General features: G+C 39.9%; 55 protein-coding genes and 1 pseudogene (2 of these 56 cut by a window edge). 47 read left to right on the top strand and 9 right to left on the bottom strand.

Annotated features, from left to right (window positions below):
- The 6 genes from LI951_RS05250 to LI951_RS05225 all read left to right on the top strand — a co-directional run.
- Positions 1-648, top strand: the end of a protein-coding gene (locus LI951_RS05250; RefSeq protein WP_229441490.1) for a BglG family transcription antiterminator. It extends 1,446 nt beyond the left edge of the window; the window shows 648 of its 2,094 coding nt (coding positions 1,447-2,094); its start codon lies beyond the left edge, outside the window; the stop codon is at positions 646-648.
- A 169-nt stretch (positions 649-817) separates the two neighbouring features.
- Positions 818-1,120, top strand: a complete 303-nt coding sequence (locus tag LI951_RS05245) for a PTS sugar transporter subunit IIB (RefSeq protein ID WP_202065131.1) — start codon at positions 818-820, stop codon at positions 1,118-1,120.
- 24 nt (positions 1,121-1,144) lie between these two features.
- The gene (locus LI951_RS05240) at positions 1,145-2,434 is read left to right on the top strand and encodes a PTS sugar transporter subunit IIC (RefSeq protein ID WP_202065129.1); all 1,290 of its coding nucleotides are present in this window, start codon (positions 1,145-1,147) and stop codon (positions 2,432-2,434) included.
- A gap of 20 nt (positions 2,435-2,454) precedes the next feature.
- Positions 2,455-2,853: a tetratricopeptide repeat protein gene (locus tag LI951_RS05235; protein WP_202065126.1), complete on the top strand. Its 399-nt coding sequence runs from the start codon at positions 2,455-2,457 to the stop codon at positions 2,851-2,853.
- Positions 2,854-2,883: 30 nt separating this feature from the next.
- Positions 2,884-3,750 (top strand): class II fructose-bisphosphate aldolase, encoded by an 867-nt coding sequence (locus LI951_RS05230; RefSeq protein ID WP_202065123.1) that lies wholly within the window; start codon positions 2,884-2,886, stop codon positions 3,748-3,750.
- Positions 3,751-3,755: 5 nt separating this feature from the next.
- Positions 3,756-4,376 (top strand): AAA family ATPase, encoded by a 621-nt coding sequence (locus tag LI951_RS05225; RefSeq protein WP_229441489.1) that lies wholly within the window; start codon positions 3,756-3,758, stop codon positions 4,374-4,376.
- A 75-nt stretch (positions 4,377-4,451) separates the two neighbouring features.
- Here the strand turns inward: LI951_RS05225 and LI951_RS05220 are convergent, their stop codons facing one another.
- Positions 4,452-5,129, bottom strand: a complete 678-nt coding sequence (locus LI951_RS05220) for a cyclic nucleotide-binding domain-containing protein (RefSeq protein ID WP_202065119.1) — start codon at positions 5,127-5,129, stop codon at positions 4,452-4,454.
- Positions 5,130-5,320: 191 nt separating this feature from the next.
- Between LI951_RS05220 and LI951_RS05215 the strand changes: the two genes are divergently transcribed.
- The 7 genes and pseudogenes from LI951_RS05215 (at position 5,321) to LI951_RS05185 (ending at position 13,642) form a co-directional block, all read left to right on the top strand.
- Positions 5,321-6,247 (top strand): phosphate/phosphite/phosphonate ABC transporter substrate-binding protein, encoded by a 927-nt coding sequence (locus LI951_RS05215; protein ID WP_202065118.1) that lies wholly within the window; start codon positions 5,321-5,323, stop codon positions 6,245-6,247.
- 126 nt (positions 6,248-6,373) lie between these two features.
- Positions 6,374-7,163: pseudogene (gene phnC, locus LI951_RS05210) on the top strand (phosphonate ABC transporter ATP-binding protein).
- The gene (gene phnE, locus LI951_RS05205; protein WP_229441488.1) at positions 7,135-7,914 is read left to right on the top strand and encodes a phosphonate ABC transporter, permease protein PhnE; all 780 of its coding nucleotides are present in this window, start codon (positions 7,135-7,137) and stop codon (positions 7,912-7,914) included. Before phnC ends, phnE (LI951_RS05205) begins: the two are co-directional and overlap by 29 nt.
- Complete coding sequence (gene phnE / locus LI951_RS05200; RefSeq protein WP_229441487.1) at positions 7,911-8,693, top strand: phosphonate ABC transporter, permease protein PhnE; 783 nt, start codon at positions 7,911-7,913, stop codon at positions 8,691-8,693. The genes phnE (LI951_RS05205) and phnE (LI951_RS05200) overlap by 4 nt, the downstream gene beginning before the upstream one ends.
- A 2-nt stretch (positions 8,694-8,695) precedes the next feature.
- Entirely contained in the window at positions 8,696-9,499 is an 804-nt protein-coding gene (locus tag LI951_RS05195; protein WP_229441486.1) for a metallophosphoesterase family protein, read from the top strand.
- Positions 9,500-9,884: 385 nt separating this feature from the next.
- Positions 9,885-11,438, top strand: a complete 1,554-nt coding sequence (locus LI951_RS05190) for a bifunctional metallophosphatase/5'-nucleotidase (protein ID WP_229441485.1) — start codon at positions 9,885-9,887, stop codon at positions 11,436-11,438.
- A 521-nt stretch (positions 11,439-11,959) separates the two neighbouring features.
- Positions 11,960-13,642 (top strand): metallophosphoesterase family protein, encoded by a 1,683-nt coding sequence (locus tag LI951_RS05185; protein ID WP_229441518.1) that lies wholly within the window; start codon positions 11,960-11,962, stop codon positions 13,640-13,642.
- Between the two features lie 311 nt (positions 13,643-13,953).
- Here the strand turns inward: LI951_RS05185 and LI951_RS05180 are convergent, their stop codons facing one another.
- From LI951_RS05180 to folB, 7 genes are all read right to left on the bottom strand, one after another.
- A complete protein-coding gene (locus LI951_RS05180) occupies positions 13,954-14,364 on the bottom strand; it encodes a hypothetical protein (RefSeq protein ID WP_229441484.1) in 411 nt (136 codons plus the stop codon).
- A complete protein-coding gene (locus LI951_RS05175; protein WP_229441483.1) occupies positions 14,349-14,801 on the bottom strand; it encodes a LytTR family DNA-binding domain-containing protein in 453 nt (150 codons plus the stop codon). The genes LI951_RS05180 and LI951_RS05175 overlap by 16 nt, the downstream gene beginning before the upstream one ends.
- Positions 14,802-15,243: 442 nt before the next feature.
- Positions 15,244-16,032, bottom strand: a complete 789-nt coding sequence (gene folP, locus LI951_RS05170) for a dihydropteroate synthase (RefSeq protein WP_202065102.1) — start codon at positions 16,030-16,032, stop codon at positions 15,244-15,246.
- Complete coding sequence (locus LI951_RS05165) at positions 16,029-16,622, bottom strand: non-canonical purine NTP pyrophosphatase (protein ID WP_229441482.1); 594 nt, start codon at positions 16,620-16,622, stop codon at positions 16,029-16,031. The genes folP and LI951_RS05165 overlap by 4 nt, the downstream gene beginning before the upstream one ends.
- A complete protein-coding gene (gene folE, locus LI951_RS05160) occupies positions 16,619-17,188 on the bottom strand; it encodes a GTP cyclohydrolase I FolE (protein ID WP_202065099.1) in 570 nt (189 codons plus the stop codon). Before folE ends, LI951_RS05165 begins: the two co-directional genes overlap by 4 nt.
- Entirely contained in the window at positions 17,182-17,667 is a 486-nt protein-coding gene (folK, locus tag LI951_RS05155) for a 2-amino-4-hydroxy-6-hydroxymethyldihydropteridine diphosphokinase (RefSeq protein ID WP_229441481.1), read from the bottom strand. The genes folE and folK overlap by 7 nt, the downstream gene beginning before the upstream one ends.
- Entirely contained in the window at positions 17,664-18,032 is a 369-nt protein-coding gene (folB, locus tag LI951_RS05150; protein WP_202065097.1) for a dihydroneopterin aldolase, read from the bottom strand. Before folB ends, folK begins: the two co-directional genes overlap by 4 nt.
- A gap of 227 nt (positions 18,033-18,259) precedes the next feature.
- On the opposite strand from folB, the gene LI951_RS15080 reads away from it, so the two are divergent.
- From LI951_RS15080 to LI951_RS05120, 8 genes are all read left to right on the top strand, one after another.
- Complete coding sequence (locus LI951_RS15080; protein ID WP_267491458.1) at positions 18,260-18,388, top strand: hypothetical protein; 129 nt, start codon at positions 18,260-18,262, stop codon at positions 18,386-18,388.
- 334 nt (positions 18,389-18,722) lie between these two features.
- A complete protein-coding gene (locus LI951_RS05145; RefSeq protein WP_229441480.1) occupies positions 18,723-18,929 on the top strand; it encodes a hypothetical protein in 207 nt (68 codons plus the stop codon).
- Positions 18,923-19,078: a hypothetical protein gene (locus LI951_RS15370; RefSeq protein ID WP_420705917.1), complete on the top strand. Its 156-nt coding sequence runs from the start codon at positions 18,923-18,925 to the stop codon at positions 19,076-19,078. The genes LI951_RS05145 and LI951_RS15370 overlap by 7 nt, the downstream gene beginning before the upstream one ends.
- Positions 19,079-19,104: 26 nt before the next feature.
- Positions 19,105-19,947, top strand: a complete 843-nt coding sequence (locus LI951_RS05140; RefSeq protein WP_229441479.1) for a Cof-type HAD-IIB family hydrolase — start codon at positions 19,105-19,107, stop codon at positions 19,945-19,947.
- Positions 19,948-20,333: 386 nt separating this feature from the next.
- Positions 20,334-20,486, top strand: a complete 153-nt coding sequence (locus LI951_RS05135; protein WP_229441478.1) for a putative holin-like toxin — start codon at positions 20,334-20,336, stop codon at positions 20,484-20,486.
- Positions 20,487-21,437: 951 nt separating this feature from the next.
- A complete protein-coding gene (locus LI951_RS05130) occupies positions 21,438-21,788 on the top strand; it encodes a hypothetical protein (protein WP_229441477.1) in 351 nt (116 codons plus the stop codon).
- A 384-nt stretch (positions 21,789-22,172) separates the two neighbouring features.
- Positions 22,173-22,586, top strand: a complete 414-nt coding sequence (locus tag LI951_RS05125) for a hypothetical protein (RefSeq protein WP_229441476.1) — start codon at positions 22,173-22,175, stop codon at positions 22,584-22,586.
- A 918-nt stretch (positions 22,587-23,504) separates the two neighbouring features.
- Positions 23,505-25,031, top strand: coding sequence for a zinc ABC transporter substrate-binding protein AdcA (locus LI951_RS05120; protein ID WP_229441475.1), 1,527 nt, complete (start codon positions 23,505-23,507; stop codon positions 25,029-25,031).
- Between the two features lie 412 nt (positions 25,032-25,443).
- Here the strand turns inward: LI951_RS05120 and LI951_RS05115 are convergent, their stop codons facing one another.
- The gene (locus LI951_RS05115; protein ID WP_229441474.1) at positions 25,444-26,472 is read right to left on the bottom strand and encodes a zinc-binding dehydrogenase; all 1,029 of its coding nucleotides are present in this window, start codon (positions 26,470-26,472) and stop codon (positions 25,444-25,446) included.
- A gap of 206 nt (positions 26,473-26,678) precedes the next feature.
- Here LI951_RS05115 and LI951_RS05110 point away from each other — a divergent pair, with 206 nt between their 5' ends.
- The 26 genes from LI951_RS05110 to LI951_RS04985 form a co-directional block, all read left to right on the top strand.
- On the top strand, positions 26,679-28,835 hold the full coding sequence (locus LI951_RS05110; RefSeq protein ID WP_229441473.1) for a BglG family transcription antiterminator: 2,157 nt from the start codon (positions 26,679-26,681) through the stop codon (positions 28,833-28,835).
- Positions 28,816-29,280 carry a PTS sugar transporter subunit IIA gene (locus LI951_RS05105; RefSeq protein WP_229441472.1) on the top strand — a complete coding sequence of 155 codons (465 nt, stop codon included), beginning with the start codon at positions 28,816-28,818 and terminating at the stop codon, positions 29,278-29,280. Before LI951_RS05110 ends, LI951_RS05105 begins: the two co-directional genes overlap by 20 nt.
- Positions 29,281-29,297: 17 nt before the next feature.
- Positions 29,298-30,707: a PTS galactitol transporter subunit IIC gene (locus LI951_RS05100; RefSeq protein WP_202067841.1), complete on the top strand. Its 1,410-nt coding sequence runs from the start codon at positions 29,298-29,300 to the stop codon at positions 30,705-30,707.
- On the top strand, positions 30,700-30,978 hold the full coding sequence (locus LI951_RS05095) for a PTS sugar transporter subunit IIB (protein ID WP_202067840.1): 279 nt from the start codon (positions 30,700-30,702) through the stop codon (positions 30,976-30,978). The genes LI951_RS05100 and LI951_RS05095 overlap by 8 nt, the downstream gene beginning before the upstream one ends.
- 22 nt (positions 30,979-31,000) lie before the next feature.
- Complete coding sequence (locus LI951_RS05090) at positions 31,001-31,738, top strand: SDR family NAD(P)-dependent oxidoreductase (protein ID WP_229441517.1); 738 nt, start codon at positions 31,001-31,003, stop codon at positions 31,736-31,738.
- Between the two features lie 12 nt (positions 31,739-31,750).
- Complete coding sequence (locus LI951_RS05085; protein WP_202067839.1) at positions 31,751-32,023, top strand: hypothetical protein; 273 nt, start codon at positions 31,751-31,753, stop codon at positions 32,021-32,023.
- A 30-nt stretch (positions 32,024-32,053) separates the two neighbouring features.
- The gene (locus tag LI951_RS05080) at positions 32,054-33,043 is read left to right on the top strand and encodes a thiamine pyrophosphate-dependent dehydrogenase E1 component subunit alpha (RefSeq protein WP_229441471.1); all 990 of its coding nucleotides are present in this window, start codon (positions 32,054-32,056) and stop codon (positions 33,041-33,043) included.
- A 12-nt stretch (positions 33,044-33,055) separates the two neighbouring features.
- Positions 33,056-34,039, top strand: coding sequence for an alpha-ketoacid dehydrogenase subunit beta (locus LI951_RS05075; protein WP_202067837.1), 984 nt, complete (start codon positions 33,056-33,058; stop codon positions 34,037-34,039).
- Positions 34,039-35,283, top strand: coding sequence for a dihydrolipoamide acetyltransferase family protein (locus LI951_RS05070; protein WP_229441470.1), 1,245 nt, complete (start codon positions 34,039-34,041; stop codon positions 35,281-35,283). Before LI951_RS05075 ends, LI951_RS05070 begins: the two co-directional genes overlap by 1 nt.
- A gap of 12 nt (positions 35,284-35,295) precedes the next feature.
- Positions 35,296-36,687, top strand: a complete 1,392-nt coding sequence (gene lpdA, locus LI951_RS05065) for a dihydrolipoyl dehydrogenase (RefSeq protein ID WP_229441469.1) — start codon at positions 35,296-35,298, stop codon at positions 36,685-36,687.
- A 331-nt stretch (positions 36,688-37,018) separates the two neighbouring features.
- A complete protein-coding gene (locus LI951_RS05060) occupies positions 37,019-37,669 on the top strand; it encodes a hypothetical protein (RefSeq protein WP_229441468.1) in 651 nt (216 codons plus the stop codon).
- A gap of 688 nt (positions 37,670-38,357) precedes the next feature.
- Positions 38,358-39,209 carry a MurR/RpiR family transcriptional regulator gene (locus LI951_RS05055; protein WP_202067832.1) on the top strand — a complete coding sequence of 284 codons (852 nt, stop codon included), beginning with the start codon at positions 38,358-38,360 and terminating at the stop codon, positions 39,207-39,209.
- A gap of 114 nt (positions 39,210-39,323) precedes the next feature.
- Positions 39,324-40,157 carry a Cof-type HAD-IIB family hydrolase gene (locus LI951_RS05050; protein WP_229441467.1) on the top strand — a complete coding sequence of 278 codons (834 nt, stop codon included), beginning with the start codon at positions 39,324-39,326 and terminating at the stop codon, positions 40,155-40,157.
- Between the two features lie 1,559 nt (positions 40,158-41,716).
- Positions 41,717-42,832, top strand: coding sequence for a tyrosine-type recombinase/integrase (locus tag LI951_RS05045; protein ID WP_229441466.1), 1,116 nt, complete (start codon positions 41,717-41,719; stop codon positions 42,830-42,832).
- A 210-nt stretch (positions 42,833-43,042) separates the two neighbouring features.
- On the top strand, positions 43,043-43,747 hold the full coding sequence (locus tag LI951_RS05040; protein WP_202067829.1) for a winged helix-turn-helix domain-containing protein: 705 nt from the start codon (positions 43,043-43,045) through the stop codon (positions 43,745-43,747).
- A 248-nt stretch (positions 43,748-43,995) separates the two neighbouring features.
- The gene (locus LI951_RS05035; protein WP_229441465.1) at positions 43,996-45,309 is read left to right on the top strand and encodes a carbohydrate-binding domain-containing protein; all 1,314 of its coding nucleotides are present in this window, start codon (positions 43,996-43,998) and stop codon (positions 45,307-45,309) included.
- 168 nt (positions 45,310-45,477) lie between these two features.
- Positions 45,478-49,326 (top strand): pectate lyase-like adhesive domain-containing protein, encoded by a 3,849-nt coding sequence (locus tag LI951_RS05030; RefSeq protein ID WP_229441464.1) that lies wholly within the window; start codon positions 45,478-45,480, stop codon positions 49,324-49,326.
- 15 nt (positions 49,327-49,341) lie between these two features.
- A complete protein-coding gene (locus LI951_RS05025; RefSeq protein WP_202067826.1) occupies positions 49,342-49,710 on the top strand; it encodes an LPXTG cell wall anchor domain-containing protein in 369 nt (122 codons plus the stop codon).
- The gene (locus LI951_RS05020; protein WP_202067825.1) at positions 49,707-50,510 is read left to right on the top strand and encodes a WxL domain-containing protein; all 804 of its coding nucleotides are present in this window, start codon (positions 49,707-49,709) and stop codon (positions 50,508-50,510) included. Before LI951_RS05025 ends, LI951_RS05020 begins: the two co-directional genes overlap by 4 nt.
- Positions 50,511-50,544: 34 nt before the next feature.
- Positions 50,545-51,306 carry a WxL domain-containing protein gene (locus LI951_RS05015; RefSeq protein WP_202067824.1) on the top strand — a complete coding sequence of 254 codons (762 nt, stop codon included), beginning with the start codon at positions 50,545-50,547 and terminating at the stop codon, positions 51,304-51,306.
- Between the two features lie 96 nt (positions 51,307-51,402).
- Positions 51,403-52,497, top strand: coding sequence for a DUF916 and DUF3324 domain-containing protein (locus LI951_RS05010; protein ID WP_202067823.1), 1,095 nt, complete (start codon positions 51,403-51,405; stop codon positions 52,495-52,497).
- 24 nt (positions 52,498-52,521) lie between these two features.
- Entirely contained in the window at positions 52,522-53,190 is a 669-nt protein-coding gene (locus tag LI951_RS05005; protein WP_229441463.1) for a hypothetical protein, read from the top strand.
- Between the two features lie 20 nt (positions 53,191-53,210).
- On the top strand, positions 53,211-53,945 hold the full coding sequence (gene lepB, locus LI951_RS05000) for a signal peptidase I (protein WP_229441462.1): 735 nt from the start codon (positions 53,211-53,213) through the stop codon (positions 53,943-53,945).
- 22 nt (positions 53,946-53,967) lie between these two features.
- A complete protein-coding gene (gene lepB, locus LI951_RS04995) occupies positions 53,968-54,690 on the top strand; it encodes a signal peptidase I (RefSeq protein ID WP_229441461.1) in 723 nt (240 codons plus the stop codon).
- A 29-nt stretch (positions 54,691-54,719) separates the two neighbouring features.
- A complete protein-coding gene (locus tag LI951_RS04990) occupies positions 54,720-57,356 on the top strand; it encodes a YfhO family protein (RefSeq protein WP_229441460.1) in 2,637 nt (878 codons plus the stop codon).
- On the top strand, positions 57,353-57,671 hold the 5' portion of the coding sequence (locus LI951_RS04985) for a hypothetical protein (RefSeq protein WP_229441459.1). The gene runs 590 nt beyond the window's last position; the window shows 319 of its 909 coding nt (coding positions 1-319); it begins with the start codon at positions 57,353-57,355; the stop codon falls past the right edge of the window. Before LI951_RS04990 ends, LI951_RS04985 begins: the two co-directional genes overlap by 4 nt.

Genomic DNA, 57,671 nt, shown 5'->3' with positions numbered 1-57,671 from the left:
GTTGGAGAGTTTTTAAAGAAAAATAATGAGTTTCAGCGATTGGAGCCGCATGGAAATGAATCAACAGAGCTGTTTGCGAATATTCTAACGATCATTGAAGAAAGCGGCGGCCGGGTTAATCGGAACATCTACAGCAAGCTGGAGGCGATATTTGAGAGGAACAGCTTAGAAATAAATAAAAGGGAGATCCAACCAATGTTAAAAGACATCCTGACAGACAATCATATTATGATCAAGAAAAATGCATCGACGTGGCAAGATGCTATTGAGCTGGTTGCAAAACCACTGGTGAAAGACGACATTATTGAAAAACAGTACGTTGATGCCATGGTTCGTGCCGTGGAAGAATTCGGACCGTATATTGTGATTGGCAAGCATTTGGCTTTGGCACATGCAAGACCGGAAGACGGTGCCAAGAAGCTGGGTCTCAGTGTTGCTACGATTGAGCACCCGATTAATTTTGGAAATCCAGACATGGACCCGGTGAAGATCATCTTCTGTCTGGCAGCAGTTGATTCTTATTCACATCTAAATCTTATGAAAGAATTGATTGCCTTGATTAATGATGAATCGAAGCTGAATCAGTTGATCAACTGTACAAACATGACCCAGTTCAAGCAGCTGCTGTTTTCGGAAGAGGAAGAATAACAGGAAGGAGGAGGATCGTTTAAGCTTAAGTATTGGGCAGATAAAATCGATTCAAAGCCAATAACGATGGAAATGAAGTCAATAATCGGAAAAATATCAAGTCACCGGAATAAAGAAACTGTGAAGTTATCTGAGTAGTTTTTACAAATAAGAAAAGGGGCAGGAAAACATGAACAAATTAAATATTTTATTCGTATGCGGAGCAGGATTGGGCAGCAGCTTTGCGGCACAAATGTCAGCAGAGGATGTATTAAATAAACTGGGTGTAGAGGCAAAGCTGGATCACTGCGATATTTCATCGGCTGCTTCCATGAAGCCGGATGTGATTATTACAGCTGAGAATTTCCGTTCCCAATTTGAAAAATTTCAGGTAGATCCTAAAACGGCAATGATTTATCTGAAAAATATTGTTTCTAAAGATGAGATTGAGGAAAAAATTACTCCAGTCTTAAAAGACAAAGGGGTTATTTAAAAAAAGAAATGAGGGGAAAGAGAAATGGGGATTATCAATTTTATTATCGAAAACATTTTGACACAGGCATCGATCACCATTGCGTTAATAGCAATGCTGGGTTTGCTTCTGCAAAAGAAGTCGGCAGGTCAGGTGATTTCAGGTACATTGAAAACTCTTTTAGGCTTTCAGGTACTGAGTGCCGGCTCAAGTATCATTGTGGGCAGTCTGACATATTTTGGTGAGATATTTACTGAAGGCTTCCAGATGCAGGGGATTATTCCTTCAATTGAAGCGATCAATGGACAGGCAATGAATGATCTAGGGTTGGGCAGAGACATTGCGTTAACATTTCTGGCAATTTTTGTGTTTAATATTTTACTGGCCCGCTTCACGAAATGGAAATATATTTTCTTAACTGGACAGGCAATTTTATGGATGGCTACGATGACAACAGTGTTTGGGTATTTTGCCGGTTTACGGGGATTTGTTCTGATTCTGGTTGGCGGCTTTGTCGGCGGAGTGTTTGCCATTGCGATGCCGGCTGTTGCTCAACCGATTATCCGAAAAGTTACCGGGTCCAACGATATTGCTTTAGGACATTTTTGTACGATTGGTTATTTATTTGAAGCCGGGGTTGCCAAGATTTTTGGTGAAAAAGGAGAAAATAAAAAATCCATTGAAGATATCAAGCTGCCGTCACACTTTGAGTTCTTACAAGATACGTATTTGTCCGTGATGGTTGTTATGGTTCCGCTGTACATTATTACAGCAGTTTTTGCAGGAGAGTCATTTGCTTCTGAATTATCCGGCAGTCAAAACTATATTATGTTTGCATTTCTTCAGGCAATTCAGTTTGTTGTTGGGGTTTATGTGCTGCTGGCGGGTGTTCGTCTGCTGCTGGGAGAAATTGTACCGGCATTCCGGGGGATTGCAATGAAGCTGGTTCCCGATGCTATTCCGGCATTGGATTGTCCGGTATTCTTCCCGTACAGCCCAAATGCAGTCATACTGGGATTTATCACTACAACGATTGGAACGATTATCGCAATGTTTACACTGCCGATGTTCGGACTTGCCATGATCCTTCCGGGAATGTTAACAAACTTCTTTGCAGGCGGAACTGCAGGGATTTTCGGAAATGCTGTAGGCGGACGAAGAGGAGCGATTATCGGCGGGATTGCGCACGGCTTCTTTATCACATTGCTGCCGGCACTGCTGGTTACCATTTTCAATTCAATGGGCTTTGTTAATGCAACAGCAACTGATGTGGATACTGTCGCAGCAGCTCTATTGTATGCATGGCTTTTGAGCCCGATTTTGAAAGCATTTTAAACTGAAAGCAGGGATATCCAATGTTCGGACTTTTTAAAAAGAAAGAAAAAAAAGAACCGGAGAAAGAAGTAGAAGTTCTGTCTCCGGAGGCAGCGGAAAAAATTCGATCAGAGATTAACCGATTGAATCAGGAAATTTCAACTACCCAAGATAATAATAAACTGGCAGAGCTTTTTGAGCAAGTGGGACTTAAACTGTCCGATTTGAATGAAAAAGATCAGGCAATCGAACAGCTTGAAAAAAGCTTGGAAAATAAAAAGAGCATCGGCGACGGATATAAGAAGCTGATGAGCCTGTATAACGAAAAGCGGGCGGAAGCAGCACGGGCCGGTGATGATCAGGGGATCGACTACTATATGGGAAAAATGGATGAGATGCGGCAAATTGCCAAACAAGTAACGATTAGCGGAAATCAATAATTATAAATAAGAGATAAGGCGGATTTGATTATGTATACAACTTTAAAGGAAGTCACTAAAACAGCAGAAGAACTGAATTTTACAGTCGGAGCGTTTAATACACATAATTTGGAGATGCTGCCGGATATGCTGAGAGCAGCAAAAGAAATGGGTGCACCTATTATTATTCAGACTAGTGTGGATACAGCAAAATACATTGGAATGAACGTATTGGTTAATGTCGTGAAAGCTATCGCTGATGAGGAGATGGTGGATGCGGTTCTTCATTTGGACCATGCCCGCAATTTTGATGATATTAAAGAGGCAATTGACAGCGGATATACATCTGTAATGTATGACGGGTCTCATTTACCCTTTAAAGAAAATATTCTAAAAACGAAAGCCGTTGTTGAATATGCTCATGCAAAGGGTGTGTCTGTTGAGGGTGAACTGGGAACGATTGGCGGTACGGAGGAGGGAATCCACGTAGCGGAGGATGATAAAGTCTATACGAAGCCTGAGGATGCTGTAGAATTTGTAAAAGCAACAGGTGTGGATGCGCTGGCCATTGCCATAGGAACGAATCACGGTCAGTTTAAATCTAAAACAGAAGTGAACATTCCTTTGTTAAAAGAAATCAATGCAGTGGTAGATGTTCCTCTGGTGATTCATGGCGGAACAGGGGTTAAAGAGGAAGACTATCCTGAGCTGATCAATAACGGGATTCGTAAGTTTAATGTGGGCACGGAGCTGTTGGTAAATTGGACAAAAGCAGCGAAAGAGTCATTTAGCCAAACCGAGGTCAATAAATCCCTTCGTCATAATGTGATTCCGGCAAATGGAACAGTGAAGGAAATTGTTTCTCATAAGATTGGTTTATTTATGAATCTGGAAAGTCCAACTAATTTGGGGAAGTAAGAAAAATGAAAAAGTATTTCATTCTTCTAGCCGGCAGTCCCGGCACAGGGAAAACATATCTTATGAACAAGCTTCGTGAACGATTTCCGGATATGTATGAAATCACATTAGACAAAATCAAGGAATATTATGCCGATTCAATTGGTTTTGATAATTTGGAAGAACGGGCTGAACAGGAACGAAGTAAGGTGTATCCATTCTATTATAAGGCTTTAGCTCTCTATATGGAGGCGGGAAAGAAAGTCGTTGTTTCCGAGTATCCGTTTAGCGACAAACAAAAGGGGCAGCTTCAAAAGATGGCAGAAACATATGGCTATGAAGTCATTACAATCAGACTGACAGCAGATTTCGACGTGCTGTGGAAACGCCGTTATACGCGTGACCGTGAACATGAACGTCATCTGAGCTATATCATGGATCATTATCATTATGGAGATTCTCTGGACGATCGGAGACTGGCGACTAACCACATTACAAAAGAAGCCTTTAAAAAGATTATTTCAGACAGAAATTATGATGCATTTGAATTGGGGACATTGTACGAGTTTGACGTAACGGACTATGAAAAGGTAGACTATACGTCGTTGCTGGATAAATTAGAGCAGCAGATAGCGAATGACGAATAGGTGAAACTGAAAGCAGAGGATGACAACAGCAGGGCTGTGTCATCCTCTGTTAATTTTATATTCAATCACATACTGCTATTTCACTGAAGCTCCAAGATTTTCCGCCAGCTCATTCAGAGCGGCAGCGTCACGAATCAGGTAATAGTTTTTATGCTTCTCCAATATATTTGCTTCACGAAAGCTGGTAATGGTTCTCAGAAGATGCCGATAGCTTACGTTTAAGATAGCTGCGCAGGTTGTGAGCTGAAAAGAGAAGGTCTCATTCTTCTGGTGTGCTAAAATAAATTTGGCCAGGCGGATTTCGACAGATTCAGTCAGAGAATTTGCCAGATTGATGCCTGAGTTTAATCGGCAGCTGAGGAGCTGACAGATATTTTGCAGGAAACGAACATCTTGCTGCAGTGCTGCTCGATAACGATTTAACGAGATACAGACGCAAATGCTTGGAGTAACAGCCTTTACACTGCTTTTTGGCAGAAGTTCCCACAAAGAGGAGGCCTCTCCCAGTGGAGTTGCCGGTGTGGCATAATCGATACAAATATTTTGTGCATCAGTAGAATAAGAATACACCATGACTGTTCCTTTAACTAAAAAATAAAGAAAATCAGAAACGGTTCCGGTATGTATAAGATGTTCGTCTTTTTCAAAAGAGTATAAAGAAGCCATCGCAAAAAGATCTGAATCCATGTAGGACTGAAGATCATGACTTTCGATATATGAAGACAATCGTTCCGCATCCTTAATTTTTTTCATGGAAAGTCTCTCCTGTGCTTTTTCTTTATTATAACGTAGAAAGGATTTAGTCTCAATGCGAACGATAATGATCTTTTTTTGTAAATTGTATGTAAAAATCGTGTAAATGTGACGTGTGTCACTTCAAAAAGTTTCATTTCTTGATATGATTTAGAGGTACTAGAAATCATTTTCCAACAGGAGGAGAAAAAATGCATTTTAAGAAATTGGCTAAGGTGTTTATGGGGATTATACTAGTAGCGGCTTTATCTGGGTGTAATTCAGGAAACAGCAACAGTTCAGATGAGTCAAAGAAGGACAAATTAACTGTTCAATTCGTGCCGACAAATAATGACGGCAGTATGGAAGCAAAAGCAAAACCATTTGCCGAATATTTATCAAAGAAACTGGATCGTGAAGTAGAGGTAACCTTGGCTACTGATTATTCAACAATTGTCGAAGCGATGGCTTCAGGACAGGTTGACATAGGAATTATGCCGCCTGCAGCTTATGTTCAGGCCAAAGATATGGATGCAGCAGAGGCTATTTTAACTTCACAGCTAGGGGATTATGATCAGGAAACCGGCTTGCCGTTAGAGGGGGAGCTGACAAATACCTTTAAAGGAGAAATTCTGGTTCGGGCAGACAGTGATATAAAGAAATTAACGGATTTAAAAGGGAAGAAAATTGCAGCATTGAGTCCTAACTCAGCCAGCGGATATATCTATCCAGTGGCGGAGCTGAAGGATGCAGGCGTTGATCCGACAACCGATGCAACGATCACAACAGTCAATGATATTCCAAGTGAGATTACGGCTGTATTAAATGGGCAAATGGATGCGGCATTTGTATTTGAAGGCGCCAGAAATGTATTTGCATCAAGCTTTTCTGATGATGATTTGTTTAAGGATTTAAGCGTACTGTATCTGACAGAAGGGGATATCCCGAATGATGCTATTGCTGTTCAACCGGAAATGGATGAGACACTGAAGGCAGAAATTAAAGAAGTCTTTCTGGGGATGAAAGCTGATGAAGAAGGTGCTGAAGCGATGTCATTGTGGGGACATCAGGGCTATGAAGAAGCGGCAGATTCTGCTTATGATACGATTCGAGCATATACTGAAAAAGCAGCAGAATAAATGAGTAATTGGTCTGGGAAAGGCTGCGGATTCCCGGACACATGCGATAAGGAAAAATTAAATAACCGGCGGGGCAAATATTCATAAGGGTGTTTGTCCCGACCTCATTATAAAAGAGGAAAGTTCATGATTATTTTTGACAATGTTTCAAAGGTTTACCCAAATGGTGTGAAGGGTCTGCAAAAGATCAACCTGACAATAGAAGAAGGGGAATTTGTTTCAATTATCGGGTTAAGCGGTGCCGGCAAGAGTACGCTGCTGCGCTCCATCAACCGTCTGGTACCCATTACAGAAGGAGATATCCGTGTTAATGGAACCTCAATTACCAAAGCAGGCAAGAAAGAGCTGCGGCTGATTCGCCGACAAATCGGGCTGATTTCACAGAGCTTTAATCTGGTGAAACGAAGTACTGTTCAAAAGAATGTCCTGTCCGGAAGGCTGGGCTATTATTCTACGTTAAAAAGTATTTTTGGATTGTTTACAAAAGAAGACTATCAGCGGACAAAAGATGCGCTGGAAACAGTTGGTTTGTCAGATAAATTACATACACGCAGTGATGAGCTGAGCGGAGGTCAGCAGCAGCGGGTTTCCATTGCCCGTGCATTGGTACAGCAGGCACCTGTTATTTTGGCGGATGAACCAGTTTCGTCATTAGATCCGATTACGACACAAAAGGTAATGCAGGATCTGAAAAGTATTAATCAGACAATGAATAAAACCGTGATTGTCAATCTGCACTCAGTACCGCTGGCAAGAGAATTTTCCACACGCATTATTGCATTGAATGCAGGGCAGGTGGTTTTTGATGGGAATCCTGAGGAACTGACAGAAGCTCGTTTGGAAAAGATTTACGGCAAAGCTATTTTTGAAGAGGACAGGGAAAGCATATGAAATTGAAAGAGACTGTACATTTTAACTGGTATAAGCATTTACTGCTGCTTCTTTTTTTACTACTCTGTTTTCAGGGAAGTGTCTGGATTACGGGAGCTGATTTTTCAAAAGTCATTTCGAATTCAAGCCAAATGACGGCTTTTTTGTCGCGATTTATTCACCCTGATTTTGGTTATTTGCCCAGACTGATCAGTCCGATGCTCAAAACCCTGGCAATGTCGCTGCTAGGGACTGTTCTTGGTGTAGGTCTGGCTATACCAGTCAGTTTCGCAGCTACAACGGTAGTCACAGACAATCGCCTGATTTCAACGATTATTCGTTTTTTTCTTGGCTTGGTCCGTACGATTCCTACGCTGCTCTTAGCCGCTCTTTTTGTTGCGATCTTTGGGATAGGTGAAGCGACTGGTGTCTTGACGATTGCTGTTTTTACATTTGGAATGGTTTCCCAGTTGATGTTTCAGGTGATTGAAACGATTGACTTTGGACCGCTGGAGGCAGCAGCAGCAGTTGGGGCCAATAAAATACAGACAGCTGTCTGGTCAGTAGTCCCGCAGGTAATCAATCAGTTTATCGGGTATGCTTTTTATGCATTTGAAGTGAATGTCCGTGCATCGACTATTCTAGGCTATGTTGGTGCGGGGGGAATCGGTGTGATTTTGAATTCTTCTCTGGCGTTGTTAAAATATGAGCGTGTTTCAATCATTATTCTTACGATTTTAGTAACTGTAACAATTGTCGACAAACTAAGTGAACGGGTTAAGAGGTCGTTCAAATGATGATTCGTGAAATGAGCAAAAAAACGATACTGTCAATCAGTGTTCTGATTGCTCTCGTTGTGATTTCAGCTGTGAGTATTGATTATTCCGGATTAAGTACTTTTTCGCTTTCGATGGGAATGGATGTATTAAAAGGACTGAGTCAGCCGGACTGGTGCTTTTTCTACGACGGCAGCGGGGAAGATTTGGTCAGTCTTTTGCTGCTGACAATCGGTATTGCCTGTCTGGGGACAATGATTGCCACTGTTCTGGCTATTCCGTTAACGTTGCTGAGTGCCGTCAATCTATGGTCTGCACATCCAATGGTTACAAGAGTCGGCAAGTTTGTCTGTAATGTGTTGCGTGCTTTTCCTGAGCTGGTTTTTGCAATTATTTTTGTAAAAGTGGTTGGACCGGGTCCGTTTGCCGGTGTTATGGCAATTGGTGTTCATCAAATCGGCATGCTGGGAAAACTGTTTACAGAAGAAATGGAAGCAATGGATGAACGGTCGGTGGAAGAAATGTATGCAGTTGGCGCCAATTTTTGGCAGACCTTGTTTTCTGTCCGTTTTTCTTATCTGCTGCCGATTTATAGCTCGCTGGCGCTGAATCATTTTGAAATAGCCGTTCGGAGTGCAGCAACGCTTGGGCTGGTCGGTGCCGGCGGAATTGGTGCGCCCTTAATCTTTGCGATTCAGACGCGCAGCTGGGAGAAAGTCAGTATTATTTTGATTGGAGTGGTTGTTACTGTGTTTATTTTGGATCAAATCACTGGAATTATTAGAAAGAAATTGAGATAACCATGAACATATTGCATATATCAGATATTCATTTTCGCAGAACCTATGAAGCATGTGAAGAAGGCTATAAAGGAATGCTTGCTAGTATGCAGAGTCCTTTGATCCCTTTAGCACAATGTTTGGAGCGTGTTCAGCAGCAGACTGTGCTGGATATTGTTATTATCAGCGGAGATCTGACAGAGGATGGAGAGGCAGAAGACTATCGTTTTTTTAAAGAATGGCTGTATGAAGCATTGGGGAATACGGATGTGATCGTTACTTTAGGAAATCATGATATCAAGAGACACTTCCGCTCAGGCTGGTGTGAGGAAGAAGCATCCGACTTACCTTATAATCAGGTTGTGGACTACCCTGATTTCACTGTTCTGGCTTTTGACAATTCATGTTATGGTCAGGCAGATGGTTGTGTAAATGAAGAGCAGTTTCAGTGGCTGGAAATGACGCTGAACAAACTAAAAGACCGACCAATTATTTTGGTGACACATCATCATCTTCTGTCGCAGCAAAGTGCTACACCAAAGTGGTCGGGAACCGACCGATTTCTTGAGCTAGTTGCACCCTATGATATTCGCTGTATATTAAATGGACATACTCATCATCCTTTTATAGGAAGAATCAACGGGATTCCATATTATACGGTTGCCGGCATGTCGTTTATCGGAGAAGATGAGGGTGCTGGAATTGTTCGCTTTGAAGAAGGGTATGGCTATAATTTGTACCATTTCAAGCAGGGAGAGATGACAAGGCAGCTGTCAGAAAACTTCAAACCGGGCCATGTGCTGAAAACCCTTGATTTGAGTGTGTAAGCCATACAGCTTGTGCTGAAAGAGATTTTTTCGAGTGTCTCTAATTTTAGTTGTTGCAGAGCTGCCGACTTTTATGTGAATAAAAGCAAAAGATACAAACAGGAATCTGAAATACAAAGGTTCTTAGACTTATAGTATTTGGGAAACTCAAATAAACGACGGGACAGAAAAAACAATAAGCTTCAAGCTTTTGTCTCGAGGTTTGGAACGAAGTCCTTCAAAAACTTAACGGCTTTGCCATTTAGAAATTGATGAGATCGAAACGAAATGTAGTGTAGTGAAACTCATAGAGACAGCGCTGAACATTTCTGTTTCTGCGGTTATTCGAGACAAGCAAGAGGCTGTCTAGACTGTTTTTCTTTATCTATTTTAAAGGAGCGATTAAATGAAAATTACTTTTCTTGAAACAAGTGACATGCATGGGTATGTCTATCCAACTGATTATATAAGCAAGCAGGATTTGGCGATTGGCGCAGCAAAGGTTGCCGCTAAAATGAAAGAACTGCGTGAACAAGCTGAAGGACCGGTAATCATGATTGAAAATGGCGATTTTATTCAGGGGTCTCCTTTCAGCTACTATGTTGCAAAAAAAAGGTCTTCAGCAAGTGAATTGACAAGTGTTATAAATCATATGGGGTATGATGTTCAGCTGTTGGGCAATCATGAGTTCAACTATGGAAAAGCATACTTGAAGAAAACACTCAGCAGCTATACGGCGCCTATTTTGGCAGCCAATATCCTCAATGAACAGGGGGCGCCTTATTTTGGACAAGGGTATACGATCCTTGAAAAAGAGGGAATAAAAATTGCTGTCCTGGGACTGACAACACAATACATCCCCCACTGGGAACAACCAGAAACAATTCAGGGAATGCAGTTTGAGAGCATTATCCAAACGGCTAAAAAATATATTCCGAAGCTGAGACAAATGGCTGATCTTGTGATTGTTTGTTATCATGGAGGCTTTGAAAGAGATTTAGAGACTGGGGAAGCAACAGAAGTGCTGACCGGTGAAAATGAAGGCTATGCGCTGTTACAGGAAGTGGCGGGAATTGATGCTCTTTTTACAGGACATCAGCATCGACAAATCGCTGCGTTCTTAAATGGTGTACCTGTTGTTCAGCCAGGCTATCGAGGCAGTCATATCGGAGAGATTCAGTTAACGGTGGAGAAGAAGGGGGAGAAAGTGGTTGTTGTTGACAGCAGTGCGGCTCTGCACTCAGTTGAGAATACTGCGGCTGATCCAGAAATTCTTACTTTAGTCGAATCATTGGAAGATGATTTGGACAAGTGGCTGGATCAGCCTCTGGGACAGGTTGAAGGATCGATGCAGATTACAGATCCCATGCAGGCGCGTCTCGTTGAGCATCCTTATGTAGAATTTATCAATCATGTACAAATGGCTGCCAGCGGCGCTGAGATATCTGGAACAGCACTGTTCAACAATGAAGGAAAAGGCTTCAATCAGATAATCACCATGCGGGATGTTATTACTAACTATGTTTATCCTAATACTCTGGCGGTGATAAAGATTACCGGAGCCGAGTTGCGGGAAGCTTTGGAGCAAACGGCAAATTATTTGGCAGTTGAGGATGGGAAGATTATTTTTAATCCTGCATTTATCAAACCAAAGCCGCAGTATTATAACTATGACATGTATGAAGGTATTGATTATACGATTGATATGAGTGAGCCGCCGGGACAAAGAATTACTCAGCTCTTATTTCATGAAAAAGCAGTTACTCCGGAGCAGGAGCTTGAAGTAGTTGTGAATCAGTACCGTGCAGTTGGCGGAGGCAATTACAAGGTGTTTAATGCAGGAAAAATTGTGCGGGAGATTCAAATCGATATGACAGAATTGATTGCTGATTACTTAAAGCAGCACCCGATAATTAAAGCTGAAATAAATCAAAATTTTCAGGTGGTTTTAGGTAATTAAGAATCATTATACCGAACAGAGTGGTCACAGTCTCTTGAAGGACTCCGTTTTGGTTCTCAATACAAAGTGATACGCTCTCATAAGCTTTTTTGGCAATTTTCAGCTTGTCCTTTTTATGGCGTCGAATCACGAAGAAAGAAGTGATTCGATGTCTTCTCGCATAAATGCTTGGTACAGTTTAGAGCTTACAAGCGGTGAGCATCCCTGTTCTTAGTTCTCGGAGCTAAGTGCTTTTGTCATAACTTTTGTACGAAACAAGAAAACATACTGGATTGAGCGCAGGTAGGGCATCGAGCCTTGTTTGTCATTCATTTCAGTGTGTTTTTTTAATCCCGTTAATTCGAATGATTAAAGAGATGATATAATGAAGGGAAGACATGACAAAGTTATGGAATAAAAATCAGGAGAATGGATTGGTTATTCATTCGAAAGCGTGAGGTGATTACATGGAAACAAGTGGTGAAAATGATTATTTAATTGTTGGAAAACAGCAGCCGTTTGAATCAATAAAGCAAGAGAATATGAATGCTTTGACATCAGTGAAAAGTTCAAGTGTACTGCCATCGGAGCTTGTCTCACGTTTCGATCTTTATCCAGAGAATAAACGACGTCCTGTTAATAAGACGCTTTTTAAAAATGACTATTTTCAATTGACCTACAATGTAAGAGAGGATTCCATGGCGCTGTCTTCCAGAGGCGATCTTGTATATTCGGCGATTCCTTATGATACTGCCAGAAACTATATTCAGCGCGCAGCAATCCAGTATTTGCTTCATCCGGAAGAAGTACAGCGATATATTGAATCACATAAAACCAATCTGGAGAAATATTTAATGCTGAGTATTTTTCAGGTGATGAATAAGCGAGTAGACAAGGACTCTGCTGAAGTTGTTCAGGCCTATAACGCAATTTTTGAACAGCCTTTATTTATGATCCAAATTCTGGGGCGGTTGCTGCAGCATGATGAAACAGGTCCTCTTTCCGCAAATCTTCCCGGGAAATTTTTATTTACTGAAAATGTGAAAACGGGAATCTCCGGCTATATTTCAGAATTCCTAAATTTTGTTGTACAGCTGACGCACGCTTTGCCGATTACAACAGACGGGAAAAATATCCAGTTGCTGGAAACCGCTGTGCAGACACATCTTTTTGATGAGCACACGATGTATAAACGACTGACGTTTGATTCCGATATACAACCGGCGCTGGCGCTGCTGCCTCAGGAAGTGAAACAGACGATAGAAGAATCGATGCTTGTTACGAAAGAATCTGTGCCGGCAAATAATAAACCGCTGTTACGTTCAGAATATGGAAAAGAGCTGTCTGAGATACGAAAAAATTATGTTGCACATAGTACTGATCCAAATGAGCTGATGAAATATTTTGAAAATGTGCATTCAACGGAAAATACAAATCTTGTCAATGTGGTTTCTGACATGCATACAATTGACGGCAAGTTTCCATTTACGAACAATCACTTCAATATTCTGGTCGGAGATATTTCGGATTCTCATGTAGAAAATGAAGACATTCGGGGAATTTATGTTCTGGGAAACCATGAACTGGTGGATGTCTTGCCGGACAGTCGATACAAAAAAGGTGAACAGTGGGATAAATGGCGGCCGTTTTTCGAAGAGCACTGGTTCAAAGTACTTTTGGTCAATCCGGATGAGTCTTGGTATTTGCTGCCGCCGGGTGATCATGTTTATTATGAGGTGGTAAAAGGGGAAGTGGAGAAACGTTTTCCTCGAGTTAATCTGCTGAATAACAGCAGTCTTGTTCATAATGGCATTCGCTATATAGGGCTCACTATTCCTGTTGCACAGGTCAGACGAAAAAAACAGCAGCAACGCTTTATTCTCAAAGCCTTAAAAGAATTGCTTGCTGAAGATTATGAGATCCCCACTGTTATTGTTTCCCATGCGCCTCTGTTTAATGAGCTCAGTATGCTTTCGCCGAAAAGCAATGCATACAACAAGGAATATGTTTGTACAGAGCCGGAAATTGAGACCCTGTTTGAACAATACAATATCCTCGGGGCTGTCCATGGGCATTACCATATTCCTCCATCTTCGGGCAGGTTCAAGAAGGTGATATTTGCCGGAAAGGAATTATTTGTGGTGTGTTCCATCTACTCAAGTATGAATACAGGGTTTGATTTGATGAGCTTGATTGATTTGAGCAGGGGATACAATGGAAATTAGAAGATAAGATTAATAAAGGTTTTATGAGTGCTGCTCATAAATAACAGCTGCTGAATTTAGAACCGCAATTTTTCCGGAGAGTATTGTTTTGTGTGAGTTAGGGCTGCACTAAACTTGAGAGGAGATAGGCACTTAATCTGAAATTGTGCGTTTCAAGTGTTTATTATTTAGTTATAGAAACAGCAGAGCTTGGGAGGGGCAGGAAAGGTGTTCCAAGCTCTGCTGTTTAATTAGTATTACTGGTTTTTAAGTAAGATTAATACCTAGATTTTTCTAGTATCAACTCTTTAATAGGACACTCTCAATGATTCTTATTTAGCTAAATGATTCAGTTCAGGGACCATTTTTTTATTCTGATAATTTCTATAAAAATAGAATGCAATGATATGAAGGAGCAAATTCAGCAGTAATATTGCCCACCAGTAAGGTGTGATCAGTTCAAACATGTCTTTTGAAAAAAGAAAAACAGCAGCAAATCCGCCAAAAAAATTGACCAGTGTTGTTATTGTAATATTCACTGGTGCTGTCCAAGTACCATAGTTCCAAATGTAAGGATAAATGATACCGAAAATTGCAGCTATAATAATTGAAATTCCTATGATAGACCAAAAACTGCTCAACTTAACGGTGGAGTTCCCGTATACGAGTGTTGTAATTCCAAGTACCCAAATAGTTGTTAGAAAACTGGTTTGCATGAATTGATTTTTTAATTCTTTAAACATTGAAATTCCTCCTTGATTTGTTTTGCATAGTGACGGCTGACGATGTGTGTTTGTCCATTTTTTGTGTGAACTTCAAGTCGGGCATACTGCCCGTTGTTAAAGGCTGCAACTTCTGTTAAATTCAACATAACAGAGTTGTTGATTCGGATGATCCCATTGATAGATAGTGCCTCGAATTCCTTGAGACGTCCTTTTGCATAGAATATTTTCTCATCAATTGTATAAATTTTTGAAAGATGATCCATTGCCTCGATCAGGTAAATTTCAGAATAGTTGATTGTTGACTTTCGTTCATTCATAGGATTAATGACTTCAAGTTTAGGATATCCATTTAAATTTAAATCCAGTTTTGTGGTTAAGTGTTGATTTTGAGGATTTAATTGTATGCCAATTTCATTTAATGAATAATCTTTATCCCAAAAATAATTAATTTTCATTGTTTGCCTCCTTTCATAATCAATATACCCTCTGAGCGCATTTATTACTTCTTATTTGTGTTTAGTTGCAAAATTTAGATGTTTGTTGCAAAAAATCTTATATAAAAAAGCTGAGAGAATAGTAGATTTTAGGCAGTAGTAAAAGTATCATCTGTGCTCATTTCTGAAATAAAGTTGCAGATTCATTTTTTTCTGCCCATGATTAGCTCAGTGGAAAAATGGGAGCTTTTTCATATTTGGCGCGACAATTGGCTTATTAAGTGAGTGTACTTTTTGCTGCAGCGGCTATTGTAACAATTATTTTTATTATTCTGAAACAGCAAGCAGAAGAAAACTAGATAGACCAAATAGAGCTGCAGGACTGTTCAACAAGTGAACCTTCCTGCAGCTTTCTAATAAAGTATGGAATAGGAGCTGCCACTCAATCCTGGAGAAAACTTAATTATTCAAGTTTAAGCGCTTTCCAAACATCAAAACTTTGTTTCATTCCTTTGACGTTGTGAACACGCACAATTTCCACTCCCTGATTGGCTGCGAATAGAGAGGCGGCAACAGAACCGAAATCCCGATCAGCCGGATTTTTTTCACCGGTTAATGCACCGATTGTTCTTTTTCGGGAGATACCGTACAGTAAAGGGAAATTCTGAAAGCGGAAAGCAGCGGGATTTCTCAGAATTTGCTGATTTTCTTCTGGTGTTTTATCAAAACCAAGTCCCGGATCAAAACAGATACGATTCTCTACAATTCCATGTTTTTGACACAATTCAAATTTTTCCTGATAGAAATCCTGAATATCCTCTTGAAGTGATACAGGTCTGCGTGGACGTGAATGCATGATTATAAGCCCGATTTCCGAAAAAGCCGCTGCAACTTCGACCATTCCCGGAGTATCCAGACCACGTACGTCATTAATGATTGTTGCACCGGCAATGACCGCTGCTTTAGCCACTTCGGGAAAATACGTATCGATTGAAATGGGAAGCTCTGTTTCTTTGCGGATTGCTTCAACTAGGGGAATGACTCGTTCAAGCTCAATCTCGGCTGGAACTTCCTGATAGTTCGGGCGGGTAGACTGACCGCCGATATCGATAATATCCACACCAGTTGCGATCATCTCCTGTGCGTGCTCCAAGGCGGTCTCTTTTTTATGGTAAAGCCCGCCATCTGAAAAAGAATCCGGTGTGGTGTTCAGAATACCCATGATTTGAAAAGGACGTGAAAAATCAGTCATTTAAAAACCTCCATTTCCAGTAATTTTTGAAATGCCTGTACCCGGGGACTCATCAAGAGACGTTCTTCCTGTGGAAGTTGGGCAAAGGTTTTCTGTTTTTTTGGTAAAAAAATGATGGAATCAAAGCCGTAACCGTCATCTCCGCGCGGTGTTGTGATTTCTCCTGATATTTCTGCCTCGGAAAAAACTTCTTCTGCCTCATCGTGATAGACTAAGCAAGCGTGCAGCGTACATTTTCTGGAAATATCAGGCTTGTCGGTAAATAAATTCAAGAGCTCAATATTTTGTTGAGCGGGATCATTACTGGTAAAAAAGCGCTGCGTTTTAACGCCTAAAATATCTGGAAAAGCAGATAGTTCAAGACCGCCGTCGTCTGCCAGGACAGGCAGATCAAGGTACTGAGCATAGCTGCGGGCCTTCAAACGGGCATTTTCAAGGTAGGTTGCTCCTGTTTCTTCCGGAGGAACATGCGTATCCCCAATATCTTCTAAAGAGAATAAATGTATTTTTTCTTCCAGCTGAAAAAGCCGTAAAGCCTGTCTCAATTCGGAAGCTTTTCCCTGATTATGTGTTGCATAAATGATGTTCATTTTTCGATTGCCCGCAGGAAATCATGCTTAGCTTCCAGTTCTTCTTTGAAAATGCCACGATAATGAAATGTTTTCGTCAAACTGTTGGGAGACTTAACGCCACGCATTGCCATACACATATGCTCCGCTTCAATTGCAACTGCGATTCCTTTTACCGGGATATGTTTCTCCAAATTTTCAGCAATCATCACGGTTAAATCTTCTTGAACACTTGGACGTTTGGCGCAATAATCTACCAGTCGGGGCAGTTTGCTCAGTCCAAGTACTTTTTGTCCATCGGGAATATAGGCAATATGAACCTTTCCAAAAAACGGCAGCAGATGATGCTCGCACATGGAGTAAAAATGAATGTCTTTGACCAGAACCATGTCCTCCTGATTGCGGCTGTCAAACAGCTTGTAGTCGGAAAATTCCGGTTCAGTTAATCCGCTGAAAATTTCCTGATACATCCGGGCTACACGAGCAGGTGTTTCTTTTAAACCTGGACGATCCGGATCTTCGCCTACCGCTCCCAAGATGTCGCGGACAGCTTTTTCGATGATTGCCTGCTGCTTATCATTTACCATTCCAAGTCACTTCCTCTCACTTCCTCTGCATTCCCGCTGATATTTATCCACTCGACCAAATCTTTTCCAAAAATTTTTTGATTATAAATATCTTTGAGCGGAACCAATACAAAAGAACGCTTTGTCAGTTCAGCATGAGGAATGGTTAAATTCTCTGCCTGAATCTGCAAATTATCAAATAATAAAATATCCAGATCAATGGTACGCGGTCCCCAGTGAATCAGCCGTTTACGCCCTAAATCTGCTTCGATCTGCTGGATACAAGCCAACAATTCCTGCGGTGATAAATCTGTTTCAATCTTAACTGCTGCATTCAAAAAATCATCCTGATCTACATTGCCGTAAGGCTCTGTTTCATAAATCTGAGAAGAATCCATGACGGTAATGCGGGGATGTTCTGCCAGTGCCTGACGGGCATTTTTTAGATTCGCCAATCTATCTCCAAGATTGCTGCCTAAAGCTATAAAAACGATACTCAAACACTAAACCTTCTTTCCATTTCAATCTCGATATTATCAAAAACACCGGGCATTGGGACACTGTATTTACGGACACGAACCATAGCACTATCTAATTGTGTTCCATAACCTGCTTCAATATCATCTAAAATTGCTGAAACTAGGGCTTCCATTAAATCGTAAGAAGAATTATTTACCCGAGAGGCAATCTTCTCATTTACTTCAGCGTAATTGACTGTATCAGCCACATCATCACTGTGTCCGGCTTTACTCAAAGAAAGTCTCAGCTCAACATCGAATTCCAGTTGCTGACCTAACACCCGTTCTTCAGGTAGTACCCCATTTTTGGCATAAAATTTTAAGTTATTGATTCGAATCTTATCCATTTCCTGTCCCTCCTTTTTGCTCGATTATATCATATGAGAAGGAATGAAGGTGAAATGAGAGCCAAGGTTTTTTTGATAAAAAGTAAGGAGGGTGTTTGCCTGGCTTTTATGTATTGTTAAAGAATTTCAAAATTTACTTTGCGAATTTTCCGTTTTTATGTCATAATCAACTGATGTTTTCTTACTCGATAGAGAGTGAAGTTTGATTGACAAAGGTGGTGCAGAAAATGAATACAAAAGAGAAAATGCTGGAAATTATAAAGAAGAAGCAGGGCGGCGGCAGAGCAAAACAGATGGAGACGCCAAAGAATGACCGCAAGAATATGCGAAAAGGTCCGAAAATTTTTAATAAGTAAGCTGGATATTTGTTTAAGTTATAAGGTGAAGCAGCGAACCTATTCTTAATAATTTGCTTCGCAATTGAAAAAAGAAAATGAAAATTTTTGATATGGAACTGACAGGCTGGTTACAGCCGTTTTTAACAGCATACAAGTAACAAGCAGCACTTTCCAAACGATGGAAGGTGTTTTTTTTACAGTGATTGCTTTCCTAGAGGAGTATTGTCTGCTGTTAAACTCAAAACGTTTTCTTGTGTATTCGGTAAAAATCTAAGCAAAAATATTTTCTAAATATATACTTGCTGATAAGCTGTGGGTAAGTTGTTAATAGGGCATAAAAAAACAGGTTGTTGTGTATGTTTCTAGTGAGCTGACTATTTATTTACATTCGCCGGGTGGAAAGCTTCATTTTAAAAACAGATTTTATTATGCAGTAAATGAAGCTGTATTGTTGAATGAAATTACTTTTGATACAGTGTTTTTTGGAGCTGCGGGACTGGAAAACAGTATTATCAGTTCTGACGATCTGGGAGGTGTATACTTAAAAAAACGGTGTTAAAGAAAGCCCAAGATAAAATCTTTCTTGCAGAAAATAGCAAGCTTGAAAAGACAACGGCATATTCCTTTGGAAAGCTGAGTGATTTTGATTATTTTATAACAGATAGAAACTGGAAGGATCAACGCTGTCTCTCATTACTTCCGGGTTAGAAATTATTTATTAGAGGGTGACGATAATGGGAACAGGCGGTAGCAATATAAAGCTGGTTATGAGTGATATTGATGGTACAATTTTGGACTCTGCACATAGAGTGGATGATGGATTAAAGGAAACGCTGGAACAGTTAAAAGAGCAGAAGGTTCCTTTTATTCTGGCTTCTGCACGTTCACCCAAAGGAATGTATTCATTGGCAGAAGAGTTGGGTATCAGGACAAGTCCGCTTGCCTGCTATAATGGCGCATTGGTTTTGAAAGAAGCGGATAGCGAATCCCATCAGCCTATTCTCAGTCATGAGATGAATAAGACAGAGGTGGGTGTGATTGTTGATATCATTAAAGATAGGTTTCCGGAGATTACGATTAACTTGTATTCCGGAGAGGACTGGTATGTCGATAAATACACAAGATGGGCTGAGATTGAAGCAGGTATAACAAAGGAAACACCAATTGAAAAAAATGTGCAGCTGCTGATGTTGAGTGCAGAGATGCCTGTTCATAAACTTTTGTTGATTGGAACACCGCAGGAAATTGAGCGTCTGCAAGCGTATTGTCAGGCATTGAAATTGGAAAGCAGTTCCTTCTACCTTTCAAAGGAAAATTATTTAGAGGTGACACATTGCGATGTCTCAAAAGAGAGAGCTTTACTGGAGTTGGCGTCGTATTATCAGGTTGATTTGGAGGAAACAATGGCAATTGGCGATAACTTTAATGATATCCCAATGCTAAAGCTCGCAGGACTGGGAGTTTCAATGGCAAATGCTCCTATTGAAGTTCAGGAGGCTGCGGATATTAAAACCTTCAGCAATAATGAAAATGGCGTATCAAAGGCTTTGCAAAAGTATGTTCTGGGAACAAAATGAGTTGTACAGAAATTCGTTCCAAGTAACCCTCCAAGTACTTTGTACCCAATGTGCTCATAAAAAGTTTCTGTAAAAACTGGTTCAGTAGTGCTGTTCGAACTGGAGTTTTTTCAGCTGGATTTTTTGAGATAGGAATGCATTCAACAGTTGAAAAAATCAGTGATGATTTGTACGTTATTTCCCCTGCACTGATAGAGGAAGAAACCTTATCAGAGCTGAAAACATACCGTGTAAAAAGATAGGGTATCTTGTATTTTGCAGAATATAATGGGGAAGTTTAATAAGAATTAGAGGGTGTGGATTGAATAATGATAGCTCGAAACTATGTTATAATAATGCGGTAGGAAAGTTTGTGACGGTGGCTACTTCTTGAGGAGGTGGTGCTTATGAAAGTAAGTGCTAATTCTAGGAAAGGAGAACGCCTTTTGTCAGCATTAGAGACAATCCAGTTACTATTCAGCTTTAGCATGCTTGTTATTGTTTTAGTCAATCTGATTGTCAATCTGCTTAAAAATGACAAAAAAAATAACCGTCGTTAAACTTTAGCGAGTTTACGGTTATCTTTTTAACAAAAACCATGCTGCCGTCTTAAGTGGTTCTACGTTAAAGGGGATATGTTAGAGCATATCTCCTTTTTCATTGATATTATAGCACAATTTCGTATCTGAAACTACTTTTTATATCATCGAAAGAAAGTAGTGAAAGAATTGATAGCGACAGATCTGTTAATAATATTGCAAGTAGACTTCAGTTATTTAGATATCTCTGAAGTACTCCTGGAGGTTGATAATCAATTTTATCAGATAGCAGCTATTGAAGACAACAAAGAGTCAATAGTTCTAATTCCGGATACGAACAAATTCGGAACAGAAATAAAGTTGGAAAATTTTATAACTAAATTGATGTTAAACAAAGCTGGTGTTCTTTATAAAAAATATAAGTAATTGGAAAAAATTTACGGATATCGTGTACGCTGTAGAATACGGAACAGTATCAGAACAGAAATCGGCTTTTTTACTTTAGAAGGAATTCCCGATGTTTCTTACAGGTTTGAGTATGATGAACAGGGTACAGCTATACTTAAAGAAGAATTTTTTGCAAATGCTCAACCTGAATTTGCAAAAATTAAGATACTACAAAAAAATAGTAGCAGGTATAAAGACATTCAAAAGTTACTTAATGATTATCTTAAAAATAGTCAGTAACTGGAGCCGGCAGCTGAATCAGATTCAAAAAGGATAGTTCGAATTCCTAGCAAAAATTCTCCTGCAGTAGCTGAGGATTTACCAGGATATTTTTTCTATAGATGAACGGTAAAAATTCCTGAAGCTGAAAATAGTTCGGTTTCTAAAAAAAGATCAATTATGTAGTATTAGGAGATATATATTTTATTTGCATTTTTTTAGCTATGTAAATTAGAAAAGATATTTTTATTTAAAATTATCCATACTTATTGACACGTTTTTATGATATAATCAAAATGTAAAAAAATGAAGGGAAATTATATCATGAAAAAGAGAATTATTGGACTATTAATGTTTGGTTTCAGCTTAATCGTTAGTGTTTCATTTGTAGAAAGTGTGGAAGCAGCTAACTATAAAGAACCAGCTCCCACCGAAATACCTACGAATGATGTTGAAATCGTTACTTATGGACTGGAAGATTCAGATTCGATTGTTATGCTGTCCGACGGAGCGGTTATTCATGGTGAGGTAGAGATGCGTCCTAGTATTGATTCTAACATTGTAACAGTAGTTAATAGTGATACTGATCCACAGGCAATAACAGTTGAAGAATTCAAAGATGATCCTTCAAAATTAGTACCAAAACAAAAAAAATAGTTTGCTGAGAGGACCGGATACCCCTAACTATGTTTATGAATTAAAAGCTAATGCTTCTTACAGATCAAATAGTTTTAGTGGTAGTGGATGGATTTTTTCAGGATATTATTTTTATGCTGCTTCTGGTACCGGAGAATACTTATTATGGCAAACTTTTCGTGATTCTGCTCTAATTGGAGATCAGGATCAAGCAAAAATGACCTATCTTTATGGGGGAAATGGTATGGGGGAGTATGCTATTTACCCAGGGTATCAATACTATTGCAAAACTAGATCAGGTTTGATGGCTTATTACTCAAAATATCCAGTTAGTGGATCCTACTATTTAGTTTGTAATTGGTAAAAAATATATTGGTTTCAAAAAATAAAGATGGAGGGACTAGCATGAAAGGAAAACTCATTAAAAGAATACTTTTTTTAGCGGGTCTAATTGCTTCAATTAGTTTGACGTTTTTTTTAAGTAGATATGCGTTCTTTGCTGATGAGATATCAACAAATTCAGGAATTGTTGAAGTAGAGGAAGTGCAGGAAGTACAAGAAGTCAAAGTAGAATCTGAAACAAATGCAACCATTTTAGCTGCTGTTGAAGAGGCTAAAATATATGGTAAAGATGTTTGGTACACAGATTACTACAACCAGCTGGGAGAACAAGCTACCTTTCTTGTTATGCCGAATGGTGGTTTCTTAAATGGGGAAGGATCAGTCCGGGAAACTGGTGAAAGCTGGAATACTGATGTTGATCCTGATGCCGCAACACTTAAAGAAATTAGGGAAGCAATTGAGAATATTGATTATTAAATGACTATGAAAAACACGCTCTATGATAATTTAGGGCGTTTTTTTTATTTAGGATATAGATAGTCTGAAGTAAAAGATATTACAATAGGTTTGGTACTTAATAAATCTTTTCCATTTTATTCTGAGATGCAGGAGTTGACAGCCTATTGCTCAAAAATTTAGTTTATATAATCAGTAACTGAAGATGATCAATGGGACAGTAGCGTGATCTGGAATAATAATAGAATGAGTTCAAATGAAACAAGCTATGTGGACTGAAATTCTAGAAGAAAAAAGGAAAGCGTGATTTCTGATGGAAATATACAGCAGCTTATGGCCGTTTATACACGAGAAGATTTTAAAAGGTTCTACAGAAAAAGCATAACTCAAAATGTACTGGGGAAAGATTATCAGCTGTTAATTGAAGAGTATCTCAAAAAGAATGAAATTGAAAGGAGCGAGAAATGAATTTATTTGATTTAGCTCTAAGAATACTATTTATAGCAGTTGTGTTTACAGTTATTTTCACTATAAAAAACATTCAAGAGAATAAGGAAAAAATGATACTTCTTCAAAAGGATCAATAGTTGATAGTATAATTTGATTGGCTAGTGGATATCAACTAAAAACAAAGACTTTGCTAAGAAGGGGAGAAAGAAAAATAATGCGGAGAGAAACTCAACTAGAAAAGTTAGAAAATAGTATTATTTAAGGTAAAGATCAGGATTGTGACATAGTATGTTTTCATTTGAGAAACGTTTTATTTTTACCTTCTTTTTTATTCAGAATCAGTTTTGAAAAAGAATTTATCACCTAATTATTTAGAAATCAGCATATAAATAGTTGACAACCTTTTTCTAGTTTGCTACTATCCAACGGAACAAAACGTAATCATTACGCTTTGTATAAATGAAACGTAAGATATGAAGGAGTGTACAAATGAAACGCAAGCTTATTTTGGGATTATCTATTTTATTTTTAGCTGGATTTATGAGTGCCTGCTCAGTAAATGGGAAAGGCTCTTCTGTAGAGGAACAGAAAGAATTAAACATTCTGACGAGTTTTTATCCGATGTACGAGTTTACGAAAAATATTGTTGGGAATGAAGGAACTGTTGATATGCTTGTACCTGCTGGAACAGAAGCACATGATTATGAGCCCTCTGCCAAAGATTTGAAAAAATTACAGGATGCAGACGTCTTTGTTTATAACAATGAAAATATGGAATTCTGGGTGCCGTCAATGGAAACAACCTTTAATGACGGGGATGTTCATGTTATTAAAGCAACTGAAAATATGCTGCTGCTTTCAGGGGGAGAGGAAGAAGATCATGATCACTCTGAAGAAGACGGACATTCACATGAGTTGGATCCTCATGTCTGGCTGGCACCTAGTCTGGCAATAGAAGAGGTGAAAGAAATTCGGGACCAGTTGATTGAAATTTATCCGGAGAGAGAAGCAGTCTTTACTGAAAATACAGAAGCGTATTTGAAAAGACTGACTGACTTAGATCATTCTTACAAGGATACTCTGGGAGCTGCCAGCCAAAAGAGCTTTGTTACACAACATGCAGCTTTCGGTTATTTGGCCGTAGAATACGGACTGACACAGGTTCCGATTTCCGGATTGTCTCCAAGTGAAGAGCCCTCAGCGACCAGACTGGCTGAGCTGAAAGATTTTGTAACAGAAAATGATATTCAGTACATTTATTTTGAGGCAAATGCAACCGACTCTATCGCACGTACGCTGGCTGAAGAAGCGGGTGTTGAGCTGCTGGTATTAAATCCCCTTGAAGGCTTGACGAATGAACAAATTGAAAATGGAGAAGACTATATCTCTGTTATGGCAGATAATCTGGAAGCACTAAGTAAAACAATAACAGGTGAAAATTCAGCACTGGATTCTGTATCTGCTAAAAAAGAAAAAACAGTTTACAATGGTTATTTTGAAGACAGTCAAATAAAAGATCGCCCATTGTCAGACTGGTCTGGAAGCTGGCAGTCTGTTTATCCATTTGTATCAGATGGAACCTTTGATCAGGTTTTTGACTATAAAGCAAAAATTAATAAGGATAAGACTGCAGAAGAATACAAAGCATATTATGAAGCCGGTTATACGACAGATATTGAAAAAATTGAGATTACAAATAACAAGATGACATTCATCAATTCAAAAGGTGAGCATTTTTCTTCTGAATATAAGTATGCGGGTTATGAAGTATTGAGCTACAAAGGTGGAAATCGAGGAGTGCGCTACTGCTTCGAAGCACTTGACCAGGACAATGGAGCATTCCGATATGTTCAGTTTAGTGATCACGCCATTGAACCGACTAAGGCAGAACATTTCCATATTTATTTTGGGAATGAGAGTCAGGAGGCTTTGTCGTCAGAATTGGAAAACTGGCCGACTTACTATTCAGCTGATTTAAGCGGAAAAGAAATTGCACAGGAAATGCTGGCACATTGATCGCAGATTAGGAATTCAGCAAGATACTGTTGGAATTTTGAGAAGACATACGAATTTCTGCAGAAGTTGCAGAGATTAAAAGAATAAAAAAAGTTTGGTTAAAAGAGGTTGTGACAAACACTCATGAGGGCTGTCGCCCACATGAGTGTTTGTACCGACCTTTTTTGATGTGTCCATAAATGCAAGAGGAGGAACTGTGAATCAAGGATTTATAGAGAGCTGTTTGGCATTATTATTACAAGGGGAAGTTTATTTATTATTGCTTGCCGACAGCTATTCTTTTTCCTCTCCCATGATTTCTTTTGGAAATCTGTCAGTGATAAACAGAAGAGAAAACGACTGCTGACGGTAATCATCACATATTGTAGAGGCAGAGAGAAATCAAAATCAACGCAAAAAATTTTTTTTTAGATTATGGTACCATCAAAACTTTTAACGCTTCTCCGCTCATAGCCCAGTGGAATGCTTCTTCCCAGTTTTCCAGTGCTGTTATTTTTGAAACGAGCGGAGTCAGATCGTTCTGTTCTTGTTCCAGCCATTGAACAGCGAGCTGCCAGGAGCTGGGCTTCTGAGTTCGAGAGCCGATCAATTCAATTTCTTTGTGAATAAGAAGGTCCATACTAATGGGATTCATATTCTTGGCGAAAAGTCCTTCTTGAATGATCCGGCCTTTCTTTTTAACAATTTCCATTGCCTGATGAAGAGCATGAATATTTCCGGAACACTCGAAGACCTGATCTGTTCCATAGTCTTCAGTCAGGCTCATGATAGAATCTTCAAGAGGCTGATTTTGGCTGTTGATTATATGGGGAATACCAAGTTCGTGAGCAATTTGCAGCCTTTTTTCGTCTTGATTGATTCCGATCAAAATCACCTCTGCACCTAATGATTTCAAAACCAGTGAAAGAATGATTCCGATTGGGCCGGGACCGAAGACGGCAATTTTTTCTTCAGAATGAACAACTGTTTTTTCTTTGACCGCATGCATACAGCAGGCGAGCGGTTCCAGCATTGCAGCTGAGTAGAGGTTGACCGCTTTGGGCACCTGATGACAACGGTCGGCTTTAACAATAATGTATTCAGCGAAGCTTCCATCTACCTGAGTACCCAAACCTTTGCGCCGGCTGCACAAGTTATAGTCCTGTTCATAACAGTAGCGGCATTTTTCACAAACTTCATATGTAGTCTCACTGACTACGATATCTTCGGGTTTGAATTTCCTGACATCACTTCCGACTTCTGTCACTTCACCAACGAATTCATGACCTAATGTCAGTGGTATCTTTTTGTTATATTCTCCTTTGAATGCATGAATATCTGAACCGCAGATGCCTGTAAGCAGTACACGGATTTTTAGTTCATCTTTTTTTGGATAAGGCTCATTAACAGTGATATACTCCATTTTTCCATATCCTTCAGCAGTTTTTCTTAAGGCTTTCATTTTTTATGGACTCCCTTCTGGATATTCGAGGTGGGTGTTATTTTAATGGATAGAGAAGGGTGTTTTATTAGATGATAAAAGCTTATCATGGAAAAATTTTTTCTTCAAGACTATCACTGTCACAATTCTTTTGATAGCGATTTCAAAGGGATTGTGCTTGTGAAAAAATGTGAATGAAATATAATGAGCGTGTAGAGGTGAGAGGGATGAATAGAAGGATTAACAAGATTATGTTAGATGCTTTACACGAGAAGAAAGAAACACTTCACAACTATGCAGAATTATTTAAAGTTTCCGATCAAACTATACGAAATGATATTAAAGAAATTAATTATTATCTGGAAAAAAGTAATCAGATAAAGATTATTTTCGATGAGGATGGCTATCTCCAAATGGCAGATGAAGTGGATTTGCAGGAATTGCTAAAGACCTATGCTTCGTTTCAAAACTATCATCTGTCACAGGATGAGCGGCGAACGATTCTTGCTATGCTGCTGGTAACGAGTTGTGACTATATAACGACTTATTATTTGTCAGAATATGTTTTGGTCAGCAGAAATACGCTGGTGAGCGATATTGAAGAATTGAAAATCTGGTTTAAACGAAATGGACTAGTATTGCATTCCTATGTCGGCAAAGGTTACAAGGTGCAGGGGAATGAAGCTAAAATCCGCTATGCCATGATGAAGCTGATTATTTTCAATGGTCTGTTTGACAATGATTATGATTATGCGCTTGGCTTTGAGAACAATATCTTTCAAAATCTGTTGCTGGATATCATTGATAAAGATACCCGATATCAGGAAATTGCCCAAATGCTGTTGGAAAGTGAGAAGGACCAGGGACTTCAGCTTTCGGATTTCTCTTATCAGGAGGTTGTCTGCTATCTGCTGATCATAGTTGAACGGCTTTCTTTGGGATTTACTATTCAAAATGCCGAAGAGTTGTCAGATGTAAAGGAGAGTTCGAAATCATCCTTTGCTGAAGCAATTGCAGAGAAGCTGAAGGAAATGTATTCCCTGGCTATTTCAGAAGACGAACGAAGCTATCTGATTTCCATTTTGAGAAGTAAAAGTTATATCAAAAACAACAGCAGAAAAATTGATTCAATTGAAACGCAGATACTGATCAATGAATTTATTTTTAATTTGTCGAAGGACTTGAATATTAAATACTATTTGAATAGTGATTTATTTGATTTGCTGGAAAACCATTTAAAGCTGCTTATTTATCGAATTAAGTTGAAAAGTAATGTGAAAAATGGTTTGTTTGAGGAAGTTTATCAGGCGTACGCGGATATTTTTCCACTGGTAAAAAAACACGTCAAGCCGATTGAAGAATTTTTGGAAACAGAGATTACCCAGGATGAAATTTCATTTATTGTGATGTATGTTATGGCAATTTTAGAAAATAATATCAATAATACTTTTTTTAAAGAGACAATTCGTGTGAGAGTGATCTGTAATTCCGGCAGAGGAACAGCCCAGCTGATAGAGATTAAGCTTAAAAAGGCATTTCCGCAAATAGATATCGTTTCAGTGGATTCTTCTCATATACTGCAAAAAATCCAGCCGGAAAATCAGGATTTAATTATCACCACAGTCCCTCTTCAATTTGACAAATCACCTGTGCTGTTAGTGAACCCTCTGCTGACAGAGGATGATATTGTTGCTATTCAAAAAGTTATCTATCGGTTTACACCTCAGGAAGCAGAATATGATGCACTCCCATTAAAAGACAGACAACTGCTTCAAAGCTGTTTGCCGATTATTGAAAAATATGTTGAAGAAGAGTACCATCAAAAATTTGTCAGCGAGTTGGAAGAACTGTATCGTCTAAATCAACGTAAAAGAAGAGTAGAAACAAAAGAAATCAGTCGATTGTCTGATGTACTTACGATAGATCGAGTGGTTTTGGACAAGTCAGCCGGAGACTGGCGGGAAGCTGTTGAATTAGCTGGAAAGATTTTGCTGGAAGATCAGCTGATAGAGCAGAGATACATTGAAAGTATGATCCAGATGATTGAGGAACATGACTCCTACATCGTTATTTCTCCGGGCGTTGCCATTCCTCATGGTGAAGCAGCAAATGGAGCGATTCAAATCGGAGCCAGCTTTCTTCGGCTAAAGGAGCCAGTCAGATTTAATCATAAGCAAAATGATCCGGTAAAATATGTAATCGCTCTCAGTATTCCGGAAGGGAAAACGATTGGAACCTGTTTATATTATTTTACAGAAATTTTGGCAACAGAAACATTCATTTTAAGAATGGATGCTTGTGAGCAGCCGGAAGAAGTACTGATTGAATTGAAAAATATGGAAGATAAAGTGATGGGGTTTTCAAATGAAAAAAATACTATGTGATGATAAGCAAAAATTTATGTATTGTATGTTCAATGAAACAGAAAAAGAGAAGCTGTTGGAGGCGATGAGTCAGGTGCTGTTTGAGTATGAGTTTGTAAAAGAAAGTTATTTTGAAGCAGTTGTTGAACGGGAAAAGCACTTTCCTACAGGATTGCCGACGAAAGGAATCAGTGTGGCGATTCCTCATACGGATTGTGTTCATGTGAAAAAAGAAGGCTTTTTGGTCGGAGTACTTAATCAGCCGATTTCTTTTGAAATTATGGCAAGTACACAGGAATATGTGGAAGTGGAGCTGGTTTTCATGCTTGCCATCAAAGATCCGAAAAAGCAGGTTGTTATGCTGCAGCGTTTGATTGCACTTTGCCAGGATGAAGAAAATTTACAGTTGTTGAAGTCAGGTGAGAATGTTGCGGAGATTGAAAAACTATTACAGACAGTCAATTAGAAGGAGATGAATTGAGTATGTTAGAAATTATCAAATCTGCTGTAAACTATGTACTGGATTTGGGTGCTACAGCGATGCTGCCGATCATTTTAACTATTTTCGGACTTATTTTGGGACAGTCATTAAGCAAATCTTTTAGAGCAGGGTTAACTGTTGGTATTGGGTTTACAGGATTGAATCTGGTAATCGGACTTCTTTCAGATTCTGTGGGGCTTGCTTCACAGGCAATGATTGAACGGCTGGGGCTGAATTTGGATATTCTGGATGTCGGCTGGCCGATTGGGGCGGCAATCACATTTGCCACACCGATTGCAGTACTGCTGATTCCGGTGATCTTCATTTTTAATATTGTGCTGCTGCGATTTAATCAGACAAAAACGATGGATGTTGACCTCTGGAATTACTGGCATCTGATCTTTCCGGGAGCCATGATTTATTATGCGACAGATTCAATCTGGATTGCAATTGTCTGTGCACTGATCAATGCATTTGTTATCTTTAAGCTTGCGGATTGGACAGCACCAGCTGTAGAGCACTTTTTCGGACTGCCGGGGATTTCTCTGCCTCATGGGGAAACTGTCAATTTTGCGCCGGTGACATACGCATTGAATAAGGTTTGGGATAAAGTTCCGGGAATTAATAAAATTGATATTAATGCAGATAATTTAAAAAACAGACTAGGAATTTTTGGTGAACCCATGATGATCGGTCTGATACTTGGGATTGGGATGGGCTTTTTAGCAGGCTATGATTCACAGGCTATTATTCAACTGGGGATTCAAATGTCTGCTGTTATGATTTTGATGCCGAGAATGGTTGCATTGTTGATGGAAGGTCTTTCTCCAATTGCAGAAGCAGCTAAAACATTTATACAAAAACGCTTCCCGGGAAAAGAAGTCTATATTGGTTTAGATGCAGCGGTTGTTACTGCGCACCCGGCAATTATTACTGTTGCTTTACTGATGGTTCCAATTACTATTTTTCTGGCAGCGGTGTTACCGTACAACCGTTTATTGCCATTTGCCGATTTAGCTGTACTGCCGTTTACGATCATCTGGTCAATTGCGGCCTCTAAAGGGAATATCTTCCGAGGTCTGCTGAATTCGATTGTGTCTATTTGTCTGGTTCTGTTTATTGCTACAAATCTGGGAGAGTTGACAACGATAATGGCTCATGCGGTCGGATTCTCTTTTCCGGAAGGTGCAACAATGATTTCCGGTATTGATATGAGCAGCCACTTGACTCTTTGGATTATGCTGAAGCTGATTGATCCTTCAAATATTCCGGCCTTTATGGCAGGTGTTATCGGTCTGCTTTTATATGGAGGTCTGTGGTACTGGACCAGAAATGATATTAAGAAACAATTCGGACTGGATAAACCGAATGAAGCAGCTATAGAAAATCTGGAGGTAGAAGAAAATGAATAAGAAGCATGTATTAATTGCCTGCGGTACAGGCGTGGCAACATCTACAGTGGTCAGCATGAGAGTGAAGGAAGAACTGGAGAAGAACAATATTCCGGCAATCGTTGAACAATGCAAGGTCGCTGAGCTTCCTTCAAAGGTTGGGAACGCGGATTTGGTTGTTACCACAACAGCATACACAAATGAGGATATCCCTGTAATTCGTGCCCTGTCCTTTTTAACAGGAGTAGGTATTGAAGAGGATGTTCAAAAAATTGTCGAGATTCTTAAGTGAGGAAGTGTCAGCAGTGAAAACGATGCAGGGAAAAGTGGCGGTTGTTACAGGTGCTGCAAAAGGAATCGGGAAAGCGATCGCAAAAAAATTTGCTGAGGAAGGAGCTGATACCGTCATTGTTGATTTTGATGCTGAAGCAGGAAAACAGACTGCTCAGAAATTTTCGATAGACTATGCCGATTCATTGTTTGTTCAGGCAGATGTATCGAGCGCAGAAGATATGATGAAGGTACGAAATAAAGTTGTTTCTGTCTTTGGCAGGGTTGATATTCTTATTGTTAATGCGGGAATCAGCTATCGGCATACAGTTGATGATATTTCAATTGAGGAGTGGCAGCAGGTGCTGAGAATTAATCTGGATGGCTCTTTTTACACAATTAAAGCTTTTTATAAAGATTTTCAAACGAATCAGGGGAAAATTGTGTTTATTACTTCCGGATCTGCGATTACAGGCACAGGAGGGGGCGTACATTACGCCTCTTCGAAAGCCGGACAGCATGGGCTGATGAGAGGAATTTCCAAAGAGCTGGGGCCTAAAGGAGTTAATGTGAACGCAGTGGCACCACGAGTGGTTCAGACAGATATTTTAGATATTCTGTATCCTGACGAATTGAGCAGGAAGGAATTGATTAAAAAGATTCCGATCAGTCGTATTGGTCAGCCTGAGGATATCGCAAATGCTGCGTTCTTTTTAGCTGGACCGGAGAGTTCCTATATTCATGGACAAATTATTTTGGCAGACGGCGGGAGAACGTATTGAGGAAGGGTGTATATGAAAACTATTTTAGTAGCCGCAGGCACATCAGACAATAAACGTAATTTTGCTGTAACGTTCATTCAAAATTATTTAAATGAACAGGATGTAGAAGCAGCAGTAACAGGAAAAAGCATTTATGAAGTCTCTGAGCTTGATCTGGAGGTTTCCGCAATAGTTGTTATCGGTCAGCCGAATTTTCAGACGGATGTCCCGGTTATTGACGGGACAGCTTTTATTACAAAGTTTGGGATGGAAACCTGCTGCGAACAGATAATAAACGCACTTTAACGGATGAATCAGGTGAGGAGGAAAAAAAGAATGAATATGTCAATACCAAATGAAGCGCAGTTATCAGATGAACAGCTCAAAGAAATTTTTGAAACGATGTGGACGATTCGTTTTTTTGATGAAAAAGTTGATCAGCTTTTTGCTAAAGGAGTGATTCACGGAACGACCCATCTGGCAGTCGGACAGGAAGCAACTGCAGCTGGCAGCGGAGCTGTGCTGAGAAAAACAGATTGGATTACAGCCACGCACCGGGGACATGGACAAACGATTGCCAAGGGAACAGATATTCAGGCTATGATGGCTGAGCTATTTGGACGTACAACGGGAACGAACAAAGGAAAGGGCGGCTCCATGCATATTGCTGATTTGGATACGGGAAACCTTGGTGCAAACGGAATTGTCGGCGGGGGCTTCCCAATTGCAGCAGGAGCAGCACTGACTTGTAAAATGAAGGGACAGGATACGATTGCTCTGGCTTATGCAGGCGATGGCTCCACGAATGAGGGAAGCTTTCATGAATCACTGAACCTGGCCGCAATCTGGGATTTACCAGTTGTTTTTTTCATCGAAAATAATCAATATGGCATGAGTGGTTCAGTGAAAAAGATGACTCGAGTAGAACATCTTTCTGATCGGGCGACGGCTTATGGAATGGAAGGTGTGACGATTGACGGCAACGATCTGATTGAGGTGATAAATACAACCTGCAAAGCAGTTGAGAAAGCCCGCAGAGGAGAAGGGCCAACCTTGATTGAAGCATTGACCTATCGGTGGAAAGGACATTCTAAATCGGATGCCAAGAAATATCGAACAAAAGATGAAGAGGAAGATTGGCGAAAAAATAAAGACCCGATTCAGCTGGCAAAAGAACGATTTATTGAATCGGGAATTTTTACAGAGGAAGAAGCAGAAGCAATCCGTCTGCATGCGAAGCAGGCTATTGAAGAAGCCGTCGTATTTGCTGAAAAAAGTCCAATGCCGGCACTGGATACATTGTATGAAAATGTCTATGCGGATTAGGAGGGAAGGCCAATGAGAGAAATAACCTATGCTGAGGCGGTTAGAGAAGCCTTGTCTGAAGCAATGCGGGAGAGTGAAGATGTATTTATGCTGGGAGAAGATATCGGCATATATGGCGGTGCCTTTGGTGTCAGTCGAGGGATGGTCGAAGAGTTTGGCGAAGAGCGCATTCGTTCTACACCAATCTCGGAATCTGTGATTGCAGGAGCATCAGTTGGTGCTGCGATGACTGGAATGCGTCCGGTTTTCGAAATTCAATTTTCAGATTTTGTAACAATTGCACTGGACCAAATTGTCAATCAGGCAGCTAAAATTCGTTATATGTACGGCGGAAAGGCCAAGATTCCATTAGTCATGCGGACCCCCGGCGGTTCTGGGACAGGAGCAGCTGCACAGCATTCTCAGAGTTTGGAAAACTGGACGGCTCACGTGCCTGGATTGAAAGTGATTCAACCGGCAACGGCGTATGATGCCAAAGGACTGCTTCATGCGGCAATTGAAGATGATAATCCGGTGATGTTTTATGAACATAAGCTGTGCTATCGGACATCTTCTGATGTGCCGGAAGGAAAATATACAATTCCTATTGGGGTAGCGGATATTAAAAGAAGCGGTTCAGATATAACTATTGTTGCGACGGGAATTATGGTGCATAAAGCATTAGAAGCAGCGGAACAATTAGGAAAAGAAAATATTGAAGCAGAAGTTATCGATCCGCGCACGCTGGTTCCTTTGGATAAACAGACGATTATTGACTCAGTGATAAAAACCGGTAAAGCAGTTGTAGTGACAGAAGCAGTCAAGCGCAGCGGATTTAGTGCTGAATTGGCTAGTGTGATTGCGGAAAGTGAGAGCTTTGATTTTCTGGATGCGCCGATTATCCGACTTGCAGGTAAAGAAGTGCCTATTCCTTATCATCCGGAGCTGGAAAAACTGGCTGTTCCACAGGTAGAAGATATTGTCGCTGCCTGCCGTGCATTGAAGGAGGGAGTTTGATGGCACATGAAGTATTAATGCCTAAACTGAGCTCAACAATGGCTGAAGGAACGATTACCGTCTGGCTGAAGGAAGAAGGAGATTCCGTTGAGATTGGCGAAGCCATTTTTGAAGTCATGACTGATAAAATTGCCATTGAGGTGGAAGCGTATGAAGAAGGTACGTTGCTGAAGAGGTATATTGGCGACGGTGAAAGCGCACCTGTCAATGCGGTTATTGCCTATATTGGCGAAGCCGGAGAAAGCGTACCGGAGGAGATGCCGAGAGTGAGCGGAGGCGAAAGATCGGCTGAAGAGGAAGCGCCTTCTGCAGACACACCAAAAACTGATAGTGAAGCAATGAAATCAGAAACGAGCCAGCCAACTGAAGGCAAAATCCGTGCCACTCCGGCAGCCCGCAGAGCGGCCAGAGAAAAAGGGGTTGATCTTAAAAATGTGACAGGCTCAGGACCGAAAGGACGGATTCAGGCGCTGGACGTACAGAACTATCAGGTACAAGCGGAACCATTAAAAGAGTATGCAGGAACAGGCAGATTTTCGAAGGCAGCAGCAGTTTTGCCGTGGCAGGGAATGCGCAAAACTATTGCAGATCGGATGCTGATCAGTAAACAAACAGTACCGCATGTAACGATGAATGCAGCTGTTGATATGTCTGCAGCAGTTAAGCTGAGAGAGCAGCTGCTGCCAATGATAGAAAATCAGACGGGCTATCGTCTTTCTTATACAGAAATTATTATGAAGGCAGCCATGGTTGCGCTTAGAGAATTTCCAGTATTCAATGCACATGTAAAAGAAGATGGCATTCATCTATTTGAAACAGTGCAGTTAGGTATAGCTGTAGCTGTTACGGAAGGGCTTGTCGTTCCAGTTATTTCAAATGCTCATCAATTAGGTTTGGGACAATTGACGAAACAAACAAAAGAACTGACTCAAAAGGCACGTGATGGAAACTTAACCGGAGAAGACATGGAAGGCGGGACCTTTACCATTAGTTCTCTGGGAGCGTCCAAAGTTCAGACCTTCAATCCAATTATTCATGTTCCAGAAGCAGCTATTTTAGGTGTGGGCGGGATGAATGAAGCTTGGGAAATGAGGAGTGTAGATGGAATCGAACATCCGATAAAAGTACCTGCGCTCCATCTAAGTTTATCCTTTGATCATCGGGCGGCAGACGGTGCGCCTGCAGCAGCCTTTCTTTCCAGAATTGTTGAGCTGCTGGAAAATCCAATGGGACTGTTACTATAAGGGGGCTCATCCATGATAAAAGAAACAGAAACAGTAGTACTTGGTGCCGGACCAGGCGGTTATGTTGCGGCAATTCGAGCAGCTCAGCTGGGTCAAAAAGTAACAATTGTTGAAGCAGAGCATATTGGCGGTGTCTGCTTAAATGTGGGGTGTATACCCTCTAAAGCGCTGATTACAGCAGGACATCGCTATCAGGAAGCTCAAAAATCTGACTTTTTAGGAGTCAAACTCAATAAAGCAACACTTGATTTTGCAAAGACCCAAAAATGGAAAAATGAGCAAGTTGTTAAAATATTGACAAATGGCATTCGTGCATTGTTGATGAAAAATAAAATTTCCATCATAGAGGGATATGGTATTTTTACAGGAAGCCATGAACTTTCAGTTACAACGGCGGCAGGGCAGGAAACCATTCGCTTTCAGCAGGCAATTATTGCAACAGGAAGCTGTCCGATTGAGATAGCAGGATTTTCTTTTTCTGAGAGAGTGATTGATTCGACTGGCGGCTTAAACTTAAAAGAAGTTCCTGAATCTTTAGTTGTAGTCGGAGGTGGATATATAGGTTGTGAATTGGCAGGTGCCTATGCAAACCTGGGTGCAAACGTAACGATTGTGGAGGGAAGTCCTCATCTATTACCATCATTTGAAGCAGATATTCAGCAACTCATTGAAAAGAGCTTTCAGCGAAAAGGCGTCAGGATTATCACAAATGCCAAAGCTAAACAAGCTGAATTGCAGGCTGATCAAGTTGAAACGGAGATCGACTATTCAGGGAAAATAGAAAGGCTTATCAGTGATTATGTTATGGTCACTGTCGGAAGAAAACCAAATACGGAGGGACTGGGACTGGAAAAGCTAGGTCTTCAGACAGACAGGCGCGGACTGCTTCCTGTTAATGAGCGGTATCAAACAGAAGTGGCTCACATTTATGCAATAGGTGATATTGTCGAGGGCTTGGCTCTGGCACATAAAGCCAGCTATGAAGGTAAAGTTGCTGCTGAAGTGATTGCAGGGAAAAATGTGGTAAAAGATTATCGTGTCATCCCGGCAGTTTGTTTCACAGATCCTGAAGCAGCAACTGTCGGCCAGACTGTTGAGGAGGCAGCAGCAGCTGGAATAAAGGCTGAAACAGCAGTTTTTCCCATGCAGGCAAATGGCCGGGCCCTTTCTCTGAATGCCACAGAAGGCTTTATTCGATTAGTGTATGAATCTGAAACTCAGCTGCTTTTGGGAGCTCAAATAGTTGGCGTAAATGCCAGTGATTTGATTGCAGAAGTAACGCTGGCGATTGAATCCTATTTGACTTTGGAAGATATTGCACTGACCATCCATGGACATCCGACACTTTCAGAAACGATTATGGATGCTGCAGAGGTTGGATTAGGGGTGCCGATTCATAGATGACATACAATACTTGACAGAAAATAGTTAGTGATTATATAAGTTCTCCGGAAATGAATAAAAAATGTCTAAGTCTCATATAGTTACAAGAGGCAGAAATAGAAGATTCTCAGGCTTATCTGGGAGTCTTTTTTAGCTTTACAAGAATCCTTTATACGGCTTGTTATAATGAGTAGGAAGAAATGAAGTAACAGCTAATTAGTAAAATGTAGGTTGAAGTGTGATGGAAACTTTTTCATTTCAGTGCAACCATTTCCTGTATTTCTTACTCTAATCAATATAGGTTAAAAGTTAAGGTTCTAGGTTTACAGATGAAGACATTGATTTCTATAATATGAACTTTGTACTTAAAAACGGTGATGGCAGTATTTTAGTAGATTTTTTCAGTGGATTGACGATAGAGACAGATAAACAGCTGTATTTGTTTTCTGTAATTACACCGAATTCACATTTTGATAAGAGTACGAACCTGTTGGAATTGACCTATCAACTGCACTCGGATTCCGGGAATGTACCGAAGCTTGAAAATGCAACAGTGGAAATCACAGGAATAAAAGCAGTTTATCAAACGAATGATGATGAACCTGGAGAATATCAAATGACAACAGAAGAAATTAAAGGATCATGGAAATTATCGATTGACACGGGAAAAATCAATACGTTTGAGGCCGTTGATTTTCTTCCAACGGACAGCAAAAAAGCAGCAGGTATTCGGGGAACAGCTTACCCAAGTTCATTTATACTGCTTAGTGAAATACCATTTACTGAGACAAACTATTTTGATGACATGCGAATCGTTACAGTGATGGATGGCGTAGAAGAAAGCTATCCGCTGACGCAGACTTCACTTGTTGAAGAAAACGGAAAAGAATATACTCAGTTTATATTTGATTATCCCAGATATGATGAGGCGAAGATATTGAAAGTTAACTATTTGGATACTGCCACAATGGAGGAAGTATCAATTGAACTTGAACAACGATAAGTTATCTATTTATTGGCATAGTAAAAATACAGCTGTTGTTGCTAAGCGATTTTATACCGTTTTAAAATATCTCAAAATTCTTCTGAAAAAGCTTGTTGTTTTTTTGAGATATAGTTGAAAGAAGCAGTTGGAGCCGAAAAAAGAATGACAGACTATTGCGAGTAACCAATCTGATCATTTTTTGAATCGAAAGTAAATGAATATGGATCGGGCTTTTCAATTCATGTCAGGGGTTCTATTCAGAGTTGCCCAATCTTTTTTATTTTTCCTTTTTGCAGGTTTGTCAGAGACAAACCAAAATCTGCTGTATTTGATATAATGGATCAGTAGAACTCTTAGGAGTGAGGTATCAACAGGTGAGTCTGCCGGATAACAGAACAGCCTTATGTATCTGTGCTATAAAATTAAAGAATATGACTGCTTAAGTTGGGACTGGCAGGTTTGCCTAATTCCTAAAAAGAGGTTCTCTTTATTATTCAAGCAACAAATAAACCTTAATAAAAATTAGGGCGTGTCTGAAAAGTTAGTGGTATTCGAATTTTTCAGTGATTTTTGTTGAAATCAAGGAAGAAAACACACCTTATGTGGTTCATAAGCGAGTATTATGGCGAGGAGTTCAATAAAAATCATCAAACTATTCGCCGCTTGAGTTTTCAGACACACCCTAGTATTCTGGAGGTGCAGTTTAATGAATATACTGGCAAAAATGGCTGGACTTGGAAGTTTAACAACGAATGAAAAAGTACTGGTTGATTTTATTCTGACAAATCCCAAAGAAGTTATCAATTGTCGACCTGCGGAACTGGCTGCGCAAGCCTTTGTTTCTGTTGCAACAATTTACAGGCTGATTAACAAGTTGGAACTAAACGGAATTGGTGAACTGAAAATTGAAGTTGCCTCAATTCTTAGAACATCCGCTCAAAAAGAGGAAATTGATTATGATTTTCCGATTTTGGAATCTGATACGCCTTTTCAAATTATGCAGAATCTTAGTAATATCTACGCCTATACGATTGATGAAACGGTAAGCTTTGCTGATCCGGAACAGCTGGCGGCTGTTGGTCAGGCTTTACTGAAGGCAAAGGTGATTGATGTGTACGCAGCTTCTGCAAATGTGTTTTTTGCAAAGAATTTTAAGTTTCAGATGCAGGAAATCGGGGTGCTGATTAATGTGCCGGAAGAGGATTACATTCAGCGGCTTTCAGCAGCCAATAGTAATAAAGACCATGCTGCAATTGTTGTTTCTTTTGGCGGAAGAGGTCAGACCGTGAAGGAGGTAGTGAAAATACTAAATAAAAATGATGTTGAAATCATTTTAATCACATCAACGCAGGATAACCCGCTGGCTGAATATGCGGCACATAAACTGTATTTGGCTTCAGCAGAAAATCACTACAATAAAGTTTCTTCATTTTCGACAAGGTTCTCATTGCTGAGTATTTTTGATCTGCTGTATTCGATTTACTTTAATCATAACTATGATAGAAATGTCCGTTATAAACTGAAAAACTATCAAAAAATGAACAGAAAACTGGAATAATTTTTCAAAAACAGAGCTGATTTTATTTAATCTGAAAAAAACTTTCAATCTTCTCAGATTCTGTCTTTTCAATGTTTTTGAGAGCTATAATCTTCCTAAAAGGAGGCTGGATTTATGAATATCGAAGCAATTATCTTGGACATAGATGGAACATTATTGAACGACCAGAAAGAAATTACAAAGAGAACAAAAGAGGTACTGATCTCCGCCCAGAAAAAGGGTGTGAAGCTGATTCTGGCTTCAGGCAGACCCACGACTGGAATGTTGACATATGCGGAGGCGCTGGATATGCCAAAATATCACGGCTTGCTGGTTTCATATAATGGGTCAAAAGTGATTGACTGTCATTCAATGAAAGAGCTGTTTAATCAGGCAATGTCTGTTGAAGAGGGAAAAGCGGTTCTTGAACATATGAAGCAGTTTGATGTTAAGGTAATGATTGATAAAGAAGATTACATGTATGTGAATGATGTGTATAATGAAAAACTCGTCTATCGCGGAGAAGAAATTAATATTATTCAATATGAAGCACGCGGAGGTAATTATAAACTTTGTGAGATATCTGATCTGGCAGCATTTTTGGACTATCCTATCAATAAAATACTGACAGCCGGTGATCCGGCTTATATGACTGCAAACTACAAAAAAATGATGGCACCATTTGAGAATATTTTGAACTGCATGTTTACAGCAGACTTCTATTTTGAATTTACAGCAAAGGGGATTGATAAAGCTAAAGCTTTAGATACGATATTGAAGCCAATGGGCATCCCTCATGACAAGATGATGGCTTTCGGAGATGGACATAACGATCTTTCCATGATTAATTATGTCGGAACTGGTATTGCAATGGAGAATGCTGTAGATGAACTGAAAAAAGCATCGCAGCAAGTGACATTGTCAAATAATGAGGAGGGGATTGCACACATCCTTGAATCTCTGATTTAAATGGTTTTTAAGTGAGTCCAGTTAAGTGGGCGGAAACATTAAAAATAGAGAAGGCGTACGCAAAAGCATGGCAGAGTAGGTACATTTAGTTGGCTAAATCTGCACTGAAAAGTGTATGTCTTCTTTTTAATAAGCTGGATCTTTTTATTTAGAAATGATTAAAGGCTCTTACGTGTAAGGTCTTTAAATGAGAGGAATTAGGAAGTGCTGATTAATTTTATAAAAAGGAAAATATAAAAAGACAAATTTCTTCTGAAAATAGCTTTTAGAAGAAACTCAGGTTATCCTTAAAAGGATGCAGCTCATTTGTGTTAGTGCGTTGACTGGATTAAAACTAAGATATGCTTCTTGTCAAAGAAACGTACATCAGGTACATCCCTAACTGGAGTCAAACTAGCTGTAAAGCAGTACAACACTTAACTGAGCTTGTTTCTTTCAAGGAATACTGTGCATTGCAAACTTCTAATAAGGCTATATATTTAACCCCATTTATCTTCTACCCAAGCTTTACATAACCATCTCACTAGATGTTCCTGCAATAATGGGAAATCCTTGTATCTATGAGTCTCACTACGCTACACTACACTTCGTTTCGATCTCATCAATCTCTAAATGGCAAAGCCACTAAGAATTGAAGGACTTTATACGATTCTCGATACAAACGCATCTACTTGGAAAAGCGTTGGCATGTCTTGTATGTGCTTATAAGACATGCGACGAGCATTCGAAGAAGCGTAGAAGTATGCTTTTAATACAGGTTTAAAGCTGCTCCTTTTTGTCATTGAAGCATACAAATTAACATTTTCTATCTTTGAACATCATTTATAAACAATCTTTTATTATGATTTGGTCAGAACACAATTCAATTTTGTACTATTATATAGTAAATATATAGCAAATTAAAAGCGCTTTCGAACGGATCAGTTTATTTGAATCGGATTAATTTGGAAAGACATTTTCAATAGATATTGGAATGGATTGATAGAAATAAATAAATTTTGAAAATGAAGACTAGCGTAGTACTTTTTAGGTAAAGAGAAAGGAACTAATTTTTTAATCGCAAAGACTGGTTTCTATTTTTTTATATCATAGAAAAATTTTATTATCACTACTTTTAAAAGGTGTTTTTGATAAGATAAAGGTGTAAAAAAAGAACGGTTTGATGAAAATAAAATAGTAAAATGTTTAATATAGGGAGTTTGGTTAATAAAAAGCATAATACATGTTGTCCATTTTTTGATAGATATCAAATTTTTCGAAGGTTGAGAAGAGTATGTTTGAGGAAACGTTCGAAATAAAAAAAACTTTTCTTTTTCTTGGAACTGCATATTCCAAGAAACGGAAAAGATATATTATATCGAATATATATAGATTATAGTATACGTATTTTTTAAAGTCTATCTCAAAAACGATAAAATATTTATCAGTTTTTTGTTTATAAAACGAAAAAAATGAGAAAACAAACAAAATCTAATGTATTACAAGACTTTTCCATACTGTCTGTTATCAAAAATATTGTATGAACCGTCAAACAAACCGTCAAACAGGGAGTGGAATTAATGGTCAAAAGAGGAGAAAACATTTATAAAAGGAAGGATGGCAGGTGGGAAGGAAGATATAGAAAAGCAAGAAATCAGAATGGAAGAATTATATATGGGTATATTTATGGGAAGAAGTACAGTGAGGTAAGAGAAAAACTGTCTCAAAAAAGAACAACTGTTTTGGACGAGCCCAGCACAGTATACGATGGAACAATCTCTGATTGGCTGGATTACTGGTTAAGTACGGCAGTTAGAGTTCGCGTGAAACCTTCAACTTGGACTAACTATGAATCCAAATCCAGAAATCATATCCGTCCATATCTAGGTAAAAAGAAGCTTTCTTCTATTGAACGAAAAGACATCATTGCATTTATTCAGCAGTTATCAGCGCTTAGATACTCTGAAAGTACCATAAAAAATATTCTGACAATACTGAAAAGTATGTTCAACTATGCTTTGGATTATGAATATATATCCGGCAATCCATGCTCAAACATCTCCATCTCCGCAAGGAAAGCAAAAAAAGTACGTGCTCTGTCTATTGACACTCAAAGGAGATTGGAGGCTCTTTCTTTTCAAGAGAGGGAATGCTCCGCTGTGATTATTGGATTGGCAACAGGGATGAGAATTGGAGAAATATCGGCTTTGAGATGGGAGGATATTGATTTTTACAGGGAAGTCATTACTGTTCAGCGAACATTGCAGAGAATTCCTGATCTTGAAAATACAAAGAAAACGAAAATAATTATCAGTAGTCCTAAAACCAGCAGCTCTCAACGTGATATTCCCCTGCCAAAATATTTAAAGGAATATTTGTTAAGCAAAAAAAGACTGGCAAGCTCAGAATATGTTATATCTGCAAATGGCAGCTTTGCAGAACCAAGAGTCATAAATTATCGTTTAAAGAAATTACTTGAAACAGCAGAGATGGAAGTGTTCAGCTTCCATGTGCTGAGACATACTTTTGCGACACGTTGTGTTGAAAGCGGAGTAGATGTGTCATCTTTGAGTAAATTGTTGGGGCACACCTCAACAAAGCTGACACTGGATACCTATACCGATTCAATGTGGGAAAAACGAAAAGAAGCAATGACCTTGATGGATCAAAAGCAATTTATTGAACGAATAAATTAAATAATGAATGATAGCCGTCAGAATGACCGTCATCATACTGAAAAAAGACTAGCTTTGATAGAAAAAAGCCAGTCTTTTTCTTTTATTATGCAGTTCCCGGAAACGACCATACATGTCTGTATCTTAATCAAATAATAACGTATAAAAAAGAATTTTTAAAAAAATTTGCCTGAAAAAAGTAAAAGAGACAAGGATTAAGGAGGAAGAGCTATGTACAACATAGGTGTGAATCAGTTGAGTGGAGACTTTGAACATACATACATAGGGACACTTGAGAAATCGAAATGTAATGTCTTCCAAGTTGACAAGGAAAATGTAGAAAAACTGGTCAGCAATCTTGATGGGGTGATCCTTAAAGAAGATGATACGCAAAATATGGGGGTTATCTGTGGATTGATAATGAAAATTAAGGAAAAATCAAATCCTCTGATTTGGGTCTTTTCTGATCAGCCGTCAGCCACTCAAAAAGTCCTTTATCTTCAATTAGGGGCCGACGGTACTTTTTCATCAGAAAGTGAACCTGAGGAGGTCAATTTAATCATTGAGAATTCGTTGAAAAGATATCAAAAATTGAAAAAGGAAGAGCACAGTAATGATTTGGAAAAGATCAAAGGGAAAAGTGATTCATTGGTTGAATTGATTCCTCATAACGTAAGCGTGAAGATGCATCCGGATGCAGAGGAGATACCGCTGACCAGGCTGGAGTTCCAGCTGATGAAGCTTCTTCATAAGAACCAGTCAAAAGGGGTCACATATAAGGAAATCTATGAAGTAGTCTGGAAAATACCTTACAAGGACAATAAATACAGAGTAGCAAATTTAGTATTTCATTTAAGAACGAAGCTGGAGAATGCTGGTGCAGAGCCGACAATTATTCGAACTGTCCGTTCCAAGGGTTATATGCTGGTCGTTTAGTCTGAGTTGATTAAGTATTAAATGTCTGACTTAAAGATTTTTGGGAGAAGTCATACACCCATTGGCAGCTGTAAAAGGTTCGCTATGAGGTGATGACCATATAATTCACTTTAAAATAGCAAATGGGGAGGCGTTCGTTGGGAGAGGAAAATGATTGTTTCAATTGAATAAAGAAGATCGGTCATTCATTTGATGCAATTGAAGAGTTATTGATTTACAGAAGTTTTACTAAAGAAAGGGAGAAATATATGTTAGGAATTAAAAGAACAACCAGAGTCTTGTTAGTTTCACTTTTTGCAGTACTGTTCATTGTGGCTGGAGGCTTGAAAGCATCTGCAGCTTCTGTCTTAACGTCAGCAACAGATTTAAAAGGATATGATGCGACTGTTACAACTAAAGCAGATGGAACCAATATTTTAACAACTAAAAAGGGGGAATACGTTCTGAATGAGCGGTCTTCTCTTTATAGTTCAAAAACAATCACGATTACACTAAACAACACGGTTCCGGTTGATATGGGTGCCATTAATGTAAAAAGTACTCTGGAATTCAAAGGAAATGGAACATTGAATGTTACGACGACTGGAGAAACAGGTATTTATGTAGGGGCGCATCTACGAGCATTTAAGAGCACTAAATATGGAAAAGGTCATGTTACAGCTATAGCTGCCGGCACAGGATTATTTGTTCATAATGAAATCCAAATGGAAGGCGGAACAGTAGAAGCATACGGGAAAAAATATGGTATCTACTGTGAAAATGATATTAAGCCATACTATGATGCTGTGTTGAAAGGAACGGCCAGCGAAGGAATCGGAATCTATGCATACAGAGATATCTATGCTTGGAAAGGTGCAACAGTTGTTGGGGAAGGTCATGTAGCCGGTGCCCGCTCAATTATTGCTCATATTCAGGCAGAAGATGCCGGAAGCTCAATCACTGGTATTTCTACAAATATTAACAGCCAATATTCAGCATTACATGCAGATAAACAAATGCTGCGTGCTTATTCAGGCGCAATTGTTCGTGAAGAATATAAGAAACCAACCTTCAAAATTACAGATGATGTTCCTGTCTTTGTTACAGACTTTACAAGTGTTGCCCGCAATATGAAAAACATGAAAAACTACAAATGGTATTCGGAGCCTGACAATGTATTTTTAAACAGCGATGGCGGACTGCTGGGAGACCTATCTAAAGGTTCACCAAAACAGTTGAAAATTGTTGGCTATCGTCAAGACACTAAAGTGAACAAGAATGAAGTGACACAGCTGAAATCAAATGGGATACATGAAGTAATTTTCTCAGAGGCCCCAACTGATTTTACTGTTCCGGTAACTGTGAAGTACTGGGTGAATGAATATAGCGGCGATGATTTTTATCTATACAGTGAAGAAACAATTGATTATCCAATTGGGGAAGTATTTAACTATGAGAATCATTTAGTAGATTTTTCAGCATATGAACATACTTTTGTAGAAGTGGATGTTGAAACATTTGTTGTTGAAAAAACAGATTCAGGCTACGTAGTTAACTACTACTACAAAGTCGATTTCGATTAATAATAACTTTAGATAATTTTAGCAAAATACCTTAGCTTTTTACTGACAGATGATTTCTTTTTTCTCTGTTTCGTTTAACAGATTGATGAATCAGTGAGCGGAACAGAGAGAATTGAAATAGATGCGTTAATAAATGACGCACCAATTCTCGAAGAAAGGAGGAAAATAATGAAAAAAAATAAAAAGAAGTATTTTATCGGACTCTTTTTCATTTTAGTGAGTTTGGTTGCTGTTTTTTCCATTAAACAGTGGCAGACATCGCCTGTAAAAGGAGCTGAAAAGAGCATTGTTACACTGGAGCAGACAACTCTGGCAGATGATGAGAAAATGAACTACCTGAAAATGGAGATTACTGATTTCAGTCAGGATATTAGCTTGAAATCAAATAATGCAGTGTTGTATTCAGAAGCACTTCTTGATGCATTGCCGTCTGAGCTTTATGACGACGTGAAGGCTGAAGAAAATGCGGACAGCTCAGAATTAACGATTTCTTTTTCTGAAGACCTTTCTTTAAAAGAGCCGCTGGAACTGGTTATTGAAGTCTTGCCAAATGAAGTGAGCGTTGAATCTGGAAGGGTGGAAGCAGTTGTTGGCAAGCAGACGGTTGCTGAAACAACACTGGATTTTCAGCCTTCTGAAACAATTCAGAGAAATCCGACAGACATTCTGCCAACCGCTTTAGCAGTACCCTATGCAGTTAATCCTGTTTCAGTAACAACTTGGGCAGAGTTAGTAATAGAGTTGGGTAGTCCCGATGTTGATCAGATTAACCTTGCTGCAGATATCACAGCTACAAGTAATGTCAGCGTAAACCGTGAAGTCATTATAAATGGTCAAGGTCATTCATTAACGATGGGTAGATATTCATTTCAGCCGACAGCTGCTGCGCATATGATTATGCAGGATTTCTCCTACACGGCAACGAACTCTGTTGTCTCAGGTTTGGGTGCTTTAACAGTAACTGGCAAGGTTGAAAGTTTATCCGGAAATACTGGTTCCATTGCACTAATGGAAGGCGCAACAATTGTATTGGATGCTGTCGATTTGACAGTTGATGCCGGAAGCTCGTCAGAAGCAATTTTTGTTTCCAAATTTTTTACAGTCACCAACGCCTCTCAGGTTAAGAGTTATGCTGAAAAGTTTTTCGGAAACTATGATGATTCTGCCGTGGGTTCTCAGATTGTTGTTGAAAAGCAATCACAGGTCTATACCCACAGTATGAAAGGAACCACATCCAATGACCGTGGTCAGGCGTGGGACATTCGAGCACAGGCTGATTTTTATGTTAAGGATCAGGGAACGTATTTGTATGTTGAAGGAGATGGACAGCAGCAGGCTTCCAGAGGAGGCATTTTCCTGATGAACAGGGACAATTCCACTATTAATGTATTGGATGGTGCCATGTTTGATTTACATTCCATTCATACCTCTGCAGTTGTTTTGATGAGTCAAAATGGCGTATTTAATGTTAGGAATGATTCAGAGCTTAATATTATTCAGGATGACGACCATGGATATACTCTGGGAGCAGCTTTACGGTTCAGAGTTCGTGGTGCAATGACATTTAATATTGAAGAAAATTCTGGAATTAATATTGAGAAAAAAGCAGGGCGTGCTGCAGGAATTCGTATGTATGGTGCAGACAATAAGGTTTATGTTCGAACAGGCTCAGATTTTACTGTACTAAATAATGGAGATGGGACAGCAAGGAATCCGGGGTCAGATGGAGCCAATCAGGGGATACACTATGATAGTGCTTCTGGCGGCGGAAGTGAGTTTAACTTGTTTGATGAAGATTCCAATGTGGAAATCACTGCTCTTACAGGTGCTGCGATTGATGCACAAAACTATCCTATGCAAATCAGAGCAGAGGAGGGCACCTATTTCGTTGCCAGAGGACAAACGGCTTCAGCATCGTCAGGAAGCACCTCTGCTATCTTTAATTCAGGTGTAACAGACATTGAGTTTGGAACAATGAAGTATTTTGATTTCACCAATACACGTTCTGGCGGCGGTCAAATATTTAATAACAGCACAGGATCAATATTTACAGCTGCTGATACAGATGTAGCTTTCTGGATTAAAGGGAAAGATGTGACCGGAAATCCGGATAAATCATTTGTGAATGTGAATTTTACACTATCAACTACATCAGGCAGTACCAATGCTAACCTTGGTAATTTTGTTTCTGGCAGTGCAGAAGTTCAGCAGTTTTTAGCTGAAAATTCAAAGCTGCAAAACATGACCAGAATGAATGGAAACAATCAACGACCGGTTGTTGATGAATTACGAGTTCCTACCAATGCAGATAAATATATTTGGGGGCATGCAGGAGTACCGGAAGGGAAACATGACGGGAATCGTTCTGCATTTACCAATGAAGTAATGGTGAAAGCGAACATCCTTGATTCAACTGGAACGACAATTATTCATGAAGGGCTTCAGGGAACGATTGTTGAAGGAATAGTAGGCTCGGGCACCGTCTCGGTTTATGGAGATGACGAACGTGCCGGGATTTTCAGAATTGCTGTACCGGATGATGCGTTTCTTCCTCAAGATTACAAGGTGGAAGTAACAGATGCCTGGCGTGGTGATCTGGAAAATAACAAAGCGCACATTAGTACTGCGGATGATATACAGACACCCCGGCGAACTGTTTTGGATGTGACACCGCCGGAACCAGCTGTACTGACAGATGAAAATCTGAATAATGCGACAAAGGTACTTTCCGGTGAAAATGCAGAAGCAGGGGCGACAGTCTATGTGTATTACGATACAGGTGACAAAGCGGTTGGAACACTGCTGGGAACTGCAGCTGTTGAAGCTGATGGCAAATGGTCATTCAATCTTCCTTTTTATTTAGATAAGACCAAACAATTAAGTGTTTATCTGGAAGATAAGGCTGGGAAGCATACAGCAGCAGAAGTTGTTTCTGAAGCAGGTGCGGTACCAGTTCTCTATGATCAGGTTGGTTTAATTAAACCGCCGGTAACGAATACGGTAAATGGGAATATTAATCCATATAACGATTTGGCTTACCATGATGCGGTATTTAAAGGTGTAGAAAAATATACAGTGGCGGATATTTTACCAGATCAGCCAAGTATTGAAAAAGCGGCTTCCGCTTATCGAAATAATGTGGAAGTGGCAAATACTCAGGTTGGAGATACCCTGCTTTACACTTTAACAATCAAGAATAATAAAGACAGCAGCTATGCAACCAACTGGAAAGCAGTTGTTGCAACAGACATCATTCCTGATACAGTGATATTTGATCCAGCTACTGCTGAAGTGACTGTGGATGGAATAGTTGTAACTTCGCCAAATGGGTATACCTATGATACAGATACACGTCTGTTGTCGGTTAATCTGGGCGATCTTGCCACACAGGAGAGTGTAGTTGTCACATTTAAAACAACGGTTGGATATTCAGCTACAGGAACAGAAATTGAGAACACAGCGAAAGCAGAAGGAGATTCTCCGAGAGAAACACCGTTTGTTGCAGGTCCTGTTAATCCGAATGCAGATCATGAAACCTATTGGGCAGAATCTGGTGTAGCGAAAAATCCGGGCGGCATCATTTATGGTGTGCTGGAGCTGAGTTCAGCACCGAATAAGATTGATTTCGGCTTGAAAGAGGCTCGCAGCTATGGTGAATTCCATGCGAAAAATCCAACGTACGATACGCCGCTGATTGTTAGTGACAGCCGTGCAGTATTTACGGACTGGACGTTAACGGCAACAGTGACTGAAGTGATGACTTCTCAAAATGATCCTTCTTATACATTGCCGAATGCGCTGATTTATAAGAGTGATAATGGGGAAGAGACTCTTGGTCTGAATCAGTCCAGAGTTATTCTGACACAGCATCATACGGCGAGCGGCGCATACAATGTTAGTGAAAACGAATGGGAAAATAAAGACAATGGGTTTGAGTTGAAGTTGAATGCAGCACAATACAGAGAAATGAGCGAGTATCGGGCAACAATCCTGTTCACGCTGAGTGAAACATATTAAAAGGAGGGAATAGTGATGAAAGTGAAAAAATTGATTTATCTGCTGTTTTCTTCCTTGGGATTGCTGCTTTTATCGGGTGCCTTTCTTCCTGTTGCCTACGCACAGGAAGAAATCGGAGGAGCTGTTCAGACGAATGGAGAGATTGGTTTTTATGAGGGAGATGCACCAATTGTTGATTCTTCAACTACTAATTCTTCAACAGCGGCATCTTCTTATCCGACCACTTCAGGGAGTACAGAACCTGCAGCAGCAAAGCCTGCCGGTAAGTATCCATCTACCGGTGAATTGGTTAAGAAAAGCTTGTCCTTCAGTGGAGCTGCTCTGATTTTAATTGCCTTATTCCTGTTTCTGATGAAGCGGAAGAAAAAGGAGGCAGAAGAATGAAAAAATCATGGTTAATGAGTACCGTTCTCCTGTTTTCTTTAGGGGTGAGCTCAGTCGGTCAGAAAACGGTTCATGCAGAAAACAGCAGACAAACGGATGGTCATATTACCTTTACCGGTGATTATGATGATGAGGGGATACAAGATCCTGAGCATCCGGAGAATGAAACGGATCCGGGAGAATCGCCAGGTACATCCGGCAAGCTGCGTATTGATTTTGTTCCTCAATTTAACTTTACCGGGCACAATAAAATCTCTGATACCGATACTGTCTATCCTGTAAATGCACAGCTGTTTCATGATGAAACAGCTGCAAGAGGAAACTTCATTCAAGTATCTGATTACCGTGGGGCAGCGCTAGGATGGACACTCCAGGTTCGTCAGGAAATGCAGTTTCAGAACGCCAATACAGCTAATAGCCAGTTGAATGGGGCTGTTTTATCGCTGGATAAATCTTGGACCAATTCTACTCAGGACAAGGCTGCGGCACCAACCGTTTCCAAAGAAGTCATTCGACTGGATAATATAGGCGCAACCTATAATTTGGCGGAAGCAGCTTCTGGAAAAGGCTATGGTACATGGTCAATCTCATTTGGTGCATCTAATGATAACCCATTGGGTTTGGACAGTACATTGACGCCTAAAGTTGATGCTGAGAGCCAGCCAATGCTGGACAGCAGCTTTGGAAACAAACAAATGCAGGAAAACAGTGCAATCACGTTGTCCGTACCGGGGGCAACCAAAAAGGACCCGGTCACTTACTCAACGGTGTTAACTTGGATATTAGCCGAGTTGCCATAAATAAAACACACAAACAAACTAGGAGGAAACACACATGAAATTATCACACAAATTATGCGGAGCAGCTTTAGTAGCTGCTGCAGGGGTTGCATTGGCAGCGCCAAATACAACGAAAGCGGTAGATAATGCTAAAACAGGAACTGGACATATCGAATTTACATTTGATACAGGCACTTCAGGAGTTATCCCAACTGATCCGGGAGTTACCGATGGAACAACAATTACAAATCTGCCTTCAGTTACCAATCCTGGAGAATTTGGTATCATTGCAATTACTCCATTGGAATTTGAATCTCATGATGTATTGACTGCCAATACAAAACGTGACTATGATGCTTCACTATTTAAAGCTAACCCAGGAAGTACTGAAGCTGGCACTGAAGAATTTGATGTACAAAACTTTGTGAAATACCAAGATCTGCGTACACAGGAAAACCATGCATATAAATTATCTGCAACATTGACACAACAATTTACAGACACTGCAAGCGGATATGCATTGAATGGATCAAGCATCACTTACAAAAATGCACACCTGACACAAACTGGTTCTCCTGAACTGACACCGGATGCAAGTGAATTGACAACTCAGGGAACAATCAGCGAAGCAACGCCAACATTTGATTTCCTTAGTAATACAGGTGTTGACGGAAAAGGTTATGGACAGTTCGAATTGAACTTTGGCGATAAAACAACTGGTAATGAATCTGTAACAATGAATATCCCTACTTCAACTGCAGTGGGTGCTGGTGATTACAACGCTGTAATTACTTGGACATTATCTGAAACTCTTTAATTCTAAATTAAAGAACCTATCAGCCAGTAAGGTTCGCCGGCGGTTTTATAAGTCGGCGACCTTCTTTTATGAGGAGAAAGAGAGGACTTTTAAAGCATGAAAAGACGAATTGGGTGGCTTATGATCATCGTTTTATACATAGCAGGAATTGGGTGTTTGGCGACACCGACATATGCAGAAGAAACCTCTGCAGAGCAGGCAAACGGGGCAAGTCCGCTGGGATTTACCTACAAAGTAATTCAACCGGAAAATCAGCAGAATTATGAAGTTGGCTACTTTGATTTGCGTATGACTCCCGGACAACAGCAGACAGTGGAGATTCAATTGACCAATGAAGGAGAAGAGCCTCTTGACATAGCTGTTTCACTAAATGGTACAAAAACAAACGGTAATGGTGTTATAGAATATGGTCCCAGCCCGATTGATAATGACAAATCGCTAAAATATGATTTTTCTGATCTGGTGAAAGCACCGGAAACAGTGACTGTTCCGGGAAAAAGTATGGTTCCTTTGCAACTTGAAATCACCATGCCGGAAGCAACCTATGATGGTGTGATTTCCGGAGGGATTCAGCTGAAAAAGGTTGTTGATGAAGAAGCGCGAAAAAAACAAAGCGGTGTTATTAATGAATATGCTTTTATGGTCGGTATGATATTAACTGAAACAGATACGGTAGTAGAGCCTAATTTGGAACTGAATGAGGTATACGCAGGGTTAAGCAATTATCGAAACAGTATATTTGTGAATTTTTCGAATGTTGAAGCAGCCTATTTGGAAAATCTGACGATGGAAGTACAGATTATGACGAAGGATTCAGATACAGTTCTATATGATACGAAGAAAGCGAATATGCGTGTGGCGCCAAATAGTATGGTGGATTTTGCTGTTTCCATGAACGGAGAAAAAATGGTTCCGGGGGAATATCGGGCGAAAGTAGTTGGAACTTCAGGTGAACGAAAATGGGAATGGGAAGAAGGCTTTACCATCACAGATGAAGATGCCGATAAATACAACAAACAGGATGTGGAGCTGACACAGGAAGAAGGCATTAACTGGCTGCTGGTAGGAGGAATTGCCGGCGGGATGCTGATTATTGCTGTCATTATTTTCTTCATTGTGCATATTATTCGTAAGCAAAAAGAAACGAAAAAGAAAGCCTTAAGAAAACAGAGAAAAGCAAAAAGAAAATAGAGGGAAAGAAAGGAAAAAGGAAGTATGAGTATATTAGACTGGTCATTTGTCATCCTGTTATCCGGCACCCTTCTTTTTTCCCTGTTTGGCTGTCTCCTTTTTATTGGTTTTTTGCGAACCAGTAGAAAGTGGAAACGACTGAAGCGAAAACAACCGCCTAAAAAGAAGAAAAAACGACGACAGTTTTTACGCGCCTGTAAACAACTGGAAAAAAAGCGGAAAGGGCAGAGACGTCGAAGTTTGATAGTTCTTGTTTTTGCCGGACTCTTTCTGGCCAGTGGTATGTATTCCCGCTATTATCAGCAGAATCATCTGCAGGCGGAAGATGCAGATGCATTGGTGCAAAGCTATTATTTACTGGATGATGCAGCATTGCAGATTACCAATATTCAAAATGGAGATAATCCGAAAAAATCCAGCAATAATCTGCACGAAATCACCGCCCAATTAGCTAGTTACGGCGCAAGAAAAGCCAATCTGACATTAACAGAAGATGGGCAAAAGCTGCTGAATCGGCATTTTACTTTATTAAGGGAGTTGGGTGTCAATTTAAACGGGCAGTCAGCTGAAAGCCTTCAGCAAGTCGGGAAAGCAGAAGAATATCTTGCTGATATTGTCAAAGTACAGGAAAGTCAGAGTACAGTATTCAAGCGTTTTAATGTAAATGAAGGTGCATTGAAGAAAAAACAGTAACAGACGGTCAAGAGGTGCTGATGGTGAAAAAAAGAAAGCAGCGATTGTCTCATACGAAAACAAAAAGAAACTCAAAATCTGCTCAGAAAATAAATTTGCGAGAAAGTAAGAAAAGAAAATCGGGACACAGAAAGACTGCTGCCGTTTCAAAAAATGGGAAACAGCGCAAAACCAGCAACCGAAAACAGCCGAAGAGAAATTATACAAAACAAAAGAAACGAAGAGAGGGCGCATTTATTAAAGAATTGATGATTGCTCTCCTCATTGCGGCAGTACTCTTTGGTCTGCTGTTCTGGGTTACTGTCAGAATACCCAAAATAGAAGGTTATTCTATGACACCGACGATTAACGATCAGGACCGTCTCTTTGTATATAAATGGGACTCTATTCAGCGTTTCAAGCTGCTGTATTTTGAAGTGCCGGAAACGGGTGAAGCAATGGTTCGGCGAGTTGTTGGACTACCTGGTGAGGAACTTTATTACAAGAACGGCAGTCTGTTTATTAATGGTGAAGAAATTCCAGAACGGTTTTTATCATCTGTTTTTTCAGAAGCTGCTGCTGAACCGATGACAGAAGATTTCACTTTGAAGGAAATCGCTGAAGTAATCAGGGTTCCGGACGACTGCTACTTTGTTCTGGGAGATAACCGACTTTATGCGACGGACAGCCGCTATTTTGGGTTTGTAAAAAAAGAGGACATTTTTGGATTGGTGAAGGCCAGAATCTTCCCTATCCATGCCATGCGTCAGTTTTAAGAAGAGTAGAGGGACAATAGGTATGCAACAAAAAAGGACTCAAATAAAGAAAAGAAAATCTCGGAATCAAAAGAGACAATTTGCTGTTCGGCGAAACAAAAAGCAGCAAAAGTTTTTAATCGGAATAAAAAGGCGGGTTCATTACTTAAAAAAAACAAAAACATGGAGAGAACTGCCTGAAAATCTCGTAAACTGGTTCAGGCAAAAAGAAACATGGGGCTTGTTGTTATTTTTGCTTCTTCTGCTCTTTTTTTTTCTGAGGTTTGGAACACATAAAGTAGATGGCCAATCAATGGCGCCGACATTTCAAACCGGTGATCGAATTATTGTTAAGAAGCAGCAGGTCATTCAACGATACGATATTGTTACTTTTGAACCTAAAGAGATCAAGGGGGAGTCCTATGTAAAAAGGATTATCGGGATGCCCGGTGATCAGATTCAACTGGATGGCACAACACTGTATCTGCTGCCGGAAGAAAGTGTGACAGCTGAAGGAGATACTCAAATTCTGCCGAGAGAACCAGGCAGTTTGGCAGATGGAACCCTAACAATTCAGGTTTCAGAATACACTGCATATATGCTGGGCAGTTATCAGACGATTCCGAAAGGACATTATTTTGTCGAAGGTGACAATCGGCTGCATTCTGATGACAGCCGGGTTTTTGGCTTAGTTGACTCGGCACAGATTGAAGGGGTTGTGCTGTACCGTTACTATCCATTGACAAATATGGGGGCTGTCCATTAAGAATACAGACAAGAAAGAGAGAACTAAACATGAAACGATTACAGAGATTTGTAAAGGAGCACTATCTGGCAATGATTCTCAGTTTCAGTATTCCTGTACTGCTGATGGTCGTTGCCTATTATTCTATTGAAATTTATCCGGGAAGTGAGAGAAGTATTCTGGCGACAGACTCCTTTGCACAATATGCGAACTTCCATGCCAGTTTCAACAATGTACTTCATGGAAAACAAAGTATTTTTTATACATGGTCGGGCTCTCTAGGGTTAAATTACTGGGCATTGGCTGCATACTATCTTAATGGTATTTTCACTCCTTTGGTCGGCTTCTTTGACAATGCCAATATGCCGGATACAATTTATTATCTGACACTGTTGAAATTTGGTGCAAGCGGTCTGGCATTCTGGTTTTTCGCCAAGCATACGTTTACGCTGAATCGGTGGCTGTCAGTTGGCTTAAGCATTTCTTACTCGCTGATGTCTTATGCTGTAGGCTACTCGGAAGTAATCATGTGGCTGGATACATTTGTCTATTTACCTTTAATTATCTGGGGAATTCACAGACTGATGGATCAAAGAAAGCCGACCTTATTGTTTACCAGTTATCTGCTGCTGTTCTTGTCCAATTTCTATATGGCGTTTATGGCAGGTGTCTTCACTTTTTTGTATACAGTCATACGAACATTGCTGAATCGGAAAAAATATAAGGGGCGATTTATTTCCTATCTGATTACTTCTTTACTTGCCGGCGGAGCATCCATGGTGACAATTTTACCTGCAATTCTTGATTTGAGAACAAATGGAGAAAGTCTAAGCGAAATTACTGACTTTTTCACAGCTGATACGGGACCATGGGATTTTATTGCTAAAAGTATGGCAGGTGTGTATGATACGTCAAAATACGAAAGTATGCCATTTATCTATATCGGACTGGTACCGCTGATTTTCTGTGTGTATTACTTTGTCTGCAGAAAGATTTCGTGGAAGGAAAAATTGGGATATGGGAGTCTGGGACTTTTACTTATCGCCAGTGTCTATATCTATCCTTTGAATCTTTTTTGGCATGGGCTGCATGCACCGAATATGTTTTTATTCCGATTTAGTTTTCTATTCTCTTTTCTGGTTATTTTGCTGGCCGGGTATGGAATGGAACAATTTGAAAAGGCAGACAGTAATCGTCTGATAAACAGTGTGCTGGGAATTGGCGGTGTCTTTTTACTGATGCTGTTTTTAGCCAATAAGAAGCGCTATGATGTGATTACAATGGAGTCTCTGGTTATTACGATTGGTCTGCTGATCATTTATTTAATGCTTTGGCTTTTATGGGTTTCTCCCTCAAAATGGTCAAAATGGGTTCCAGTGCTGCTGGTTCTGCTAATGGGGTCAGAAGCCTTATTCAATGCAAAAAATATGGTAACAGGAATTCTTTATGATTGGGGCTATCCTTCCAGAGTATTATATGCAGATTCCTACGATAATGTTAAAACACTGACTGACAGCACGAAACAGGAGGAACAAAACTTTTTCCGTTTGGAAAATCTGGATGTGGAGTCGCTGAATACCAGCTTCAATTTTGGTTCGCATGGCGTGTCCATGTTTTCTTCTATCCGCAACCGACATTCTTCTCAGTATTTGAATGCGTTGGGTTACCGTTCTCTGGGAACAAACTTGACAATTGATTACAAAAACAACACTTTACTGGCAGACACGCTGGTTGGAGTGAAATATAACGTGGCAAAAGGAGAGCTGTTAAAGTTCGGCTATACTAAGATCGGAAAATCCGGAGAGTATTCTTTATATGAAAATGAGTATGCTCTGCCGCTGGGAATATGGACTGACGAGGAGATTTACAAAAGCGGAGCTGTTGCCAATCAGACAGAGCTGTTTAATCATCTGTCTGGGATAAAGGGGGAGCTTTTCAGCTTTGGCGAAGCAACACTGGTTAATTCAATGAATGCTGTTGTAACAGAGGAAGAACAAACTATAAGTATCGCAGAGACTGAACCGAATCTTGCAAAGCAGGTAACCTGGCTGGTAACGGTGCCGGCCAAACAGCAGGCGTACCTTAGTTTGGTTGTGACAAATCTGGCTGATTCTGTAGGGATTGATGTGAAAACGACGGTTGGCGGAGTCACACGAAAATCCGGACTGGTTAACAGCGGTCAGTATTATAATTTAGGCTATTTTGAGGAGCCGACAACTGTTCAGGTGACAGCGGAAATATCCGGAGGACAACAAAAAGTGGAACTGTATCGCCCCGATGCAGTCTTTCTTGATACAGAGCATTTTGCTGAGGCAGCAGGAAGGATGCAGGAAAAAGGTGTTGATTTTCAGGTGGAGGGACGAAGAGCCCGGGCGGAGGTTTCATTGGAAAATGAACAGGTATTGTTAACAACTATTCCTTATGATAAAGGCTGGGAAGTTTATATTGACGGTGAGAAAGCAGAAGTAAAAACATTCAAAGATGCCTTTTTATCAGTTGCTGTACTACCAGGTGAGCATACAATTGAATTTGTCTTTCTGCCATCTGGTTTTGTGATGGGTGCTTCTTTATTTGTCGGTTGTATTCTGTTGTTTCTTTTTTATCTTTACTGGCAGAAAAGGAATGGGTGGATAGTAGCTGCACAACCAGTGGAAAATCAATTGGCTGAGGAGGAAGAAATCCAATGAAGCTATGGCTAAATGGTGCATTGACAGGAATGCTTATTCTTTTGCTGTCCGGCTGTCAGGGGAATGAACTGGCAAAGGAAACCGAAGCTTTTACAATCAACGGCAGCGAGTATGAATTTCAGCTACCCGCAGGCTGGGAGCCGGAAGAGGACTATCAAACAGCATTTAATGAAGCAGCAGTTTTTGGTGCAGAAGACAGGAACAGTCGTGCTGTGATGTTTATTCGAGGGGAAGAGAGTGAGCCTTTTTCTGTTGAACAGCTGGCAGCGGAGACGGAAGAACAGGTCAGTAAGCATTATCTGCTGGAGACTGCTG

The organism is Enterococcus sp. BWT-B8 (assembly GCF_020567625.1).
Taxonomy (GTDB): domain Bacteria; phylum Bacillota; class Bacilli; order Lactobacillales; family Enterococcaceae; genus Enterococcus_L.
The sequence above is the reverse complement of the archived record's forward strand: the minus strand, read 5'-3'. Positions and strand labels throughout refer to the sequence as shown.

Bases quoted from the DNA above. Each gene is read 5' to 3' on its own strand.
- LI951_RS05050 (WP_229441467.1), top strand. From the start codon at position 39,324: ATGAATATCGAAGCAATTATCTTGGACATAGATGGAACATTATTGAAC.
- LI951_RS05230 (WP_202065123.1), top strand. From the start codon at position 2,884: ATGTATACAACTTTAAAGGAAGTCACTAAAACAGCAGAAGAACTGAAT.
- LI951_RS05225 (WP_229441489.1), top strand. From the start codon at position 3,756: ATGAAAAAGTATTTCATTCTTCTAGCCGGCAGTCCCGGCACAGGGAAA.
- LI951_RS05035 (WP_229441465.1), top strand. From the start codon at position 43,996: ATGTTAGGAATTAAAAGAACAACCAGAGTCTTGTTAGTTTCACTTTTT.
- LI951_RS05070 (WP_229441470.1), top strand. From the start codon at position 34,039: ATGGCACATGAAGTATTAATGCCTAAACTGAGCTCAACAATGGCTGAA.
- LI951_RS05085 (WP_202067839.1), top strand. From the start codon at position 31,751: ATGAAAACTATTTTAGTAGCCGCAGGCACATCAGACAATAAACGTAAT.
- LI951_RS05080 (WP_229441471.1), top strand. From the start codon at position 32,054: ATGAATATGTCAATACCAAATGAAGCGCAGTTATCAGATGAACAGCTC.
- LI951_RS05095 (WP_202067840.1), top strand. From the start codon at position 30,700: ATGAATAAGAAGCATGTATTAATTGCCTGCGGTACAGGCGTGGCAACA.
- LI951_RS05185 (WP_229441518.1), top strand. From the start codon at position 11,960: ATGAATGCTTTGACATCAGTGAAAAGTTCAAGTGTACTGCCATCGGAG.
- LI951_RS05045 (WP_229441466.1), top strand. From the start codon at position 41,717: ATGGTCAAAAGAGGAGAAAACATTTATAAAAGGAAGGATGGCAGGTGG.
- LI951_RS05165 (WP_229441482.1), bottom strand. From the start codon at position 16,622: ATGAACATCATTTATGCAACACATAATCAGGGAAAAGCTTCCGAATTG.
- LI951_RS05100 (WP_202067841.1), top strand. From the start codon at position 29,298: ATGTTAGAAATTATCAAATCTGCTGTAAACTATGTACTGGATTTGGGT.
- LI951_RS05195 (WP_229441486.1), top strand. From the start codon at position 8,696: ATGAACATATTGCATATATCAGATATTCATTTTCGCAGAACCTATGAA.
- LI951_RS05235 (WP_202065126.1), top strand. From the start codon at position 2,455: ATGTTCGGACTTTTTAAAAAGAAAGAAAAAAAAGAACCGGAGAAAGAA.
- LI951_RS05220 (WP_202065119.1), bottom strand. From the start codon at position 5,129: ATGAAAAAAATTAAGGATGCGGAACGATTGTCTTCATATATCGAAAGT.
- LI951_RS05075 (WP_202067837.1), top strand. From the start codon at position 33,056: ATGAGAGAAATAACCTATGCTGAGGCGGTTAGAGAAGCCTTGTCTGAA.
- LI951_RS05135 (WP_229441478.1), top strand. From the start codon at position 20,334: ATGAAAGTAAGTGCTAATTCTAGGAAAGGAGAACGCCTTTTGTCAGCA.
- folE (WP_202065099.1), bottom strand. From the start codon at position 17,188: ATGGTAAATGATAAGCAGCAGGCAATCATCGAAAAAGCTGTCCGCGAC.
- LI951_RS05175 (WP_229441483.1), bottom strand. From the start codon at position 14,801: ATGAAAATTAATTATTTTTGGGATAAAGATTATTCATTAAATGAAATT.
- folB (WP_202065097.1), bottom strand. From the start codon at position 18,032: ATGGATAAGATTCGAATCAATAACTTAAAATTTTATGCCAAAAATGGG.
- LI951_RS05110 (WP_229441473.1), top strand. From the start codon at position 26,679: ATGAATAGAAGGATTAACAAGATTATGTTAGATGCTTTACACGAGAAG.
- LI951_RS05090 (WP_229441517.1), top strand. From the start codon at position 31,001: ATGCAGGGAAAAGTGGCGGTTGTTACAGGTGCTGCAAAAGGAATCGGG.
- LI951_RS05245 (WP_202065131.1), top strand. From the start codon at position 818: ATGAACAAATTAAATATTTTATTCGTATGCGGAGCAGGATTGGGCAGC.
- LI951_RS15080 (WP_267491458.1), top strand. From the start codon at position 18,260: ATGAATACAAAAGAGAAAATGCTGGAAATTATAAAGAAGAAGCAGGGC.
- LI951_RS05115 (WP_229441474.1), bottom strand. From the start codon at position 26,472: ATGAAAGCCTTAAGAAAAACTGCTGAAGGATATGGAAAAATGGAGTAT.
- lepB (WP_229441462.1), top strand. From the start codon at position 53,211: ATGGTGAAAAAAAGAAAGCAGCGATTGTCTCATACGAAAACAAAAAGA.
- LI951_RS05015 (WP_202067824.1), top strand. From the start codon at position 50,545: ATGAAATTATCACACAAATTATGCGGAGCAGCTTTAGTAGCTGCTGCA.
- LI951_RS05060 (WP_229441468.1), top strand. From the start codon at position 37,019: ATGAACTTTGTACTTAAAAACGGTGATGGCAGTATTTTAGTAGATTTT.
- LI951_RS05240 (WP_202065129.1), top strand. From the start codon at position 1,145: ATGGGGATTATCAATTTTATTATCGAAAACATTTTGACACAGGCATCG.
- LI951_RS05020 (WP_202067825.1), top strand. From the start codon at position 49,707: ATGAAAAAATCATGGTTAATGAGTACCGTTCTCCTGTTTTCTTTAGGG.
- folP (WP_202065102.1), bottom strand. From the start codon at position 16,032: ATGACTGATTTTTCACGTCCTTTTCAAATCATGGGTATTCTGAACACC.
- LI951_RS05025 (WP_202067826.1), top strand. From the start codon at position 49,342: ATGAAAGTGAAAAAATTGATTTATCTGCTGTTTTCTTCCTTGGGATTG.
- LI951_RS05105 (WP_229441472.1), top strand. From the start codon at position 28,816: ATGAAAAAAATACTATGTGATGATAAGCAAAAATTTATGTATTGTATG.
- LI951_RS05010 (WP_202067823.1), top strand. From the start codon at position 51,403: ATGAAAAGACGAATTGGGTGGCTTATGATCATCGTTTTATACATAGCA.
- LI951_RS05055 (WP_202067832.1), top strand. From the start codon at position 38,358: ATGAATATACTGGCAAAAATGGCTGGACTTGGAAGTTTAACAACGAAT.
- phnE (WP_229441488.1), top strand. From the start codon at position 7,135: ATGAAATTGAAAGAGACTGTACATTTTAACTGGTATAAGCATTTACTG.
- LI951_RS05130 (WP_229441477.1), top strand. From the start codon at position 21,438: ATGAAGGGAAATTATATCATGAAAAAGAGAATTATTGGACTATTAATG.
- LI951_RS05040 (WP_202067829.1), top strand. From the start codon at position 43,043: ATGTACAACATAGGTGTGAATCAGTTGAGTGGAGACTTTGAACATACA.
- LI951_RS05005 (WP_229441463.1), top strand. From the start codon at position 52,522: ATGAGTATATTAGACTGGTCATTTGTCATCCTGTTATCCGGCACCCTT.
- LI951_RS05140 (WP_229441479.1), top strand. From the start codon at position 19,105: ATGGGAACAGGCGGTAGCAATATAAAGCTGGTTATGAGTGATATTGAT.
- LI951_RS05215 (WP_202065118.1), top strand. From the start codon at position 5,321: ATGCATTTTAAGAAATTGGCTAAGGTGTTTATGGGGATTATACTAGTA.
- phnE (WP_229441487.1), top strand. From the start codon at position 7,911: ATGATGATTCGTGAAATGAGCAAAAAAACGATACTGTCAATCAGTGTT.
- LI951_RS05190 (WP_229441485.1), top strand. From the start codon at position 9,885: ATGAAAATTACTTTTCTTGAAACAAGTGACATGCATGGGTATGTCTAT.
- lpdA (WP_229441469.1), top strand. From the start codon at position 35,296: ATGATAAAAGAAACAGAAACAGTAGTACTTGGTGCCGGACCAGGCGGT.
- LI951_RS05120 (WP_229441475.1), top strand. From the start codon at position 23,505: ATGAAACGCAAGCTTATTTTGGGATTATCTATTTTATTTTTAGCTGGA.
- LI951_RS04990 (WP_229441460.1), top strand. From the start codon at position 54,720: ATGAAACGATTACAGAGATTTGTAAAGGAGCACTATCTGGCAATGATT.
- lepB (WP_229441461.1), top strand. From the start codon at position 53,968: ATGCAACAAAAAAGGACTCAAATAAAGAAAAGAAAATCTCGGAATCAA.
- LI951_RS05030 (WP_229441464.1), top strand. From the start codon at position 45,478: ATGAAAAAAAATAAAAAGAAGTATTTTATCGGACTCTTTTTCATTTTA.
- LI951_RS05180 (WP_229441484.1), bottom strand. From the start codon at position 14,364: ATGTTTAAAGAATTAAAAAATCAATTCATGCAAACCAGTTTTCTAACA.
- LI951_RS05125 (WP_229441476.1), top strand. From the start codon at position 22,173: ATGAAAGGAAAACTCATTAAAAGAATACTTTTTTTAGCGGGTCTAATT.